55 protein-coding genes, 2 tRNA genes, 4 rRNA genes and 1 pseudogene (2 of these 62 cut by a window edge) are annotated in these 57,500 nt (G+C 41.8%); 58 read left to right on the forward strand and 4 right to left on the reverse strand.

What is annotated here, in order from left to right; genetic code table 11:
* The 13 genes from V1500_RS00165 to rsmI form a co-directional block, all read left to right on the forward strand.
* Window positions 1–140, forward strand: a 23S ribosomal RNA gene (locus V1500_RS00165); it begins 2,806 nt to the left of the window's first position.
* A gap of 193 nt (window positions 141–333) precedes the next feature.
* Window positions 334–450, forward strand: a 5S ribosomal RNA gene (gene rrf / locus V1500_RS00170).
* A gap of 571 nt (window positions 451–1,021) precedes the next feature.
* Window positions 1,022–1,225 carry a sigma factor G inhibitor Gin gene (locus V1500_RS00175; protein ID WP_409303599.1) on the forward strand — a complete coding sequence of 68 codons (204 nt, stop codon included), beginning with the start codon at window positions 1,022–1,024 and terminating at the stop codon, window positions 1,223–1,225.
* Between the two features lie 175 nt (window positions 1,226–1,400).
* The gene (locus V1500_RS00180; protein ID WP_409303601.1) at window positions 1,401–2,840 is read left to right on the forward strand and encodes an aminotransferase class I/II-fold pyridoxal phosphate-dependent enzyme; all 1,440 of its coding nucleotides are present in this window, start codon (window positions 1,401–1,403) and stop codon (window positions 2,838–2,840) included.
* Window positions 2,841–2,891: 51 nt separating this feature from the next.
* Entirely contained in the window at window positions 2,892–3,524 is a 633-nt protein-coding gene (gene tmk, locus V1500_RS00185) for a dTMP kinase (RefSeq protein WP_409303603.1), read from the forward strand.
* Window positions 3,525–3,647: 123 nt separating this feature from the next.
* A complete protein-coding gene (locus V1500_RS00190) occupies window positions 3,648–3,977 on the forward strand; it encodes a cyclic-di-AMP receptor (RefSeq protein WP_409303605.1) in 330 nt (109 codons plus the stop codon).
* Between the two features lie 22 nt (window positions 3,978–3,999).
* Window positions 4,000–4,440: a YaaR family protein gene (locus tag V1500_RS00195; RefSeq protein ID WP_409303607.1), complete on the forward strand. Its 441-nt coding sequence runs from the start codon at window positions 4,000–4,002 to the stop codon at window positions 4,438–4,440.
* Between the two features lie 14 nt (window positions 4,441–4,454).
* Window positions 4,455–5,462: a DNA polymerase III subunit delta' gene (holB, locus tag V1500_RS00200; RefSeq protein ID WP_409303609.1), complete on the forward strand. Its 1,008-nt coding sequence runs from the start codon at window positions 4,455–4,457 to the stop codon at window positions 5,460–5,462.
* On the forward strand, window positions 5,455–6,285 hold the full coding sequence (locus tag V1500_RS00205; RefSeq protein ID WP_409303611.1) for a stage 0 sporulation family protein: 831 nt from the start codon (window positions 5,455–5,457) through the stop codon (window positions 6,283–6,285). The genes holB and V1500_RS00205 overlap by 8 nt, the downstream gene beginning before the upstream one ends.
* 14 nt (window positions 6,286–6,299) lie before the next feature.
* Window positions 6,300–6,674 carry a DNA replication initiation control protein YabA gene (gene yabA / locus V1500_RS00210; RefSeq protein ID WP_409303613.1) on the forward strand — a complete coding sequence of 125 codons (375 nt, stop codon included), beginning with the start codon at window positions 6,300–6,302 and terminating at the stop codon, window positions 6,672–6,674.
* Between the two features lie 149 nt (window positions 6,675–6,823).
* Window positions 6,824–7,558, forward strand: a complete 735-nt coding sequence (locus V1500_RS00215) for a tRNA1(Val) (adenine(37)-N6)-methyltransferase (protein ID WP_409303615.1) — start codon at window positions 6,824–6,826, stop codon at window positions 7,556–7,558.
* On the forward strand, window positions 7,548–7,808 hold the full coding sequence (locus V1500_RS00220; protein WP_409303617.1) for a GIY-YIG nuclease family protein: 261 nt from the start codon (window positions 7,548–7,550) through the stop codon (window positions 7,806–7,808). Before V1500_RS00215 ends, V1500_RS00220 begins: the two co-directional genes overlap by 11 nt.
* Window positions 7,808–8,689: a 16S rRNA (cytidine(1402)-2'-O)-methyltransferase gene (gene rsmI, locus V1500_RS00225; protein WP_409305869.1), complete on the forward strand. Its 882-nt coding sequence runs from the start codon at window positions 7,808–7,810 to the stop codon at window positions 8,687–8,689. The genes V1500_RS00220 and rsmI overlap by 1 nt, the downstream gene beginning before the upstream one ends.
* 108 nt (window positions 8,690–8,797) lie before the next feature.
* Here the strand turns inward: rsmI and V1500_RS00230 are convergent.
* A pseudogene (locus V1500_RS00230) lies at window positions 8,798–9,086 on the reverse strand (AbrB/MazE/SpoVT family DNA-binding domain-containing protein).
* Between the two features lie 616 nt (window positions 9,087–9,702).
* On the opposite strand from V1500_RS00230, the gene metG reads away from it, so the two are divergent.
* The 25 genes from metG (at window position 9,703) to V1500_RS00355 (ending at window position 34,307) form a co-directional block, all read left to right on the forward strand.
* Window positions 9,703–11,670, forward strand: coding sequence for a methionine--tRNA ligase (gene metG, locus V1500_RS00235; protein WP_409305870.1), 1,968 nt, complete (start codon window positions 9,703–9,705; stop codon window positions 11,668–11,670).
* Window positions 11,671–12,033: 363 nt separating this feature from the next.
* Window positions 12,034–12,801: a TatD family hydrolase gene (locus V1500_RS00240; RefSeq protein ID WP_409303619.1), complete on the forward strand. Its 768-nt coding sequence runs from the start codon at window positions 12,034–12,036 to the stop codon at window positions 12,799–12,801.
* Window positions 12,802–13,025: 224 nt separating this feature from the next.
* Window positions 13,026–14,225, forward strand: coding sequence for a ubiquitin-like domain-containing protein (locus V1500_RS00245; RefSeq protein WP_409303621.1), 1,200 nt, complete (start codon window positions 13,026–13,028; stop codon window positions 14,223–14,225).
* A 199-nt stretch (window positions 14,226–14,424) separates the two neighbouring features.
* Entirely contained in the window at window positions 14,425–14,979 is a 555-nt protein-coding gene (gene rnmV, locus V1500_RS00250; RefSeq protein ID WP_409303623.1) for a ribonuclease M5, read from the forward strand.
* 4 nt (window positions 14,980–14,983) lie between these two features.
* A complete protein-coding gene (gene rsmA / locus V1500_RS00255) occupies window positions 14,984–15,862 on the forward strand; it encodes a 16S rRNA (adenine(1518)-N(6)/adenine(1519)-N(6))-dimethyltransferase RsmA (RefSeq protein WP_409303624.1) in 879 nt (292 codons plus the stop codon).
* A gap of 315 nt (window positions 15,863–16,177) precedes the next feature.
* Window positions 16,178–17,056, forward strand: coding sequence for a sporulation peptidase YabG (gene yabG, locus V1500_RS00260; RefSeq protein ID WP_409303626.1), 879 nt, complete (start codon window positions 16,178–16,180; stop codon window positions 17,054–17,056).
* Window positions 17,057–17,293: 237 nt separating this feature from the next.
* Complete coding sequence (gene veg, locus V1500_RS00265) at window positions 17,294–17,545, forward strand: biofilm formation stimulator Veg (protein WP_409303628.1); 252 nt, start codon at window positions 17,294–17,296, stop codon at window positions 17,543–17,545.
* 148 nt (window positions 17,546–17,693) lie between these two features.
* Entirely contained in the window at window positions 17,694–17,867 is a 174-nt protein-coding gene (locus tag V1500_RS00270) for a protein sspF (protein ID WP_409303630.1), read from the forward strand.
* A 342-nt stretch (window positions 17,868–18,209) separates the two neighbouring features.
* Window positions 18,210–19,079, forward strand: coding sequence for a 4-(cytidine 5'-diphospho)-2-C-methyl-D-erythritol kinase (ispE, locus tag V1500_RS00275; protein WP_409303632.1), 870 nt, complete (start codon window positions 18,210–18,212; stop codon window positions 19,077–19,079).
* 62 nt (window positions 19,080–19,141) lie between these two features.
* Window positions 19,142–19,960: a pur operon repressor gene (gene purR, locus V1500_RS00280; RefSeq protein WP_409303634.1), complete on the forward strand. Its 819-nt coding sequence runs from the start codon at window positions 19,142–19,144 to the stop codon at window positions 19,958–19,960.
* Window positions 19,961–20,008: 48 nt separating this feature from the next.
* Window positions 20,009–20,383, forward strand: coding sequence for a RidA family protein (locus V1500_RS00285; protein WP_409303636.1), 375 nt, complete (start codon window positions 20,009–20,011; stop codon window positions 20,381–20,383).
* Window positions 20,384–20,674: 291 nt separating this feature from the next.
* Entirely contained in the window at window positions 20,675–20,965 is a 291-nt protein-coding gene (gene spoVG, locus V1500_RS00290; protein WP_409303638.1) for a septation regulator SpoVG, read from the forward strand.
* A gap of 343 nt (window positions 20,966–21,308) precedes the next feature.
* Complete coding sequence (gene glmU / locus V1500_RS00295) at window positions 21,309–22,682, forward strand: bifunctional UDP-N-acetylglucosamine diphosphorylase/glucosamine-1-phosphate N-acetyltransferase GlmU (RefSeq protein WP_409303639.1); 1,374 nt, start codon at window positions 21,309–21,311, stop codon at window positions 22,680–22,682.
* A 15-nt stretch (window positions 22,683–22,697) separates the two neighbouring features.
* On the forward strand, window positions 22,698–23,651 hold the full coding sequence (locus V1500_RS00300) for a ribose-phosphate diphosphokinase (RefSeq protein ID WP_409303641.1): 954 nt from the start codon (window positions 22,698–22,700) through the stop codon (window positions 23,649–23,651).
* Between the two features lie 303 nt (window positions 23,652–23,954).
* A complete protein-coding gene (locus V1500_RS00305) occupies window positions 23,955–24,725 on the forward strand; it encodes a 50S ribosomal protein L25/general stress protein Ctc (protein WP_409303643.1) in 771 nt (256 codons plus the stop codon).
* A gap of 362 nt (window positions 24,726–25,087) precedes the next feature.
* Window positions 25,088–25,648: an aminoacyl-tRNA hydrolase gene (gene pth / locus V1500_RS00310; RefSeq protein ID WP_409303644.1), complete on the forward strand. Its 561-nt coding sequence runs from the start codon at window positions 25,088–25,090 to the stop codon at window positions 25,646–25,648.
* Between the two features lie 105 nt (window positions 25,649–25,753).
* Window positions 25,754–25,984 (forward strand): anti-sigma-F factor Fin family protein, encoded by a 231-nt coding sequence (locus V1500_RS00315; RefSeq protein ID WP_409303645.1) that lies wholly within the window; start codon window positions 25,754–25,756, stop codon window positions 25,982–25,984.
* A 74-nt stretch (window positions 25,985–26,058) separates the two neighbouring features.
* The gene (mfd, locus tag V1500_RS00320) at window positions 26,059–29,637 is read left to right on the forward strand and encodes a transcription-repair coupling factor (RefSeq protein WP_409303647.1); all 3,579 of its coding nucleotides are present in this window, start codon (window positions 26,059–26,061) and stop codon (window positions 29,635–29,637) included.
* A 270-nt stretch (window positions 29,638–29,907) separates the two neighbouring features.
* Complete coding sequence (spoVT, locus tag V1500_RS00325) at window positions 29,908–30,444, forward strand: stage V sporulation protein T (protein ID WP_409303649.1); 537 nt, start codon at window positions 29,908–29,910, stop codon at window positions 30,442–30,444.
* A gap of 148 nt (window positions 30,445–30,592) precedes the next feature.
* Window positions 30,593–32,065: a nucleoside triphosphate pyrophosphohydrolase gene (gene mazG, locus V1500_RS00330; RefSeq protein WP_409303651.1), complete on the forward strand. Its 1,473-nt coding sequence runs from the start codon at window positions 30,593–30,595 to the stop codon at window positions 32,063–32,065.
* A 39-nt stretch (window positions 32,066–32,104) separates the two neighbouring features.
* Window positions 32,105–32,371: an RNA-binding S4 domain-containing protein gene (locus tag V1500_RS00335; protein ID WP_409305871.1), complete on the forward strand. Its 267-nt coding sequence runs from the start codon at window positions 32,105–32,107 to the stop codon at window positions 32,369–32,371.
* 73 nt (window positions 32,372–32,444) lie between these two features.
* Window positions 32,445–32,753, forward strand: a complete 309-nt coding sequence (gene yabP / locus V1500_RS00340; RefSeq protein ID WP_409303653.1) for a sporulation protein YabP — start codon at window positions 32,445–32,447, stop codon at window positions 32,751–32,753.
* A gap of 8 nt (window positions 32,754–32,761) precedes the next feature.
* Window positions 32,762–33,382 (forward strand): spore cortex biosynthesis protein YabQ, encoded by a 621-nt coding sequence (gene yabQ / locus V1500_RS00345; protein ID WP_409303655.1) that lies wholly within the window; start codon window positions 32,762–32,764, stop codon window positions 33,380–33,382.
* A gap of 10 nt (window positions 33,383–33,392) precedes the next feature.
* On the forward strand, window positions 33,393–33,779 hold the full coding sequence (locus V1500_RS00350; protein ID WP_409303657.1) for an FtsB family cell division protein: 387 nt from the start codon (window positions 33,393–33,395) through the stop codon (window positions 33,777–33,779).
* Between the two features lie 78 nt (window positions 33,780–33,857).
* The gene (locus tag V1500_RS00355; protein ID WP_409303659.1) at window positions 33,858–34,307 is read left to right on the forward strand and encodes a S1 domain-containing RNA-binding protein; all 450 of its coding nucleotides are present in this window, start codon (window positions 33,858–33,860) and stop codon (window positions 34,305–34,307) included.
* Window positions 34,308–34,587: 280 nt separating this feature from the next.
* Here the strand turns inward: V1500_RS00355 and V1500_RS00360 are convergent, their stop codons facing one another.
* The 3 genes from V1500_RS00360 to V1500_RS00370 all read right to left on the reverse strand — a co-directional run bounded on the left by V1500_RS00360 (window position 34,588) and on the right by V1500_RS00370 (window position 35,292).
* Complete coding sequence (locus tag V1500_RS00360; RefSeq protein ID WP_409303661.1) at window positions 34,588–34,770, reverse strand: hypothetical protein; 183 nt, start codon at window positions 34,768–34,770, stop codon at window positions 34,588–34,590.
* Between the two features lie 296 nt (window positions 34,771–35,066).
* Window positions 35,067–35,138, reverse strand: a tRNA-Glu gene (locus V1500_RS00365).
* 80 nt (window positions 35,139–35,218) lie between these two features.
* Window positions 35,219–35,292, reverse strand: a tRNA-Met gene (locus tag V1500_RS00370).
* A 329-nt stretch (window positions 35,293–35,621) separates the two neighbouring features.
* Here V1500_RS00370 and spoIIE point away from each other — a divergent pair.
* The 20 genes from spoIIE to V1500_RS00470 all read left to right on the forward strand — a co-directional run.
* Entirely contained in the window at window positions 35,622–38,090 is a 2,469-nt protein-coding gene (gene spoIIE, locus V1500_RS00375) for a stage II sporulation protein E (RefSeq protein ID WP_409303663.1), read from the forward strand.
* A gap of 50 nt (window positions 38,091–38,140) precedes the next feature.
* Window positions 38,141–38,893 carry a VWA domain-containing protein gene (locus V1500_RS00380; RefSeq protein WP_409303665.1) on the forward strand — a complete coding sequence of 251 codons (753 nt, stop codon included), beginning with the start codon at window positions 38,141–38,143 and terminating at the stop codon, window positions 38,891–38,893.
* Window positions 38,865–39,872: a protein kinase domain-containing protein gene (locus tag V1500_RS00385; RefSeq protein WP_409303667.1), complete on the forward strand. Its 1,008-nt coding sequence runs from the start codon at window positions 38,865–38,867 to the stop codon at window positions 39,870–39,872. Before V1500_RS00380 ends, V1500_RS00385 begins: the two co-directional genes overlap by 29 nt.
* 122 nt (window positions 39,873–39,994) lie before the next feature.
* Window positions 39,995–41,389, forward strand: coding sequence for a tRNA lysidine(34) synthetase TilS (tilS, locus tag V1500_RS00390; RefSeq protein ID WP_409303669.1), 1,395 nt, complete (start codon window positions 39,995–39,997; stop codon window positions 41,387–41,389).
* A 31-nt stretch (window positions 41,390–41,420) separates the two neighbouring features.
* The gene (gene hpt / locus V1500_RS00395) at window positions 41,421–41,963 is read left to right on the forward strand and encodes a hypoxanthine phosphoribosyltransferase (RefSeq protein ID WP_409305872.1); all 543 of its coding nucleotides are present in this window, start codon (window positions 41,421–41,423) and stop codon (window positions 41,961–41,963) included.
* Between the two features lie 114 nt (window positions 41,964–42,077).
* Complete coding sequence (gene ftsH, locus V1500_RS00400) at window positions 42,078–44,126, forward strand: ATP-dependent zinc metalloprotease FtsH (protein ID WP_409303671.1); 2,049 nt, start codon at window positions 42,078–42,080, stop codon at window positions 44,124–44,126.
* 291 nt (window positions 44,127–44,417) lie between these two features.
* On the forward strand, window positions 44,418–45,197 hold the full coding sequence (locus V1500_RS00405) for a type III pantothenate kinase (RefSeq protein ID WP_409303673.1): 780 nt from the start codon (window positions 44,418–44,420) through the stop codon (window positions 45,195–45,197).
* Window positions 45,198–45,222: 25 nt separating this feature from the next.
* Window positions 45,223–46,101 (forward strand): Hsp33 family molecular chaperone HslO, encoded by an 879-nt coding sequence (hslO, locus tag V1500_RS00410; RefSeq protein WP_409303675.1) that lies wholly within the window; start codon window positions 45,223–45,225, stop codon window positions 46,099–46,101.
* A 163-nt stretch (window positions 46,102–46,264) separates the two neighbouring features.
* Entirely contained in the window at window positions 46,265–47,188 is a 924-nt protein-coding gene (gene cysK, locus V1500_RS00415; RefSeq protein ID WP_409303677.1) for a cysteine synthase A, read from the forward strand.
* 170 nt (window positions 47,189–47,358) lie between these two features.
* Window positions 47,359–48,780: an anthranilate synthase component I family protein gene (locus tag V1500_RS00420; protein ID WP_409303679.1), complete on the forward strand. Its 1,422-nt coding sequence runs from the start codon at window positions 47,359–47,361 to the stop codon at window positions 48,778–48,780.
* Complete coding sequence (gene pabA / locus V1500_RS00425) at window positions 48,764–49,339, forward strand: aminodeoxychorismate/anthranilate synthase component II (RefSeq protein ID WP_409305873.1); 576 nt, start codon at window positions 48,764–48,766, stop codon at window positions 49,337–49,339. The genes V1500_RS00420 and pabA overlap by 17 nt, the downstream gene beginning before the upstream one ends.
* 58 nt (window positions 49,340–49,397) lie before the next feature.
* Complete coding sequence (pabC, locus tag V1500_RS00430; RefSeq protein ID WP_409303681.1) at window positions 49,398–50,243, forward strand: aminodeoxychorismate lyase; 846 nt, start codon at window positions 49,398–49,400, stop codon at window positions 50,241–50,243.
* A gap of 96 nt (window positions 50,244–50,339) precedes the next feature.
* Window positions 50,340–51,113, forward strand: coding sequence for a dihydropteroate synthase (gene folP / locus V1500_RS00435; RefSeq protein WP_409305874.1), 774 nt, complete (start codon window positions 50,340–50,342; stop codon window positions 51,111–51,113).
* Complete coding sequence (gene folB, locus V1500_RS00440; RefSeq protein WP_409303683.1) at window positions 51,106–51,471, forward strand: dihydroneopterin aldolase; 366 nt, start codon at window positions 51,106–51,108, stop codon at window positions 51,469–51,471. The genes folP and folB overlap by 8 nt, the downstream gene beginning before the upstream one ends.
* Window positions 51,468–52,001 (forward strand): 2-amino-4-hydroxy-6-hydroxymethyldihydropteridine diphosphokinase, encoded by a 534-nt coding sequence (gene folK, locus V1500_RS00445; RefSeq protein WP_409303685.1) that lies wholly within the window; start codon window positions 51,468–51,470, stop codon window positions 51,999–52,001. The genes folB and folK overlap by 4 nt, the downstream gene beginning before the upstream one ends.
* Window positions 51,953–52,165: a helix-turn-helix domain-containing protein gene (locus V1500_RS00450; RefSeq protein WP_409303687.1), complete on the forward strand. Its 213-nt coding sequence runs from the start codon at window positions 51,953–51,955 to the stop codon at window positions 52,163–52,165. Before folK ends, V1500_RS00450 begins: the two co-directional genes overlap by 49 nt.
* Window positions 52,166–52,193: 28 nt before the next feature.
* The gene (dusB, locus tag V1500_RS00455; RefSeq protein ID WP_409303689.1) at window positions 52,194–53,192 is read left to right on the forward strand and encodes a tRNA dihydrouridine synthase DusB; all 999 of its coding nucleotides are present in this window, start codon (window positions 52,194–52,196) and stop codon (window positions 53,190–53,192) included.
* 206 nt (window positions 53,193–53,398) lie between these two features.
* Entirely contained in the window at window positions 53,399–54,883 is a 1,485-nt protein-coding gene (lysS, locus tag V1500_RS00460; protein WP_409303691.1) for a lysine--tRNA ligase, read from the forward strand.
* A gap of 518 nt (window positions 54,884–55,401) precedes the next feature.
* A 16S ribosomal RNA gene (locus V1500_RS00465) occupies window positions 55,402–56,951 on the forward strand.
* A 217-nt stretch (window positions 56,952–57,168) separates the two neighbouring features.
* A 23S ribosomal RNA gene (locus tag V1500_RS00470) occupies window positions 57,169–57,500 on the forward strand (it continues 2,614 nt past the right edge of the window).
* The 16S and 23S rRNA genes sit together here, the layout of an rRNA operon.

The raw sequence follows: 57,500 nt of genomic DNA on the forward strand, positions 1-57,500 counted from the left end.
CATGAAGCCCCCCTCAAGATGAGATTTCCCATGGCGCAAGCTGGTAAGATCCCTGAAAGATGATCAGGTTGATAGGTCAGGGGTGGAAGCGTGGTGACACGTGGAGCTGACTGATACTAATAGATCGAGGACTTAACCAAATTGAAAAGCGGAGAAAGCCCGCTTAAACCGATAGGATGTTGGAGCTTCTGGCGGAAAAGACCTAAAGTCTTGCCCAGAAGAAGCGAAACAGCTGTACGGTTTGGCTTTCGCAGCTAGACATTATCCTGTTTTGAAAACATGCAAAAACTTTACCTGTTATCTAGTTTTGAAGGAACAACGTTCCTTTATATGTTTGGTGACGATGGCGAAGAGGTCACACCCGTTCCCATTCCGAACACGGAAGTTAAGCTCTTCAGCGCCGATGGTAGTTGGGGGCTCTCCCCCTGTGAGAGTAGGACGTCGCCAAGCATTGATAAGCCAGCCGAAAGGCTGGTTTTTTGTTGTTTTTAAAATTAACATAGGGAAATTTCCTATATAGGGAAACTGTCAGAAGGCAAAATAAATGAAGACGCAAAAATCTGAATGGAGAGGATCAAGGAGGTCGAGGAAGCAAGAGATAAGGAACAAAGGCTACAACCGCAACGTCCTGGTGCAACGCCTACAAAACCTACATCATGCAGGCCACTGGAATGGACTTCGTACATGAAGCGCACAGGGACCACAGTCTGATCAAGTGATCCTCCGCTCATCGCCAACCAAGATTCGAACACGGAAGTTAAACTTGAGCGCCGGATGTAGAGTTGGTGGCTCTCTTTGTAAGAGTATGCGGCGCGAAGCAAAACTAAAGCCAATCATCCTGCGGAAACCTCCATCCTTACAAAACGGCAGGCTCGATTATAAAAAAATCAACGTTAGACAAACACTGAAAGCTTGATTAGCACATACATTGATATAGGCGCTTCCCCAAATACTACAACTATTCCCACAATTGTATACAACTTGTCATTTCTGGGGACAATGCAGGTATGGAGGTGGAGATTTGGATTCAATTGTTACTAAAAAATCGGCCGGGGAAACGTGTATTGTTTGTGAGCATGTAAAAGATGTCGGAATCCATCTATATACGTCATTTATTTGTAATGAGTGTGAAAGGGATTTAATTAACACTGATACAGACCATCCAAAATATACGCATTATGTAAACCAGTTAAAAAAGATAGGTACTTCTAAAATCTTATCATAAATTCAAGCAGCGCTCGGAACCTTTAGAAAGCAATTCACATTGGCAATTGCACGAAGGAGCTGGGCTCTTTATATTTTTTCGGAAGATATTCATTCTGCTGTGAAGAGCGGGGAGCATTGAGCTCAAACGTTTGATAAAATAGATGTATGAAAAAAGGCCGTAAAGGAAGGTTAGTGTGGACCAGACATCAACACCGTTATTTAACGCATTATTAAAGCATAAACAGGCCGGCACAGTCTCCTTTCATGTGCCCGGCCACAAAAATGGAACTATATTTCCTCAAAAAGGGGAAGGTTTATTTCAAAATTTATTGTCCATCGATGCCACAGAGTTATCCGGCCTCGATGATTTGCATGAACCGGAAGGACCAATACTGGAAGCACAAGCGCTTTTAAGCGATTTGTATAGCTCAAAAGAAAGTTTGTTTTTAGTAAATGGCACTACAGTTGGAAATCTGGCCATGATTATGGCAGTATCTAATCCAGGTGACACGGTTCTAGTGCAGCGAAATTGCCATAAGTCTATTCTTCACGGGCAAATGCTTGCGGGCCTTTCTCCAGTATTTGTACATCCCGAAATCGATCCAGAATGGCAGATAGCAGGCGGGCTTTCTGCACAGAATGTAGAAAAGGCTTTAGCCGAGTATCCGCAAACAAAAGCAGTCATCTTAACCCATCCCAATTATTATGGCATGTCTAGAGATTTAGCAGAAATTGTACAAGCAGCGCATAAAAGGGAAATACCTGTATTGGTGGATGAGGCTCATGGTGCACACTTCGCAGCAGGCCATCCTTTTCCTCTATCTGCTCTTGAGGCCGGAGCTGATGTTGTTGTACATTCAGCTCATAAGACCCTTCCTGCTATGACAATGGGGTCGTATTTACATCTTAACCGAAGCAGCCTGGTATCATCGGAACGAATTAAATTTTATCTGCAGATGCTGCAATCAAGCAGCCCATCATATCCTATTATGGCTTCTCTTGACCTGGCAAGGGCCTACTTAGCCGCCTATTCAAAAAGTGATAAGGCAAGTCTAGAGCGCAGGGTAAAATGCTTTAAAGAAGGGTTGGCTCGTATTAACGGATTGCACGTGATGGAACCAACAGTGCCTTCAGATATAGATTTGCTGAAGATAACAATAAGAGCAGATGGCATTTCGGGATTTGCCCTGCAACAAAAGCTGGAACAAAACAGTATTTACACAGAATTGGCGGACACAAAAAATGTTCTGTTTGTCCTGCCTCTTTTGAAAAAAGAGCAGAGCTATCCATTCGATAAAGCTCTTAGCAGTATTGAGCGAATTCTACAAGATTCTATTACAAGCCCAGAAACTGAGGTTTCGCCTTGGATTACCGATGTTAAGACTGTTTCACGGCTGGGGCTGACATACTCAGAAATGAGACAGCGCCCGAAAAAGATGGTTCACTTAAATGATAGTATCGGAAAGATTTCTGCAGAAACAATTACTCCTTATCCCCCGGGTGTCCCGCTTATCATGGCCGGGGAAAGGATTTCTTCTGACATGGTCCTTTATTTACGGGAATTGGTGGATAAGGGATCCAGGTTTCATGGAGGAAAAGCAATTCATCGGTTTCTGGTAGAGGTATATAAATAATCCTAATAAAGGTGTATACTTAACACAACAACATGTGCGTGGAGGTAGCGGATGAGTCGCGGAATGTTTATAACCATAGAGGGCCCCGAAGGAGCAGGAAAGACAACCATCATTAAATATATAGCAGAGTTTCTTCAGGAGAATGGCTTTGATGTGGCAGTGACAAGGGAACCAGGCGGTGTTCCTATTTCCGAACAAATTCGGCAGGTCATCTTAAATAAAGACAATACTACTATGGATGGCCGAACAGAAGCTTTGCTATACGCTGCAGCAAGAAGGCAGCATCTGGTGGAAGTTGTCATTCCTGCTTTGGAAAAAGGCCAAATTGTTTTATGTGACAGGTTTATAGATAGTTCATTGGCCTATCAGGGTTTTGCACGAGGGCTGGGTATGGACGAAGTATTTAAAATAAATCAATTTGCAATCGAAAATCTAATGCCAGATTTGACATTATTTTTTGACATAGAACCGGCTGAAGGATTACAGAGAATACGTATGAGCAAGAGCCGGGAAATGAATCGGCTTGATCTGGAAGAGCTTGATTTCCATCAGAAGGTTAGGGAAGGTTATTTTAAAGTCATAGACCAATCAAAGGAACGATTCTGCATAATAGATGCCTCACAGGATTTGGCTGGGGTACTTTCGCAAACAAAGAACAAATTGCTGGAGAGGATTAAGAAATAATATCAGTGTCCCGGTTAAATGGGTTTATTTTAATATCCTTATATAAAGTTGCCTGCTAACTAGCTTTTTTGGGTATAGGTACTAGTAGATATAATGAGATATAAGTGACTGGAGGATGGTATTATGAAAATGATCATTGCGGTAATTCAGGATAAGGACAGCCAGAAATTGTTAAACAAGCTGGTGGATAATAATTTCCGGGCTACCAAGCTTGCCAGTACGGGTGGATTCCTGAAGTCTGGCAACACTACCTTCATGATTGGTACGGAAGATATCAGGGTAGATAAGTGCCTTCAAATCATCAAGGAAAGCTGCCAATCCAGACAGCAGTTAGTGGCGCCAGTTTCTCCAATGGGCGGAAATGCAGACTCCTATGTTCCATATCCGGTAGAAATTGAAGTCGGCGGCGCAACCGTGTTCGTGCTGCCAATCGAGAATTTCCTGCAATTCTAAAGGAAAGCAAGGTGGCGTCAACATGAAGATTAATCAAGAATTGCATGTCAAAATGGATAAGTTAAGGCAGGACTCACGGCAAATCTCAACGGGAAATGGGAAGTTCCAGCAGCTTGTACAGAAACAAGACCAAAAAATGCAGCTAGAAACATTAAATCGATTGTTGAGTGATATTCAGGGTGCTGGACAACGACTAAGCAAATCCCGCAATTTTAGGGATTTGGCAAAATTTAAAACACTTGTTAAACGTTTTGTTCGGGAGTCCGTAGATTTTGGCATGGATTTGAAGCAATCACATAGCTGGACACAGTTCGGGCAAAGCCGCCCGCTTAAAATTGTAGAAACTATTGATGAGAAATTACTTGAATTAACAGATGAGGTCATGAAATCCGAGAAGGGCTCGATTGATATTTTGGGCAAAATCGGAGAGATAAAGGGATTATTGATCAATTTATATACTTAAGGCAGTTGATGGGAATGGTAAAGACCTGGCAGGACCTCAAGAGCATACAGCCTGAGGTTATGACAATGATTAAGAATAGCATCACAAGAAATAGAGTGGCGCATGCTTACCTTTTTGAAGGAGAAAAAGGAACTGGCAAAAAGGATATTGCCCTTATTTTTGCAAAGAGCCTTCTATGCGAACATCCTGATGAAGGTTATATCCCTTGTGGACAATGTGTAAACTGCAGACGGATTAATTCTGGTAATCACCCTGATTTGCATTATATTGAGCCTGAGGGCTTATCGATTAAAAAAGAACAAATAAAATTATTGCAGGACGAATTTTCTAAGAAGAGTGTCGAATCCGACCTTAAAATTTACATGATTGTAGATGCCGAAAAAATGTCGGTACAGGCAGCAAATAGCTTATTAAAATTCCTCGAAGAACCCCAGTCTGATACAGTTGCAATACTCATTACAGAACAGGGTCAACGGGTATTGCCAACTATATTATCAAGATGTCAAATATTACCATTCAAACCCCTTTCTCCTGAGAATGTAAAGAAAAACTTAATAGATCAAGGCGTAGAGCCTATTACGGCCTCTGTCATTTCCCAGCTCACCCACAATTTCGAAGAAGGACTTCGAATGAGTTCTGAGGAATGGTTTGCACAAGCCCAAAAAATAGTGTTAAAATTATATGAAGCATTACAGATGAATTCTATGAAATCATTGTTGTATCTTCAAGAGGAATGGTTTGTGCACTTTAAGGATAAAGTGCAGCAAGACAGAGGTCTTGATTTGTTATTTCTTATTTATAAGGATTTACTATACATTCAGTTGGACCAGCGGAATCATATTGTTTTTCAAAATAAAATCAGTGAGTATGAGTCACACGCTCTTCATATGTCACAGAAACGCCTGGCTGAGAAAATGCGCTTTATTTTAGAAGCAAAGAGGAAGCTGATGTCCAATACAAATCCACAGCTGCTGATGGAGCAGCTTGTGCTGAATTTGCAGGAGGGATCATCATTTGTATGATGTTGTAGGTGTCCGTTTTAAAAAAGCGGGTAAGATATACTACTTCGACCCGGGAGAGCTTAACATTCCAAAGGACGAATTCGTTATTGTCGAAACAGTCCGTGGGGTAGAATTTGGCCGAGTTGTTACCGCCCGGAAGAAGGTAGACGAGAACGATGTTGTACTGCCACTGAAAAAGGTATTAAGGATAGCTGATCAAAAGGACAGGCTGATTGTGGAAGAGAATAAAGCAGCCGCAAGTGAAGCGTACAATACATGCTGTGAAAAGGTATCAGAGCATCAGCTCGATATGAAATTAGTCGATGTAGAATATACCTTTGATCGAAATAAAGTCGTATTTTATTTTACTGCAGATGGCAGGGTTGATTTCCGTGACCTGGTTAAGGATCTTGCTGCCATTTTTAGAACGCGTATTGAATTACGTCAAATTGGGGTCCGGGATGAAGCTAAGATGCTAGGCGGAATTGGACCTTGCGGCAGAATGCTGTGCTGTTCTACATTCTTGGGAGATTTTGAGCCGGTATCCATTAAAATGGCCAAGGATCAAAACCTTTCACTGAATCCTACCAAAATCTCCGGTCTTTGCGGCAGATTAATGTGCTGTCTAAAGTATGAAAATGATGAATATGAACATGCAAAGGAACTCCTACCGGACTTGGGTGAGATGATCGAAACTCCGAATGGAAGAGGCAAGGTAGTAGGGCTTAATATTCTAGAACGAATACTTCAGGTTGAATTGGCCGAGCAAGAAAGAGTATTAGAGTATACTTTAGATGAAATTCTAAAAGAGGGAGCCGTTTCTATTCAAGCCACAGATTATTAAGGTGGTGGACGAGCGTGGACAAGAAAGAAATTTTTGATTCGGTCACGAGTATGGAAACTCAAATAGGCCAGCTTTATACACAGCTAGGGGAACTTAAACAGCATCTGGCCGAAATCATCGAAGAAAATCATTCCCTGAAACTGGAGAATGAGCATTTACGTAGGCGTCTGGACCATGTTTCCGATAAGAGTATGCCTGTTAATGGAGATTCTAAGTCGAAAGTCCGCCGTCGTGAAAATAAAGAAGAGAAGGTGCATGATATAGGTGAAGGTTATGACAACCTGGCGCGCCTGTATCAAGAAGGATTCCATATTTGCAATCTTCATTTTGGAAGCTTAAGAAAAGAAGGAGACTGCCTGTTCTGCTTATCTTTTCTTAATAAAAAATAATGATGGCCTTTCCTTTTAAAGGGAAGGCTTTTTCTTCAGAATAAAATTCTGTCCATAAATAGACGATACATATATGCGTACTGGTTACTGTATTAATTTTTTTATCAGCAACGATTTGACAGAGATATAATAGCACGAGGAGTGGAAATATGATAAAAGGGGATGAACGCCTCGATTATTTGTTAGCTGAGAACCTGAGGATCATACAGAGTCCATCGGTATTTTCTTTCTCACTGGATGCCGTCCTCCTGGCGAAATTTGCTCAGGTGCCTATTCAAAAGGGAAATCTTATAGATTTGTGCACCGGTAATGGCGTAATTCCGCTGTTGCTTTCCACAAGGACTAAAGGAAAGATTGTTGGTGTGGAAATACAGGAGCGCCTTTATGACATGGCAGCAAGGAGTGTCCAATATAACAAGCTTTCTGAACAAATAAACATAATTCATGGAGATATCAGAGAAATATCAAAGCAGGTAGGATACAGCAAATTTGATGTCGTAAGCTGTAATCCACCCTATTTTCCTATTTCTTCGCATGATGAAGTCCATAAAAATGAACATTTTGCTATAGCAAGACATGAGATTTATTGTACTTTAGAGGATGTAGTCCGTGTTAGCAGCCAGCTGTTGAAGCAGGGAGGAAAAGCGGCGTTTGTTCATCGTCCCGGAAGACTAATTGACATACTGGCTACGATGAGGCAGTACCGTCTTGAACCAAAAAGGCTACAGTTTGTTTATCCAAAGGCCGGCAAAGAAGCTAACACTATATTGGTAGAAGGCATAAAGGATGGAAGCCCCGATTTAAAAATAGAGCCGCCGTTAATCGTGTATAATGAAAACAATGAGTATACACCTGAAGTAAGAAGGATCCTATATGGAGAATAATGAACACTTTTTCTACGTTTTAAGATGCAGGGATCTGACTTATTATGCGGGTTATACAAATAATCTGGAAGAACGGATCAAAAAGCATAACGAAGGAAAAGGCGCAAAATATACAAGGGGCCGGGTTCCTGTGGAACTGGTATTCTTCCAAACATTTGATAATAAACGAGATGCTCTTCAAGCTGAATATCGTTTCAAACAATTGACCAGGAGACAAAAAGAGGAATGGATGAGGAAGGCGGTTTTGTAATGTGGCAGCAGAAGAGCTTTGAAAAAGAAGGGACGAAGTCAGCTTTATATTTAGTGCCGACACCAATTGGCAATTTGGAGGACATGAGTTTCAGGGCAGTGAGGATATTAAAAGAAGCAGATGTAATTGCTGCTGAAGATACGAGAAATACCAGGAAGCTTTGCAATTATTTTGAAATTGATACTCCTATAGTGAGTTATCATGAGCATAATAAGCAAACAAGCGGGAAGAAAATCATTGACCGGCTTTTAGAAGGCCAAACGGTGGCACTTGTAAGTGATGCTGGGATGCCAACGATTTCTGATCCCGGTTTTGAATTGGTTACGGAGGCATTAAAGGAACAGATTACGGTAATTCCTTTACCCGGTGCCAACGCGGCTTTGACTGCGTTGATTGCTTCCGGTTTAGTGCCCCAGCCTTTTTACTTTTATGGATTTCTCCCAAGAAATACGAAGGAGAAAAGACAGGATTTAGAAAGATTGAAGAAAGTTACATGTACATGGATCATTTATGAATCTCCTCATCGGTTAAAGGAAACCCTTAAATTGATATTAGATGTTCTGGGGGATCGGAGAATTGTTTTAAGCAGGGAATTAACGAAAAAGTTTGAGGAGTTTATTCGGGGCAGTGTCAGCGAAATGCTGCAATGGGCCGCCGAATCTGAAATTAGGGGGGAATTTTGTCTCGTAATTGAAGGGAATTCCATTGAACAATCGGATGTGGATGAAGATGAAAATTGGTGGGACGGAATGAAAATTGCCGAACATGTGGATTATTATATCCATAAACAAAAGTTACATTCTAAAGAGGCAATCAAACAGACTGCTAAAGACCGGGGCATGAATAAAAGGGATGTATACCAGGCTTACCATATCGAATAATGAAACATGTCGAATTAAACGGTTGTCATTAAATAGTTACGTAATCCAGAGACAGTATGCCTTCTTAAAAAAGGAAAGAGGCTTCTGAAAGAAGCCTCTTGGTTTTAATTATTTTACTAGGAAATTTTCTTGAATTTCCTTAATAAGTTGTTCTGCACCGTCTCGGCTAAGGATTAATTTTCCGCCTGCAAGAGATAAGTTATTGTCAGAAACTTCGCCTGTTACATGGCAAGTCATGTTCGGCTTATATTTTTTTCAAAATGATGCGCTCATCGTCCACATATATTTCAAGGGCATCCTTTTCCGCAATTCCTAAAGTGCGTCGAAGTTCAATCGGAATTACTACACGCCCTAATTCATCAACTTTACGTACTATTCCTGTAGATTTCATAATTATAAAAATCTCCTCTCAGCTTCATTATGTACCGGAATTTTCTATATCTTTTTCGTCATGATTCGACAAATTTCTATAAATTCATAATACCAGCCATTCCCAAATCCGTCAATCATTTTATACTTAATTAAAGATAATGGCATAAACTTCCCATACTAACCGGGTAATATAGCACATTTGCAAAATATATCCAGACCAAATGCCAATTTGAAGGAAAGACTCATGCATAATATTTTTCGACAAAATTTCGACATATGCATTCCAGTATGAAATATAGTGCACCGTATATGGCATCCTGGAGAAATCGGCAAGAAATACAAGACGCCAGAAGTTGCACTATTTCAAGTTTTTAGGTATATTTTGTTGGTAGAAGAGGTTATGATGACAATATATATAAGCTGCACTACACATTCTTAAAATGATAAAATAAATGTTCTTAGAGTAAATGAAATCTGCTTTTTAGTCATTTTTATATAGTTTTTTGGCAGTCTTTCATAATTAACTCTCGCATCATGGGGGTTTTTTTATTTGTGATATGTGCTGCAGTGATTATGCCGGCTGGCAGGGACAGCAACGTCCGAACAAAATTTTTTAGAAACTTACTTCGGGAGGGAAAATGATGAAGGGAAAGGCACAGAATACTTTTTACATTACTACACCTATATATTATCCAAGCGGAAACCTGCATATAGGCCATGCATATACAACCGTAGCGGGCGATGCAATGGCTCGGTACAAAAGATTACGCGGCTTTGATGTTATGTATCTAACAGGCACTGATGAACACGGACAGAAAATACAGCGAAAAGCAGAAGAGGAGGGCGTTTCTCCTCAAGCGTATGTTGATAATATTGTCTCCGCCATTAAAGAACTGTGGAGTAAACTTGATATTTCCTATGATGATTTTATAAGGACTACCGAAGACCGGCATAAAAAAGTTGTCGAAAAACTATTTAAGCAGCTTTTGGATCAAGGCGATATCTACCTGGATGAATACGAAGGCCTTTATTGTACACCATGTGAATCCTTCTTTACGGAGCGTCAAGTCGAGGGGGGGAATTGCCCCGACTGCGGCAGGCCGGTAGAAAAAGTAAAAGAAGAGTCTTATTTCTTTAGAATGAGCAAGTACGCGGACAGGCTTCTGCAGTTTTATGAAGAAAATCCAGAATTTATACAGCCAGAATCAAGAAAAAATGAAATGATTAATAATTTCATTAAACCAGGTCTCGAGGATCTCGCAGTATCCCGGACAACGTTTGACTGGGGTGTTAAGGTACCGGGAAATCCCAAACATGTTATATATGTGTGGATTGATGCGTTATCAAATTATATAACTGCATTAGGATATGGAACAGAAGATGATGCAAAATACTTAAAATACTGGCCTGCTGATGTCCATCTTGTAGGTAAGGAAATCGTCCGCTTCCATACAATTTACTGGCCGATTATGCTAATGGCGCTTGATCTGCCATTGCCTAAAAAAGTATTTGCGCATGGCTGGCTCCTAATGAAAGATGGAAAAATGTCAAAGTCAAAAGGAAATGTTGTTGATCCGGTCACATTGATCGACCGTTACGGTCTGGATGCATTGAGATATTATTTGCTAAGGGAAGTGCCATTTGGATCAGACGGGGTATTTACTCCGGAAGGTTTTGTTGAAAGAATTAATTTTGATCTTGCAAATGACCTTGGGAATCTATTAAATCGTACAGTAGCCATGGTCGATAAGTATTTCGATGGCGTGATTCCGACATATTCAGGTTCAGTGACAAAATTTGACGCATCTCTGCTCGATATGAATAATGAGACAGTAAAGAAATATGAAGAGGCTATGGAGAAGATGGAATTTTCCGTTGCCCTGTCGAGTTTGTGGCAGCTTGTTAGCAGAACCAATAAATATATAGATGAAACGCAGCCCTGGAACCTCGCAAAAGATGAATCCAAGCGAAATGAATTGGCGAGTGTCATGGTCCATTTGGCAGAATCTCTGCGCCGGATCGCCGTTCTTTTGCAGCCATTCCTCACAAGGACTCCAGGAGAAATATTTAAGCAGTTAAACATCATAGATGAGACTCTAAAAGCATGGGACAGCCTAGAACGCTTTGGACAGATTCCGGAAGGTACCAAAGTCGATAAGGGACAGCCTATATTCCCTCGTTTGGAGTTTGCTGATGAAATACAATATATTAAAGACCAGATGCAAGGCGGATCTAAGAAAGAAGAAGAAAAGGAACCTCAGGGTGAAGAAGAAATCCCTGAAGTAGATGAAATTACTATCGATGATTTCATGAAAGTGGAACTTAGGGTAGCCCAAGTGCTGGAGGTAGAGCCTGTGAAAAAAGCTGATAAGCTGCTGAAGCTTCAGCTTGATCTGGGATATGAGAAGAGACAAGTAGTATCCGGCATTGCTCAATACTATAAACCAGAGGAATTAGTGGGCAAAAAAGTGATCTGTGTGACGAATCTTAAGCCGGTTAAATTACGCGGCGAGCTATCGCAGGGTATGATCCTGGCTGGAAGCTCTGAAGGCCGGCTTTCCGTTGCTACAGTTGATTCTTCTCTTCCAAATGGTTCGAAGGTTAAATAAAAATAGAAATTTAATTATTATTACCTATTTTTAACATTTGTAAAGTAAATGATAATAATTAAAAGAATGTTTTCTTAAAAAAGTGTAATACTGTTCCATGTGGAACATTATTACACTTTTTTCATGGTTTGTCTGATGAGTTATTTATTCTCACATAGAATTATATGCCTCCCTATTTTATAAACTAATAACCAGCAAGGAGATTGGAAAGCAAATCATTTTGCAATTTCTTGGTTAATCAGTAGAATGAAGAAACATTCGGAAAGCTGAAAATAAACAATTTTTAAATACTTGTTACATAGAAGTAGAAATATTAGCTATAGGCTTGTAATATAATTTTTTGTTTGAAAGGGAAGAAGGAAAATGCTGTTTGACACACATGTACATTTGAATGCAGAACAGTTTCAGGAAGATTTGAATGAAGTGATCGAGAGAGCTCAGCAGGCAGGTGTTTCTAATGTTGTGGTTATAGGGTTCGATCGTCCAACAATCAAAAAGGCCATGGAGCTTGTGGAAAAATATGATTTTATGTATGCAGGTGTTGGATGGCATCCTGTAGACGCAATAGATATGACAGAAGAAGATCTAATCTGGATTGAAGAGTTGGCGGCTCATCCAAAGGTAGTCGCAATCGGGGAAATGGGATTGGATTATTACTGGGATAAATCTCCAAAGGAAGTGCAAAAGGAAGTATTTAGAAAACAGATACGCCTGGCTAAGAAAGTAAAACTTCCCATTATCATTCACAATAGGGAAGCAACTGCTGATATAGTAGAGATTTTAAAAGAAGAGAAAGCATCGGACGTCGGTGGAATAATGCATTGCTTTAGCGGTAGCCCAGAGACGGCTAAAGAATGTGTAGAAATGAATTTTTACATTTCCCTTGGCGGACCGGTTACATTCAAAAATGCCAAGAAACCTAAGGAAGTGGCTGAGGTCATCCCGCTTGACCGGTTGCTGATAGAAACAGATTGCCCATATCTTGCTCCCCATCCATATCGAGGCAAACGTAACGAGCCTGCTTTCGTAAAATTAGTAGCTGAACAAATAGCGGAAATAAAAGGGATTTCATATCAACAAGTAGCAGATATAACATCACAAAATGCAAAAAAAATATTCGGCATTGACTGACAGCATTTGCTGTCAGTTCGCCGCTAGATATGTAACTAACAGACTAATTTCCTGAACATTCTACAAAGCAGCAAAGGATGAGAGAAAATGGTGTCGATAAGTCTGCCTTTTCAATTTAATCGATTGTATGCATAATAAAAATTACTTTCCGCGGGCATCATTTAATTGGTTTAACGCAGAGTTTTGTCGATATTAATCAGGGATCTAAAAGGAGGAGTTTTTCTTTGTCTTTACCCATGAAAAATCTCATTCCCAACCAAATTGGGAGAAGGAGACTGACCATCATAATCGGCAGCATAGTCGCGTTTGCCGCAATTTTGGTGATTGTGTTCTATGAAGGGACGAAACATAGGGTATTTTTAAAGTTGGATGGTGAAAAAAGGGTAGTAAGAACGCATGCAGATACAATTACTGCTATTCTACAAGAGTTGGAGATTACTGCTAAGGCTGAGGATTATTTATCTCCCTCGGGAAACAGTAAAGTAAAAGACCGGCTTGAAGTTGTTTGGGAACCGGCCCGGCAAGTAAAAGTAATACAGGATGGCGGCAGCGCTTCAACGGTCTGGACCACATCCGGTACGGTAGAACAGCTGCTTATAGAGCAAAAACTCGCACTCTCAAAATTTGATAAAATCAGGCCCTCGCACAAGACAAAAATCCATGACAAGATGACAATTGCTATCAATCACGCTTTTCCCGTTAGTTTGGTAGTTGGAGGCAAGGAAAAGCAGGTCTGGTCAACTTCGGCTACGGTCGCTGACTTTTTAAAACAACAAGGTATAAAGATACATAAACTTGACCGGGTTAAGCCCAATTTAAGTGACAAAATACATGCTTCTACCAGTGTAAATGTCATTCGAGTTCAAAAAGTCACCGATGTAGTGGAAGAACCAATAAAATATTCAGTTTTACATAAAAAAGATAACAGGCTGCTGGAAGGTAAGTCAAACATAGTAGAACCCGGCAAAGACGGATTGCTCACAAAGCAATATGAAGTTATCAGGGAAGATGGCAAGGAAGTCGCACGCAAGCTTATATCCGAGAAGGTTATTAAACAGAAAAAAGACAGGGTAGTGGCTGTAGGTGCAAAAAATTACATAGCACAGGCTTCCCGCGGTGAAAGGGCTGCTGGAGGACAGATGATATATGTAAATTCTACAGCATATACCGCCAGCTGCCATGGCTGTTCGGGGAGGACGGCAACTGGGATTAATCTTAGGGCCAATCCAAATGTTAGAATCATTGCTGTAGATCCTCGAGTCATTCCGCTGGGCAGCAAAGTCTATGTGGAGGGATATGGGTACGCCGTTGCTGCTGACACAGGCGGAGCCATAAAAGGACACAAAATAGATGTATACTTTCCTAATACAGCTGATGCATATCGCTGGGGTTCCAAAAAAGTAAGAATTAGGATATTTAAATAATATTGGCGGGGGATTTTCAATCTCCTGCTTTGTTGCGTTATAATGAAAAATGTGATTCAGCATGATGGTAACCAATTCTGAATGAAAAGTAGATTGGCCGGTTTGAAATTTTGTGTGAAATATATTGGATTCATAATATAAATCTTACAATCATTTAGACGTTGATAGATATAAGAAGGTTTCACTTAATGGAGGAATAATGAAAAAAATTAAAGAAATAATTGTCGTAGAAGGCAAAGATGATACGGTTGCAATAAAACGTGCTGTAAACGCTGATACTATCGAGACAAATGGCTCGGCGGTCAACGATTCGGTGATTGAACAGGTAAGGCTTGCACAAAAGACCAGAGGCGTAATTATATTTACAGATCCTGATTTTCCCGGCCAAAAAATAAGAAACATCATTGCGGAGAATGTGCCGGGATGTAAACATGCTTTCATTTCTAAACAAGAGGCTCTTCCAAAATCCGGACGGGGAATTGGTGTGGAGCATGCCGCACCGGAAGCAATCAGGATTGCCTTGAAGGAAGCGCAAATGATGGAACACGATTCCCCTGAGGAAATCACCATGAAGGAATTGTTAGAAGCAGGATTAATTGCTGGGCCCGGAGCTAAAGAACGCAGAGAGATGCTCGGTTTGCTATTGAATATTGGTTTTACAAATGGAAAACAGCTGCATAAGCGCCTGAGGATGTTTCAAATAAGTGCTACATCTTTTTATAAAGCGCTAAGACAGATTGAGCAGGAGGAATAACATCATGCATAAAGATATAGCTACTCCCCTTAGGACAAGAGGAATCCTTGAAAAATACGGGTTTTCCTTCAAAAAGAGTCTGGGACAAAATTTTCTTATTGATACGAATATCTTAAATAAAATTGTCGATTTTGCCGAGCTGGAAGCTGACAGCGGCGCCATTGAAATTGGGCCGGGCATTGGAGCACTTACTGAGCAGCTTGCCAAAAGAGCTAAAAAGGTAATTGCATTTGAAATAGACCAGAGGCTTCTTCCCATCCTGGAAGACACACTCTCTCCATACCATAATATTAAAATTTTTCATCAAGATGTGTTGAAGGCTGATGTAGCCCAAATAGTCAAAGAAGAATTTCAAGATTCGCAGGACCTCATGGTGGTGGCAAATCTACCGTATTACGTCACTACGCCGATTATTATGAAGCTGTTATCGGAAGGCTTGCCGATCCGGGGAATGGTGGTAATGCTTCAAAAAGAAGTAGCTGACAGGATATCTGCCAGCCCGGGAACAAAAGATTATGGCTCTTTATCGATAGCAATTCAATATTATACGGAGGCGGAAACGGTAATGGTAGTTCCCAAGACTGTTTTTGTGCCGCAGCCAAATGTTGACTCGGCTGTAATTCGGCTTACAAGACGACCTGAACCGCTTGTGAAGGTGAAGGATGAGAATTTTTTCTTTACACTGATCAGGGCAAGTTTCGCACAGCGCCGCAAGACTATTCTAAATAACCTAACTAGCCAGCTGCCTGGCGGAAAAGAGAAAAAAGAGCAGATCATTTCAGCTCTTGAAGCGGCAGGCATAGATCCTGCACGAAGAGGGGAGACCTTATCAATTGTCGAATTTGGCCTTTTAAGTGATCTTCTTGTTCCGAATTTTTCCTGAGCTGCACATACCTTACATTATTGTCCAAGCCCTTTAACAGGGCTTTCTGACTGTAGACAAACTGCCTACAGTCTTTTTGGGGTCTATTAAAGGGATTTTTAGTGATATTCGTCCCAGGGGCTTTATTTTCCGCGGAGCGGGCGTTGGGAGCGTCCCCGTCGGTACAGCTCCACGAGGGGTCTCACCTGTTCCACTTTCCTATCTGCTGGCATCTGCATGTATTGTTCAAAGGACATCTCACCAACTTAATCTAACATGCATAGCTTATCAAAGAATAAGTTTTTCATTGCCGGTATATTTCCCCGAGGTGAGTCGATGGAATTTAAAATAAATGATATTGTTGCAAGGAAATCTTATAACACCGATTTGCTTTTTCGCATTATTGATGTCCGGGAAAGACAGGGAAAACAGGAAGCGATATTGTACGGAGAGGATGTAAGGCTGGTTGCAGATGCTCCTTTTGAAGACCTGACATACTTGGATGACCAGGAAAAGAATGAACGGCAATTAGCTAATGCAGCCCTGACGGAACAATCTTATTTATTGTTCTCTCAGGATAAAGAGCTGTTAATACAAAAGAGTGAATACCAGTCCAGCAATGGCTATCGATATAATGGGGACTACTTCCAGATTCCCGGAAGAGTTTTACATGTTGACGGAGACCCTTCCTATTTAAAAAAATGTCTGGATTTGTATGAAAAAATTGGCGTACCTGTAAATGGCGTCTACTGTAATGAAAAAGAAATGCCTGAGAGGATCGGATCATTTATAGATGATTATCGGCCGGATATTTTGGTGATTACTGGACATGATGCATATACAAAATCAAAAGGGCATAAAACAGATTTAAGTGCCTATCGCCATTCCAGGCATTTTGCCCAAACAGTAATGGAGGCCCGAAAGAAGGTCCCAAGCCTGGACCATTTGATTATCTTTGCCGGGGCGTGCCAGTCTCACTTTGAATCGCTTATTCAGGCGGGAGCCAACTTTGCCAGCTCACCAACTAGAATTAACATTCATGCATTGGACCCGGTCTATATTGTAGCAAAAGTGTCATTTACTCCCTTTATGGACTATATTCGTGTATGGGATGTCCTGCGTAACACTCTAACTGGAGAAAAGGGGCTTGGGGGGATTGATTCGAGAGGCGTATTGCGTACCGGTATGCCGTATAATTTGATAAAAGAAGAATGAGCTGTGACGAAGAGGTCACCGCTCTGTTTTTGTGAGTTCAAACATGGACAGAATAATATTGCCTGGCATAAATACATAATTGTTCCCTTGAAAAACCATAATAGAATTGTTGATCACTCGGCGAATTTTGTTGTTAAAAAATCATTGACAAACAAATTTAACTGCTGATATAATTTATTATTTTATTGACGTTTGGTCGCGGTGTGTGATATACTACACTTAGTGAGGTGGACCGAGATGCCAAAAACTTTAGCTGATATTAAAAAAGCATTAGACTCGAATTTAGGGAACAGATTGCTTTTGAAAGCGAATGGCGGAAGAAGAAAAACTGTAGAGCGTTTTGGAACGCTAGCGGAAACTTATCCGTCTGTCTTTGTTATTGAGCTCGACCAGGATGAGAACGCCTTTGAAAGGGTCTCATACAGCTACGCTGATGTATTAACAGAAACTGTAGAATTAACATTCTTGAACAAACAGCAAGAAGTGTAAATCTTTGCCGGCAGTGAACTTAGTTCACTGCTTTTTATTTATCTTCAGAGGATTCATTTCCATTTTAGCCTGCAAGATGCAGTACATGTAATAGTTCAATTAAACAAAACATAATACTTGTAACGGCCTGTGAAAGGGGTTGTTCAATTTGGGCAGAAGAAGAAGCATTATGTCGGAGGGGTTTAAAGAAGAACTTGCCAAAGAATTAGGCTTTTACGATGTAGTCCAAAGAGAAGGCTGGGGAGGAATTAAGGCTAGGGATGCTGGGAATTTAGTGAAGCTTGCGATCCTTAAGGCGCAGAGCCAAATGATGAATCGATAGCTGATTTTCCGTCAATTTCGAACTGGTACAATAGTAACAAAAACTGCTCAGGCCGTTATACCATTGCCGGGTGCGCTCCTCCTTGCTCACAAGTATCTTGGCAAGGAGGAGGCACGGCAAATTTATTAGGGGTTACCTGCACTTCGACATAATATCAAAGTTATCATAGCCGAAACAGGCAACATGGAGATCATCCTCCTGCTGCAATACGTCCTATATGGAGCGAACGTTCTAAAATAGTATTTTACATACATTGAAAATACCTGTGAAAAACCTTTAGAATAGTGTTATATATGATAAAATAGGACAAGAACTTTCTAGATCGTAAAGTAGGTGGGCGTATTGAAGCTTATGGAGAAGGCACCCGCTAAGATAAATTTAGCGTTGGATGTACTTTTTAAGCGGCCAGATGGGTACCATGAGGTAGAAATGATTATGACTACGGTAGATTTGGCGGACAGAATAGAACTAAAGGAAATCCGGGAAGACAATATTAAAATAATATCACATAACCGGTTTGTTCCCGATGACAGCAGAAATCTGGCTTATCAGGCTGCTGCTTTATTAAAAGAACGGTACGGAGTCAGAAAGGGTGTCTCCATTACAATAGAAAAAAATATCCCGGTAGCGGCTGGATTGGCTGGCGGGAGCAGTGATGCAGCAGCTGCATTAAGAGGGCTAAACAGGCTTTGGAGGCTTGGTTTGTCATTAGACGAGCTTGCTGAGATTGGAGCGGAGATTGGCTCGGATGTCTCTTTTTGCGTGTATGGCGGAACTGCGATCGCAAGAGGAAGAGGAGAGAAAATTGTCCATTTGCCTCCTCCGCCAAAGTGTTGGGTAGTCCTTGCTAAGCCCACGCTTGGAGTATCCACGGCAGATATATACAAAAGGCTAAAGCTTGAAGGAATAGACAGGCCGAACGTAAAAAAAATGGTAGAAGCCATATATGAAAATGATTTAAGCAAAGTATGCAGCAATCTCGGAAATGTGTTGGAACATGTAACCTTGCCGCTGTACCCGGAAGTTGCCAATATTAAAGAACAAATGAAAACGTTCGGAGCGGATGCAGTGTTGATGAGCGGAAGTGGACCTACTGTATTCGGGCTAGTTGAACATGATTCAAGAATGCAGCGTGTATACAATGGATTAAGGGGATTTTGTGACCAAGTTTACGCTGTGCGATTATTAGGTGATTCCAACCATCTTGATTAGTTCCGTACATTAATGTAATATTATCTATAAATATTCGGAATTTGTAGACAGGAGGAGGAATCATGAAGTTCCGTCGCAGTGAAAGGCTGGTTGATATGACCAATTTTTTATTGGATCATCCCGGCCAATTAATATCTCTTACCTTTTTCTCTGACAAATATAGTTCGGCAAAATCTTCCATCAGTGAAGACTTGACTATAATCAAGGAAACTTTTGAGCAGCGGGGCATTGGAACTCTTCAAACCATTCCAGGCGCTGCAGGCGGCGTAAAATATATAGTCGACATCAAAGAAGAAGAGGCCAGGCAGTTTATTGAAGAACTTTGTTCTGTTATGTCCAGTCCCGATCGGCTTCTGCCGGGGGGCTATCTATACATGAATGATATATTAGGGCGACCTCAGATGGTCAATAAAATAGGCAGGATCATAGCGGCATCTTATGCAAATAAGAAGGTAGATGTGATTATGACCATGGCTACAAAAGGAATCCCGCTTGCTTATTCAGTAGCGAATCACCTTAATGTGCCTGTAGTCATTGTCCGGAGAGATAATAAGGTTACTGAAGGCCCTACGGTCAGCATTAACTATGTATCGGGTTCTTCGAAAAGGATACAGACTATGGTACTGTCAAAGAGAAGCCTTGCAACAGGTTCCAATGTTTTAATTGTCGATGACTTTATGAAGGCAGGCGGCACACTTAAAGGTATGGTCTCCCTGCTGGAGGAATTTGATGCAACAGTCTCTGGAATTGCGGTACTGGTGGAATCGGAGAATACCGAAGAACGCCTGGTTGATGATTACCTATCTTTACTCAAGCTTGCCGATATTGATGAAAAAGACCGTAAGATCCACGTCACATTCGGAAATTATTTTAGTTCGTAGGTTACTAAATATAAAATATATATATTGTTCTATTAGGAGGAGAGTCATGTGAAATATGTGTATACAAATGAAGCCCCGGCTGCAATAGGACCTTATTCCCAAGGGATTGTTGTTAATAACTTGTTTTTTAGCTCGGGACAGATTCCACTTACAGCATCGGGAGAGATGAATACAGGCACTGTACAGGAACAGACGCATCAGGTATTCAAAAACTTACAGGCTGTACTTAAAGAAGCAGGGGCATCTCTTGACACTGTTGTAAAAGCAACCGTGTTTATCAAGAATATGGATGATTTTGCGGCTATCAATGAAATTTATGGAGAATATTTTAATCAACATAAACCTGCAAGGTCAACCGTAGAAGTAGCACGTCTTCCGAAGGATGCACTGGTGGAGATAGAAGTAATTGCGCTCGTTAAATAACGGGCTTTTTTTTCTGTGTCTATAAAAAAGGCAAAAAGGAAGAATAAAATGAAGAGGATTTGGACAAAAAGTGTATTATCAGTTACAAACAGTCATTTATTTTATACGTTTTATGGCATGCGAAAATGAATGAAACATTGTTTTATAAGGCTTTTTTTTGACAACGTTTTCAAATCCGAAAAAATCTTCCGTTATTTTAAAAAAATTTACGGTAAATAGAAGGAAAAAAGAACCATACTGTTGAATATGTAAATTAAGTTTTTAACAAGCAAAAAAGGTGGTGAACATACAATGGAAGTAACTGACGTAAGATTACGCAGGGTGACTACTGATGGCAGAATGCGTGCTATCGCCTCTATTACTTTGGACAATGAATTTGTTGTTCATGATATTCGCGTAATAGACGGAAATAATGGTTTATTTGTGGCCATGCCTAGCAAACGTACTCCGGATGGAGAATTTAGAGATATCGCTCATCCGATTAATTCCTCCACGCGTGGGAAAATCCAGGAAGCTGTTTTGGCTGAATACCATCGATTAGGAGAATTAGAAGTCGAATTAGAAGAAGCGGGAGCAAGCTAAGCTTATCTAATCTTTCGAGCATCAGGAGCCTACTTCCAAAGTAAGGCTCTTTTTATATTGCGCAGAAAGGATTTTTTCTGGGGTAAAATTTTGTAAACCCTCTGAATCCAAATTATTTATACCCCTTTTAAACCCTCTCAAACCATATCGGTAAAATAAATTCCGGATTTTCACAAATGTTTTCACGAAGGATAACACATATATAACTGTAAAATACTATTACTTACTAATTTACATCATTGTATATCTGACAAAAAATTGTACTTTTTGCTGTTGCCTTGAAAACATTCCGCATTTAAGATAATATTTTTAATGGATAAAAAGGTGTAAATGGAGGCCTGTTATGAGTAATCGCTATGCAATTATTTTGGCAGCGGGGCAAGGTACTAGGATGAAATCAAAACTTTACAAGGTTTTGCATCCTGTTTGTGGAAAACCTATGGTACAACATGTCATGGACCAAGTCAACAACCTTAACATAGAAAAGATAGTTACGATTATTGGACACGGTGCTGAACTTGTAAAAGAACAGCTGGGAGATAGCTGTGAGTATGCTTTACAGGAAGAACAGCTGGGAACGGCGCATGCGGTTATGCAAGCAGCGCAGCAATTAGCTGGATTGGAAGGCACAACGTTAGTAGTGTGCGGCGACACTCCACTGATTAAAGCTGAGACAATGGATGCTCTAATCAAGACGCATGAGGAGGCTCATGCCGCGGCCACGGTGCTGACTGCTGTTACCGAAAATCCTGCTGGGTATGGAAGAGTCCTTCGGAATGCGGAAGGCCATGTTGAGAAAATTGTGGAACACAAGGATGCAACCGAAGAAGAAAGACAAGTAACGGAAATTAATACAGGGACATACTGTTTTGATAATAAAGCCCTGTTCTCCGCACTTCAAAATGTCTCGAATGAAAATGCACAGGGAGAATATTACCTTCCGGATGTGATTGAGATACTGAAGTCAGCTGGGCATATTGTCACAGCTTCCCGGACTGAGGATTTTGAGGAGACGCTTGGCGTGAATGACCGTGTCGCCCTGTCACAGGCGGAAGCCATCCTCAAGAAGCGAATCAATGAAATGCATATGAGAAACGGTGTAACAATCATAGATCCCTCTAACACTTATATAGAGACTGGGGTGACGATTGGGCGGGATACTGTTATTCATCCAGGATCTATTATAAAAGGGGAAAGCATAATCGGGGAAGATTGTGTAATCGGGCCACATACAGAAATAAAAAATTGCGAGATTGGTAACAGCTCCACCGTCCGACACTCTGCAGCTTTTGAGAGCATAATTGGTTCATATGTAAACATAGGCCCCTTTGCGCATATCCGTCCTGATTCAGACATAAGGGACAAAGCAAAAATCGGCAATTTTGTAGAGATAAAAAAGGCGGTTATTGGGGAAGGCAGTAAAGCATCACACTTAAGTTACATCGGGGATGCCGAAGTTGGCAATGATGTAAATATAGGCTGTGGTTCTATCACTGTAAATTATGATGGTAAAAATAAATATTTAACCAAAATCGAGGATCATGTATTTATCGGATGTAATTCGAATCTTGTTGCTCCAGTTACAATAGGCAGAGGCGCTTATGTGGCCGCGGGCTCTACGATTACTGAGGATGTACCAGAAGATGCATTATCCATTGCCCGAGCTCGTCAAATCAACAAAGAAGATTATGTGCAAAATCTAAAAATTAACGAATAACCCTGGAGGTTCAGCATGTCGAATCAATATCTTGACCCAAATTTAAAGGTGTTTTCTTTGAATTCCAATCGCAAGTTAGCAGATGAAATAGCTAAATCGATTGGAGTAGAGCTTGGCAAATGTTCCGTAACACGTTTTAGTGATGGGGAAGTTCAAATCAATATTGAAGAAAGCATCCGAGGCTGTGATGTATTTGTCATCCAATCGACAAGCGGACCAGTAAATGAACATTTGATGGAAGTATTGATTATGATTGATGCTTTAAAGCGTGCTTCAGCAAAAACGATAAACATCGTTATGCCTTATTATGGTTATGCCCGTCAGGATCGCAAAGCACGTGCTCGTGAGCCGATCACTGCAAAGCTTGTGGCCAATCTTCTTGAGACGGCGGGAGCAACCCGCGTAATTACTTTAGACCTTCATGCTCCGCAAATTCAAGGTTTCTTTGACATCCTGATCGATCACTTGATGGGTGTACCTATTCTTGCGGATTATTTTAAGCAGAAGAATCTTACCGATATTGTTATTGTCTCTCCTGACCATGGAGGGGTTACCCGGGCCAGAAAGATGGCTGACCGCCTAAAAGCACCAATTGCAATTATCGATAAACGCCGCCCTCGGCCAAATGTAGCAGAGGTTATGAATATTGTAGGCCATATTGAGGGGAAAACAGCCATTTTAATCGATGATATAATTGATACAGCAGGAACGATTACTCTTGCTGCAAATGCGCTCGTAGAAAATGGGGCAGCAGAGGTATATGCTTGCTGTACACACCCTGTTTTGTCAGGTCCGGCCATCGAGCGAATCCAAAATTCGAAAATAAAAGAGCTTGTAGTAACAAATACAATTGCCCTTCCAGAGGAAAAGAAGATCGACAAAATTGTCGAGCTTTCTGTCGCTCCATTGATTGGTGAAGCGATTATCCGTGTCCATGAAGAGCAATCTGTCAGTACGCTTTTTGATTGATTAATAAATGTCTGTTAACGCAGGCCTTCCAGACTGTAGGCAAACGCGATGAAAAATCGGGCTTGTCTACAGTCTTTTTAATTTGCGGATTAGCTTCTGATAAATCGATTATTTAATAATGTTCTGATATGAAAACCTGCTGATTTTTGTTGCAGACCCGAAGATTCCTTCGGGAGCAGCGCCACGGGAGAGACCCTTTGAGGTGCGGCAGTAAAGAGGAGGCTCACCTCCCGCCCTGGGGAAAGCGAACCGCCTGGAACGAAAGTAAGCCATCCACGTAACAGGCGGCGGTTTCTACATGTATTGGAATTAATTTTCGTCAGCATTGCATTCGGCGGAACTGCCATTAAGTTGGCGCCGCAATCAGAAAATTATAGGGTTTATTCTTCTCCAAAATGGGAATATACAACAATGGCATTCATTCCAAAAAGGGAAGGTGTTGTTGTGATGACTAATATACTTGTAGCAAAAGAAAGGGCAGAGTTCCGCCGCTCTTACCTCAATCAATTAAAGGCTGCCGGAGAATTGCCTGCTGTCGTATATGGGAATGAACAAAATAGCACACCAATCTCAGTCAGCAATGCGGAATTTCAAAGATTAATCAAAGAGGTTGGACGTAACGGCATTATTAACCTGCAGTTAACGGGACAAACACATAATGTGATGCTTACTGATTATCAGCGTGACCCTTTGAAAAACGAAATTTATCATGCGGATTTCCTAATTGTAAATATGGATGCCGAAATGAATGCTCAGGTCCGGGTCATTCTCGACGGGGAATCGGCTGGTGAAAAAGACGGAGGAGTCCTTCAGCAGTCCATGCATGAGGTAGCGGTTACAGCCAGGCCAAAAGACATACCGGAAGTTATTGATATCGATGTGACGAATATGCATATAGGAGACGTAGTTACTATAGGTGATATAAGAAGCAAGTTTACAGTAGCATTAAATCATGAAGATGAAGAAGTAGTAGCTTCTATTTTGGCACCAAGATTAGAAACTGATCCTGAGCCAGCAGAACCTTCTAATGATGAACCACAATCCGATTCAGATGCAGATAGTTCCGAAGCATAGTCGTGCCGATTAATATGATATAATAAGCGTAACCTTTGTGGTTGCGCTTTTTTATTGCATCCCGGGTTGATGTATACAGGCGTATGTCTGAGATAACGCTATGTGGTACGGACTGAATTAGTAAGTTACAATGCAGTCCATTAGCTGTTGAAGGGATAAAAAATAGATGTTTTTCCTTAGGACTTGAGCCGCTTGTTTTGTATATATTCTGAAGCTAAAATTTTATATGTCATTAGAAAATTGACCCTTTAAAGGTATATATTTGTCAAAATTGGCCTCTTTGAAGAATATATATACAATATGCGTTCATTCGTCCTGCGTGTGCTAGCGAACAGCGGATACATGATAACGGAGTGTGGACAATGAAGATAATTATCGGTTTAGGAAATCCGGGAAGGCAATATGAAAAAACGAGACATAATATTGGCTTTGAAGTAATAGATGCCTTGTCGGATAAATGGAACATACAGCTGGATCAAGCTAAGCATAAAGGGATATATGGAACCGGAGTCAAAAATGGGGAAAAGATACTGCTGCTTAAACCGCTGACATATATGAACTTATCTGGTGAATCCATTGCAGAGGTGATGAATTTTTATAAAGCGGACCTGCAAGACATCGTGTTGTTATACGATGATCTGGATCTCCCGGTAGGAAAAATTCGTCTTCGGCAGAAAGGCAGCGCTGGTGGCCATAACGGCATAAAGTCTGCAATAGCCCATTTAGGGAGCCAGGAATTTAACCGCATCCGTATTGGAATCGGCCGCCCTGCTGGCAGAATGCCTGTTACAGATTATGTGTTAGGCAGATTTACACAAGAAGAGTGGAATGAGATGGGCAAAGTAATTGAAAAAACAGTGGATGCCTGCGATGATTGGATACAGAGACCTTTTTTACAAGTCATGAACGATTTCAATAAATAATAATGGTGCACCTGAAGAAATAGAGATTTTGCTTGTTCCTGAATAAGGTCCCTGTTAATTTGTGCATACTAAATGTAACAAGCACATATTAGGGGGTTTACGACAATGGCTCTCCATTACAGCTGCAGACATTGTAACGCGAATCTTGGGACAATCCAGGAGCCAACACTGGATGCTACGGAATTAGGGTTTCACCGGCTTACTGATGAAGAGCGCCAGGAGATTATTTCATACGATTCCGCCGGTGATGTTCATGTAAAGGCGATTTGTGAAGATTGCCATGAAGCATTCCAAAGGAATCCAGACTTGCACCAGAATGATTATATAATCCATTAAGCGTGAAAGAAGCTTTGGAACAATCCAAAGCATTTTTCCGTTTGTTTTGGTTTGTCATATAACTGGAAATATCCATGCAGAATCTGAAATTAATTACTTTGTCGAAAGGAGGAGCTAGGTTGAATCTACTGCAGAGCCTATTCTCGACTCATGATGATGTTCAATCTTTAATAACTGGTATTGATGAAGGCTTAAAAGAACAGCTTGTAGCCGGTCTATCAGGTTCCTCAAGGTCAATTCTGATTTCATCTCTTTATGCCGAGACGAAGAGGCCACTACTAGTTGTGACCCATAATCTTTTGCAGGCCCAGAAATTGCAAGAGGATCTAAATAATTTTATTGCGGAAGACGAGTTATATATATATCCAGCAAATGAATTGATTGCTGCCGAGTTAAGTGTGGCCAGTCCGGAATTGAGAGCCCAGCGTATTGAAGCTTTAAATTACTGGTCGAGGTCCCAAAAAGGAATTGTAATTGTTCCTATACCAGGCCTCCGGAAAATGCTTCCGTCTAAGTCAATCTGGCAGGAGCATCAAGTTACTCTTACATCGGGGGAGGACATCGACCTTGATGTAGCCTTGAATCATTTGATTTCAATGGGGTATACCCGATCAGAAATGGTTTCTTCTCCTGGTGAGTTCAGTTTAAGAGGCGGAATAATTGATATTTATCCTATCACTGAGGCCAATCCAGTCCGAATTGAATTATTTGACACAGAAATTGAATCAATACGCAGTTTTTCTGTCGAGGATCAAAGATCCATTTCTAAATTATCATCTGTTCTCATAGGACCAGTAACAGAAGCATTGTTGGATCACGAGCAAATCCAGCGCATTATTGAGAATCTGGAAAAGGGATTAACCGAAAGCCTGAAAAAAATAAAAAATGACCATGCGAAGGAGCAGCTTCTTCAGAATGTAAGTCATGAACTTGAACAATTAAGAAATGGGATGGTGCCGGATTCCATAGGCAAATATCTCAGCCTTGCCTATGATAAACCGGCTAGTTTAATAGATTATTTGCCAACTAACGGCATTGTGATCCTTGATGAAATTGGCAGAATCCAGGAAGTAAACGAATCTTTAGCGAAAGAGGAAGCAGAATGGTATACAGACCTATTAGGAGAGGGAAGGATTATCCATGATGTAAAGCTCTCCCACAAGCTGCCGGAGTTGATGGCAGCCTCCAATCGGCCATTTGTTTATCTCTCACTATTCTTGCGTCATGTGCCCCATACCAGCCCGCAAAACATTCTTAATTTTACATGTAAGCAGATGCAGAATTTTCATGGTCAAATGAATGTTTTCAAAACCGAAATAGAACGCTGGAAAAAAGGGAAGTATTCTGTAGTTTTATTGGGTCCTGATGATGAAAGAGTTAGTAAGTTAACGAGAGTCCTCGATGATTATGAAATTGAGGCTGCCGAACTTTCTGAATCCAGTAATATTCTTCCTGGCAAAATCCAAATAATGAAGGGCAGCTTAAACACTGGATTTGAACTCCCGATGCAAAAGCTGGCAGTCATAACAGAGCAGGAATTGTTTAATAAGAAAACAAAGAAGACTATTCGCCGTCAGAAGCTTTCAAATGCTGAAAGAATAAAAAGTTATTCGGAGTTAAAGGCGGGCGATTATGTTGTACATGTCAACCATGGGATTGGTAAATATCTTGGCATTGAAACCCTGACAATCAATGGTATTCATAAAGACTATCTCCATATCAGGTATCAAGCCGATGATAAGCTGTATGTACCCGTTGACCAAATAGATCTGGTGCAAAAGTATGTTGGATCTGAAGGAAAGGAACCGAAGCTATACAAACTCGGAGGCAGTGAATGGAAGCGTGTGAAGAGCAAGGTTCAATCTTCGGTCCAGAATATTGCCGATGATTTAATCAAATTGTATGCAGAACGTGAAGCGGCAAAAGGGTATGCATTCTCTCCTGATGGGGATTTACAGCGGGAGTTTGAGATGGCATTTCCCTACAATGAAACAGATGACCAGGTCCGATCCATTACGGAAATCAAAAGAGATATGGAACGGGAGCGGCCTATGGACCGCCTGCTATGTGGAGATGTAGGATATGGAAAAACTGAGGTCGCGATCAGGGCTGCATTTAAAGCAATCATGGATGGCAAGCAGGTAGCATTTTTGGTACCAACTACTATTCTGGCACAGCAGCATTATGAGACTTTGCGGGAAAGATTTCAGGATTATCCGATTAAGATAGGGCTATTGAGCCGCTTCCGCAGCAGGAAAGAGCAGACTGAAACTACCAAGGGTTTAAAAACGGGTGCGGTCGATATCGTTGTTGGTACCCACAGACTGCTTTCAAAGGATATCATCTATCGGGATTTAGGCTTGCTCATCATTGATGAAGAACAGCGATTCGGAGTAACCCATAAAGAAAAGATCAAACAGTTAAAGACAAATGTGGATGTGTTGACGTTAACTGCCACCCCCATTCCCAGAACCCTGCATATGTCGATGCTAGGTGTGAGGGATTTATCTGTTATTGAAACACCTCCTGAAAATCGCTTCCCGGTCCAAACATATGTCATGGAGTACAACGGGGCATTGGTAAGAGAAGCAATCGAAAGAGAATTAGCACGAGACGGCCAGGTTTACTTCCTATACAACAGGGTAGAAGATATAGCAAGAAAAGCAGAAGAAATTTCCATGTTAGTCCCAGACGCACGTGTCACATACGCTCATGGCCAAATGACAGAGCAGGAATTAGAGTCTGTCATGTTTGGATTTCTTGAAGGGGAATACGATGTCCTCGTGAGTACAACGATTATCGAAACCGGCGTGGATATTCCAAATGTCAACACCATTATTGTGCATGATGCAGACAGGATGGGACTTTCCCAGCTTTATCAGCTGCGTGGACGAGTAGGCCGTTCTAACCGTGTTGCTTATGCCTATTTCACGTACCGCAAGGATAAAATCCTAACAGAGGTAGCTGAAAAAAGGCTTCAGGCAATTAAAGAGTTCACAGAGTTGGGTTCCGGATTTAAAATCGCGATGCGTGATTTATCCATTCGCGGCGCCGGAAATTTATTGGGGGCAGAACAGCATGGTTTTATCGATTCTGTTGGCTTTGATTTATATTCTCAAATGCTGAAGGAAGCGGTTGAAGAGCGGAAGAGCGATGCACCAATCGATAAAAAACCTCAACTGGAAATTGACCTTGATATAGATGCCTATATTCCTGATTCTTACCTATCGGATGGACACCAAAAGATTGAGATGTATAAGAGGTTTAGAGGCGTAACCACCTTAGAAGAGCTTGAGGAGCTGCAAGAAGAAATGCTCGACCGTTTCGGAGAATATCCTGATGAAGTTGCTTATTTGTTCTTAATTGCAGAAACTAAGGTATATGCCATTCAGGCGGGCATTGACAGCATTAAGCAAGCAAAACAGGATATCACGATTCTCATCTCAGAACAAGCAAGCGGCCATATTGATGGCCAAAAGGTATTTCAATTAGGTTCTAAGTATGGACGTATGGTCGGTTTGGGCATGGAGGGCAACAGAATGAAACTGGTATTGCATACAAAAGGGACATCGGTTGATAAATGGCTTAATATCCTTTTCGAACTTATTAAAGGGCTTCAATTTGTAAAGAAAGCAAACCAAACTACTGCCTAATAATTCCTTTCATCATTTACGGGCCAGTATGTGATTGAGGTTTTGTGCAGGATTTGCAGGCACTTGCTACAAAGCGGGCACAAAATTCAATTATCAATCGGCGCCCAGATCTGGCAACTTCTTAGCAATAAGAAAAAAATAGCTCTAAATGTATAGAAGTTTCCATTAGAAAAATAATAAGTTTAAGAAAAGAAGGCAATGATTCTAAATATAGGGTGAGAGAAAACAGCACCGAAAAAAATCAATTAGATGAAAGTGAGGCAACACAAGATGAAAGCAACTGGTATTGTTCGCCGAATTGATGATTTGGGAAGGGTTGTAATTCCAAAAGAAATACGCAGAACACTTAGAATCCGTGAGGGAGACCCACTGGAGATTTTTGTGGATAGAGACGGGGAAGTTATATTAAAGAAATATTCACCAATCAGTGAATTAAGTGATTTTGCCAAAGAATATGCTGAAGCTCTTTACGATAGTTTAGGCAACCCAGTGCTAATTTGTGACCGTGACACGTTCATAGCTGTAGCAGGGGGCTCGAAAAAAGAATATTTAAATAAAAGCATAAGTGAACTGGTCGAAAAGATCATGGAAGATCGCAATTCTGTATTAGAAACACAAAAGGATCAAATTTCTTTGGTTGATGGAATAGATGAAGATGTTAAATCATATACCGTAGGGCCAATTGTAGCTAATGGTGACCCAATTGGAGCTGTCGTGATCTTTTCAAAGGAAGGCACCCTCGGTGAGGTAGAACAAAAGGCAGTAGAAACAGCGGCCGGATTCTTAGCAAGACAGATGGAATCGTGATATACGGCTGGCAAAAACGTGATTAGGGCAGCTTGTTGCTAAGGCTGCTCTTTTTCTTATGGAAAAGTTGGTGTTGAATTGTGTTATAATACAACGGAATTAAATATTGATAATAGCCTTGAGTAAAGAATAGGAGGCCATACATACATTGACACATATAATAAACGTGATTGGCCTGGGGGCTGGAGACTTGGACCAGCTGCCTCTGGGTATCTATAAAAAACTAAAACAGGCACAGAATTGTTTTGTCCGGACAATTGACCATCCGGTAATAAGCGAATTGGTAAAAGAGGGAATCACTTTTACAAGTTTCGATTCGACATATGAAAAGCATGACAGTTTTGAGAAGGTTTATGAAGAGATTGCTGAAAGCCTGCTAAAAGAGGCAAATCATGGCCCGGTTATTTATGCAGTACCCGGACACCCCATGGTTGCAGAGAAAACGGTTCAGCTGCTAATTAACAATGACAAAGGCATTAAGGTAAAGGTCGAAGGAGGACAGAGCTTTCTGGATGCGCTGTTCACGGCATTAAAAATTGATCCAATAGATGGGTTCCAGCTTCTCGATGCTACAGCACTTTCCAGGGATGAGATTCAAACAACCCAACACATCATTATTGGACAGATTTATGACGCCTTTATAGCCTCTGAGGTCAAGCTCACTCTTCTGGAAAGGTTGCCAGCGGAGCATGATGTATATTTGGTTACCGCTGCTGGAAGCGAGGACGAAGCAATAAAAAAACTTCCATTATTTGAGCTGGATAGGCAAATGTCCGAAATCAGCAACCTAACCAGTCTTTATATTCCTCCGTTAAAGGAGGAGGAATATCGTTATAAAGAATTTTCCAAGCTGAGGGAGATTATTGCTGAACTAAGGGGACCAGGAGGATGTCCGTGGGATAAGAAGCAGACTCATGAAAGCTTAAAGCCATTTCTTATTGAAGAAGCTTATGAGTTGATTGATGCAATCGATGAAGCTGATGATGAAGGAATGATTGGCGAACTGGGGGATGTTCTTCTTCAGGTGATGCTTCACTCGCAGATCGCTGAGGATCAGGGAATATTTACGATCGATGATGTTATAGAAGGGATCACTTCCAAGATGATACGCCGCCATCCTCATGTATTTGAAAATGCCGCAGCTGATACTGCTGAGGATGTAAAGGTAAATTGGCAAAAAATAAAGGACATGGAAAATGCGGGGAAACCGAAAAAAGAATCGTTGCTGGATGAGGTCGGCAAGTCACTCCCAGCACTAATCAGAGCATATGAAATACAGAAGCGGGCAGCAAAAGTTGGATTTGATTGGACCGATGTTTCTGATGCATGGGAAAAGGTTAAAGAAGAAATACAGGAAGTAGAAGCAGAATTTCCTGACAGTCATACTAAACAAAATAAGAATTTGCACAGTGAGCTGGGTGATTTGTTTTTTGCCCTGGTGAATATAGCAAGGTTCCATGGCATACAGCCGGAAGAAGCCCTCCATTCGGCGAATCGAAAGTTTTATAAGCGATTTGCATATATAGAAAGCCGAGTGGAAGAAGCTAACAAGCCATTCTCTGAATTCAGTCTGGATGAACTGGATCAATTCTGGAATGAGGCTAAAGCAAAAGGATATTAAATATCTGTATATACATATAAAGGGGAGAATAACATGTCCATGAGGCTCGATAAATTTTTAAAGGTTTCCCGGCTTATTAAACGCCGGACTCTGGCTAAAGAAGTTGCAGACAAAGGGAGGGTTTCCGTTAACGGTCAGGTGGCTAAAGCGAGTTCCACTGTTAAGGTCGGTGATGAATTATCCGTCCAGTTTGGCCAGAAAAAAGTAACGGTTGTTATTGACAAAATTGTAGAGACAACCAAAAAAGAGGAAGCAGCCAATATGTATACGATTGTAAAAGAAGAAAGGTTGTCAGAGGATTCATAACAAGTGAGGCTTGTTCTAATTTTTCATATTGACACATATATTAGTACAAATTGTGTTAATGTGAGGGATGAAAATGAACCAATATTATGACCCGGCACAAAACAATCCAAAAGGATCGATCCAGGAACACGATGTTACAATGAGAAGCCGCCGCTTATTGGAGATAACAGGCGTAAAGCAGGTAGAAAGCTTCGACAATGAAGAATTTTTACTGGAAACAGTGATGGGTTTTCTATCGATTCGCGGCCAAAATCTACAAATGAAGAACTTGGATGTGGACAAGGGAATTGTATCAATCAAGGGAAAGATTTACGATTTGATATACCTTGAAGATCATTCTGGAGACAAAGCCAAAGGATTCTTTGGTAAATTATTCAAATGACATTATCCGTGCAATTTTATACATTGATTGCGATGATAGGTATGGGCAGTTACTTTGGTGCTGCCCTTGATACTTATAACCGTTTTTTAAAAAGGTCCACTCGAAAGGGCTGGATTGTTTTCATCAATGATTTTCTGTTTTGGGTTGTTCAGGCACTTTCAATTTTTTATGTATTGTTTCTAGTAAATGAGGGAGAGCTTCGTTTTTACTTGTTTCTGGCTCTGCTTCTTGGGTTTTCGGCATATCAGGCTCTTTTAAAGCGTATCTATACCGCATTATTGGACAAACTGATCATGCTTTTTATTGCAGCAGCTAATTTTATTGCTAGAACCATACAGGCTTTAATTTTTCGTCCGATAAAATGGATGTTGGCTACACTGATCTTTATAATCCTGGGGATTGGGAAAGCAATATTTTCATTACTTAAAACCTTTATCAGGCTTATTCTTTCTATAATTTGTATTTTAGCAGGACCTTTGTTGTGGATTTTTAAAGAATTTTGGGATTTTTTGCCGAAATCTGTTACAAATGTAGTCGCTAAGTTTTATAATGAATGTAAAGGAATTGTCTCAGGTACCAAGAACTTAATTAAAAATGTTATTACTAAATGGAAAAATAAATCCGGATAGGAGTGATTAAATGAGTGGCCTCAGGAAAAAGAACGTGGCAAAAATAGAATCCTCATATGTCATGCAGCATGAAAAGAAAGTACAGACTGTGGAAAGAAGAAAACGTGGGCTGGTTCGCCGTCTTACTTTGTATGCAGTCTGTGCCGCAGTGATTTCTGTCCTGGCCGTTTCAATGTTAATCACTCAAGCTTCCACTTTGAAAGAAAAGGAGCAGGAAAAAGAGGAGCTCCAGCATAATCTTGCGAAGTTAGAAAAGAAAGAAACACTCCTTAAAGAGGAAATAGTAAAACTCAATGATGATGACTATATTGCGAAGCTTGCTCGAAGGGATTATTTCTTGTCTGATAAAGGTGAGATTATATTTAATCTACCTAAAAAGAAGGAAGACAAGGACTAATATTGACACTGTTTTTTTCCTTTCGTTATAATATAGGGTGAAGTGATTTTTACATTTCTAAGGAGGAACATTTTTTTTATGTCAATCGAAGTAGGCAGCAAGTTACAGGGAAAGGTAACAGGTATTACAAATTTTGGTGCGTTTGTAGAACTGCCGGAAGGGTCAACAGGACTTGTTCATATCAGTGAAGTTGCTGACAACTATGTAAAAGATATTAACGATCACCTAAAAGTGGGTGACGAGGTCGAAGTAAAAGTCATCAATGTTGAAAAAGACGGTAAAATTGGGTTGTCAATTAAAAAAGCAAAAGACCGTCCTGAAGGTCAATCCTCTTACACACCACGCCCGCGCCAAGGAAGAGGGAACGATAATCGTTCAAAGGACTTCCGTTCAAAGGGGAACTTTGCTCCCAAGGAAAACTTTGAACAAAAAATGGCCCGTTTCTTGAAAGATAGTGAAGACCGCTTGTCTAGCCTTAAGAGAAGCACCGAGACCAAACGAGGTGGAAGAGGAGGCAGACGCGGATAAACTGCTGCTGAAAATATTGTTCCGAAAATTTTTCTTCAGAAAATTAACACATAGATAAATGGCAGGCTCTCAGGAGTCTGCCATATTTTATTTTATAAAATGCTTAAGCACCTTCATTTTTTCTGTTACAAGATAGTCAACGTTAATTAAAGCAAGAACTAATGGTATTAGAGCGTTTACTTTTAAAACCACTATCTGGATATGAAATGCAACAAATTCTTTAAACCAGCCAAACAGATAAAAATGGAGGGAATATTACCAGGTTTAATCTATCGTGATTTTAAGAAAATGGGTATAGAGGGGTTGGTGCAGTTGAGAATTGGAACGAATGAGCATACGGGCCATAGAGCCAAGGCAGTTTATATGATTGAATAACAAGGAGTAGAAGAATTTCGTAAATCATTAATCGGATCCCTGCAATCTTCATCTGTCCATTTGCCAATGCTGCTCTTTCTTTTTTCATTGAAATACTCAACGGCTGAAACCATACAGGGATAAAAGTGTAAAAGCTGTTCTAGAAAGAGATTTGGCAGAGATGAAAATGGGGAGAAGCAGGAAGGTCAAGCAAAAATTTAATCTTTGAAGCCAATTGCGTTTAAGAATATGTATGACCATTATCAATTACAAATCAAATTCCTCTATGAACTGGAAGAATCTTTAACTTGCTGCCACAATAGATACACTGCTACTAATAGAAGAGATTCAAGATGAATGAAAAAAACTCCCCCTATATGGCGAGGGGGAGTTTCTGTTTGTTTATGACCCGTACGGGATTCGAACCCGTGTTACCGCCGTGAAAGGGCGGTGTCTTAACCGCTTGACCAACGGGCCAAAGAAATAATGGGCAGACCGCATTCAGCTATATTTATTTACCACGCTATTGATAGCGTTGCATGTAAATCTGACAATGATAGCGGCGGAGGGGATCGAACCCCCGACCTCACGGGTATGAACCGTACGCTCTAGCCAGCTGAGCTACACCGCCAAAAGCTGTTTTTTATGAAAAACACAAGTAATATCATACCGATTATAAAAATAATTGTCAACGATTTTATTCTGTTTTGTCGTTTCAAATTCTAAACAAAAATATTCCACCTTTTATCCTCAAAAATAAGCTAAAATGTTTTCTAATTTTCCCGTAAGTCAAGAAATTTGCTCAAATATATCTTCAAAATCATTAAAATTGTGTTTTGTATTGAGTATATGAGCGGAATTACGTCGAACATTTCTTCTTTGCTCTCACAAGATTTTGACAAACTTATGACCGAGCTGAATCTATAATGGGACACATCTTACTGAATGGGGTGGTTCTATATGGAAAAGGTAGAAAGAAATATAATCGAACCCATTGCTAAATTACAAATAAGCCAAGCGAAAACCAATGCATTTAACTGGTTCAGCCAAGCGCAAGCTAAGATGGAGGCTGTATTTTTAAAACGGGGACTGATACTAGCGTTGATCGGTTTTATGTTGGGACGGGCCCTGATTCTTTCTCAACTTGCCCCATTTGCTCTTCCCTTCTTTGCTGCTGTTTATCTGACAAGGAGAGAACGTGCGCCGCTTACATTGGCAGGCTTGATTCTAGGCTCATTGACGGTCCATTTTTCAAACGGGATTGTGCTTGCTGCCTCTGCGTTCTTATTTATGATATTTTACAAACTTAAGGAACCTGATACAGAAAAACAATACATGACCATATCAACCTATGTCTTCACATCTATGATACTTGTAAATCTTGCAGAACAATATATCCGCTATCGCAGCATGGTTTTATATGATGGATTAATGATCGCAGTTGAAGCGGGTATGGCCATGATCCTATCACTTATATTTATACAGTGTATTCCGCTTTTGGCTGTCAAAAAAAAATCGCAGGCGTTGAAAACCGAGGAAATAATCAGCATCATCATTCTGCTCGCTTCTGTTATGACGGGCACGATTGGCTGGGTTGTATACGACTTATCCATAGAACATATTTTGTCAAGATATCTTGTCCTATTGTTTGGGCTTGCGGGAGGCGCCGCCATCGGCTCTACAGTTGGAGTAGTGACTGGATTGATTTTTAGCCTCGCCAACATCTCCAGTTTATATCAAATGAGTCTCCTCGCATTTTCGGGACTCCTTGGGGGCTTATTAAAGGATGCAAAAAAAACAGGGGTATCCTTTGGCTTATTAATTGCGACTTTATTAATAGGATTATATGGTGATGGTCCCCAAAATATCACAATTACACTATATGAATCAGGAGTCTCCGTCCTTCTGTTACTGTTGACCCCCGCGTCACTGATTACAAGCATTGCGAGGCATGTGCCTGGTACGCTTGAATATACGAATGAGCAGCAACTATATATGAGGAAAATGCGTGATGTGACGGCCCACAGAGTCACTCAATTTTCAAATGTCTTTGAGGCGTTGTCAAATAGCTTTTCACAAATAGATGAACAGGGAATGAAAGAAGAGGATGAGAGAGAAGTAGATTATTTCTTGAGCAATGTCACTGAAAAGACGTGCCAAATATGCTTTAGAAAAGAGCAATGCTGGTCCAAGAACTTTAATACAACTTATGACAGCATGAAGGAAATGATGTATGAAATGGATGGAAATAATGGACAGCTCTCTTCTGCTACAGCAAAGGAATGGGAGAAGTACTGTACGCGCAGCCCTCAGGTGATATCCGCAATTTCAACCCAATTGACTTTCTATCAGGCGAATCAGAAGTTAAAAAAGCAAGTAAAGGAAAGCAGGAAGCTAGTAGCTGACCAACTGAGGGGCGTTTCGGCCGTAATGGAAGACTTTGCGAGTGAGATTCAAAGAGAAAGGGAAAACCACCATCATCAGGAGGAGCAAATTCACCAGGCAATCCAGGAATTTGGGCTGCAGATTGGCCATGTGGAAATATACAGTCTTGAGCAGGGGAATGTGGATATCGAGATGAGTGTTCCATACTGCCATGGCCGTGGTGAATGCGAAAAGCTCATTGCGCCGATGCTTTCAGATATTTTAGGGGAATCAATCATTGTGCATTCAGAGGAGTGTGCGGTATATCCAAGCGGGCAATGCCATGCAATTTTTCGTTCGGCCAAGAAGTTTACAGTTGAAACAGGTGTCGCGCATGCTGCGAAGGGAGGAGGCCTTGTTTCGGGCGACAGTTATACAACCATGGAAATTGGTTGTGGAAAATATGCGATTGCGATTAGTGACGGAATGGGTAATGGAGAGCGTGCTCATTACGAAAGCACGGAAACACTGAAGCTTCTTCAGAAGTTCCTGTTATCTGGAATAGAGGAAAAGATTGCAATAAAATCGGTGAATTCCGTACTTTCCCTCCGTACCACTGATGAAATTTTTTCTACTTTGGATTTGGCTATGATCGACCTACAGGATGCAAAAGCCAGGTTCTTAAAAATTTGTTCCATTCCTAGCTTCATTAAGCGTGGTGATAAAATAATCAAGATCGAAGCAAATAATCTGCCGATGGGGATGATTCAAGATTTTGATGTGGATGTGGTGTGCGAGGAACTGAAAGCAGGCGACTTACTCATTATGATGAGTGACGGGATATTCGAGACAGAGCATCTGGACAACTTTGAATTCTGGATGAAAAGAAAACTGAAGGAAATTCAGATTGATGAGCCTCAGGCAGTCGCCGATCTCATCCTGGAAGAGGTCATTAGAGCCAGAGGCAACATCGATGATGACATGACGATTGTTACGGCAAAAATAAAGCATAATATTCCTAAATGGGCCTCCATCCCGGTTAACTCCTATCGCAAAAGAGCGTAACAGGACACTTGTATAATTTTCCCCCGATTGGTCAAGGATGGGTAACGACAATGATAGAGGGGGAAACCTATATGAAACCAGGTACTCTTAGGCAAATATTGCTCATTACGGATGGCTGCTCCAACAACGGGGAAAACCCGGCCGTCATGGCTGCTTTAGCCAGAGAGCAAGGCATTACGGTCAATGTGATTGGGGTTGTTGAGCACGATGTGATTGATGAAAGCGGGTTAAAAGAAATAGAAGCAATTGCAAACTCCGGCGGAGGTGTAAGTCAAATTGTGTATGCTCAACAACTGTCTCAAACGGTACAGATGGTAACCAGAAAGGCTATGACTCAAACAATTCAGGGACTGGTGAACAGGGAATTGAAGCAGATTCTCGGAAAGTCTTCTTCGATGGAGGATCTTCCGCCTGAAAAGAGGGGGGAAGTGATGGAGGTAGTCGACGAAATGGGGGAAACCAGTAAACTGGAAGTATTAATCATAGTCGATACAAGTGCGAGCATGAAACACAAGCTTCCTACAGTAAAAGAAGCGCTACTGGACCTCTCTTTAAGCATGAATGCCAGGATAGGAGAAAGTGAGTTTTCAGTATTAGTATTTCCCGGGAAAAAACAGGATGTTGAAACCCTAATGGATTGGACTGTCGAGCTGGAAGTGCTAACCAAAATTTTCCCTAAGCTGTCTACTGGTGGAATGACACCAACTGGCCCGGCATTAAGGGAGGCAGTAGCATCCTTCACAAAAAAACGTTCTCTAAGGGGATTGTTATCAAATGATGAATACTTTGAGGAATCAGTATAACTTCCAGCCGGGTGAGGTTATTACCGGGAAATGGTACGGGAATAAATATAAAATTATTAGGGAGCTTGGATGCGGCGCTAACGGAATCGTTTACCTGGCAGAATACAGAGGTGCCCCTGTAGCTTTAAAATTAAGTCAAAATGGCATGTCGATTATATCGGAAATGAATGTATTAAAGTCTTTTAACAAGGTCCAGGGGTCTGCCCTCGGGCCTTATTTAATAGAGGCGGACGATTATATCCAGAATGGCAGAAAACATTCTTTCTATGCAATGGAATACATAAGAGGGGATGGGTTCCTTCATTTTGTAGCAAAAAATGGGCATGAATGGATTGGAGTACTATTGCTGCAGCTTTTAAAAAGCTTGTCCTCCTTGCATAAGAAGGGATGGGTGTTTGGAGATTTAAAGCCCGAAAACTTAATTGTTACTACACCATCTTACATAATTCGCTGTGTCGATGTGGGGGGGACCACAGTGATCGGCCGGTCTATTAAAGAGTTCACCGAATTTTTTGATAGGGGATATTGGGGCTTAGGAACAAGGAAAGCAGAGCCTTCTTATGACTTATTTGCTGTTGCAATGATTATTATAAATACTGCTTACCCCGCACGTTTTTCCAGGAAAGGACAAGGGTATAGTCAGCTTAGGCAGCAAATCCAAGCCAAGAAAGAGTTATGGCGCTATAAAAATCTGCTTGAAAATGCATTGAGCGGGAAATATATGAATGCAGAAGCGATGAGAAATGATTTAATGATTATCCTGCAGAGAGATAGTAAAACACAAGTGTCCAGCGCAGGCCTGAACCAGCAGAAACATAACAGACATCAAAACAACAAAGCTGCCGGAAATACAAGGGCAGTCAGGCATGTACATAAAAAAAACCCCGGGAAAATTCATGGCCGACTACTGGAAACCTTGGTATTAGTAACCCTTGTATCGGTTTTATATATCCTTTATTTATATAGCCGGCTGGTGTGATATAGTTATAGGAAGAATTTTAAAAATAACTGAAACTATTTGCGACATAAAACGTAATATAAGGACCGGCTTTTAATAAACCGTCATCCGTTATTCCGTGAACTAAGCCGAGGAAGGTCATCATGTTTAAAAGAAAAGTATTAGATTTTATTTATCAATGGGATTTGCTGCCGAAAGATGCCAGGGTTTTGGTTGGTGTTTCTGGAGGTCCTGATTCATTGGCACTTCTCCATTTTTTGCGGTCCATCCAGCGAGAATTACATTTCGAGATGGTGGCTGCCCATGTAGACCACATGTTCCGGGCAGAGGAGTCTTATCAAGACTTGTTATTTGTAGAACAAATATGCAAGCAGTGGAAAGTTCCTTTTGAAGGACGGCGCATTGATGTGCCGGAGAAAATGGCGATAACAGGTGAGAGTACCCAAAGTGCTGCAAGGCGGCTACGCTATTCTTTTTTTGAAGAAGTAATGGCGAAGCGGGGATTGACAACTCTCGCACTTGGCCACCATGGAGATGACCAGATGGAGACCATGCTGATGCGTATTACTCGAGGGGCTTCGGGTACTGCAAGAGCTGGAATGCCGGTCAAGAGGCCATTTGCGGGCAGAAGCCTCATCCGCCCATTTCTCATCTTGAGCAAGGACGAAATTCTCGCTTATACGGAACAGCATTCTTTGGAGCCTAGAATAGACCCTAGTAATGCAAAAGATGCATACTTAAGAAATCGGTTCAGGCACAGTGTTCTTCCATTTCTGAAAAGCGAAAATAAGAATGCCCATGAGCATTACCAACGATTTAGTGAGGAGCTATATGAAGATGAACAATTCCTGTTAGAAGCTGCAGAAAAGAGACTGAAAAAGGTTTGGAACAGCAAAACGCCCCATTATGCATCCATTGATATCCGTTCTTTTCAAACGGTGCCTAAACCTTTACAAAGAAGGATGATTCAACTAATATTAAAATATCTTTATATCGAAAGACCTTCATCTCTTTCTGCACTACATATTGACCAGCTTTTAGCTTTATTTTTACGTCCTCAATCGTCTGCAGAATTACATCTTCCGGAAGGGCTAATTGTGGAAAAATCGTATGATAACGCCATTTTTCGATTCTTCCAGCCTAAAAGCCCAAAATACTATTTAACGTTAAATATACCCGGAGAAATCATTCTTCCGAATGGATATAAAATTAAAGCGCATTATATAGAAGAAGAAAACCCAGACCAATCAGGGAACCATTCTTTTATCCTCAAAACTCCAAAGGCCAAGCTTCCTTTAATCATCCGTACACGAAAGGACGGAGACAGGATGTCTGTCAAAGGGCTCGGAGGGACAAAAAAGCTGAAGGATATTTTCATAAATGAAAAAATCCCCAAGGCCGAACGAGATGCATGGCCAGTTGTGCTGAATCATAAAGAGGAGATCATTTGGCTGCCAGGTTTGAAAAAATCGGCGGAGGAATCTGATGAGACTCATGGTGAACAGTCTTTTATTTATTTAGAATATAGGAAAGCTTAAATCTTCTAGGGGGCAAACAATCACAATGACGATGCAAAATGACATTGAAAAGGTGTTAATTACTGAGGAAGAGATTCAAGAAAAAATCGAAGATCTAGCGAACCAGCTGGAAGAGGATTACCAAGACAAGTTCCCGCTTGCAATTGGTGTGTTAAAGGGTGCTATGCCTTTTATGGCGGACCTATTAAAAAGGATAGATTCACATTTGGAAATGGATTTTATGGATGTTTCCAGCTATGGCAACTCTACGGTATCATCTGGGGAGGTCAAAATAATTAAGGACCTGGACACCTCAGTCGAAGGCAGAGACCTTTTAATTATAGAGGATATCATAGACAGTGGTTTAACCCTAAGCTATTTAGTGGAATTATTCCGCTATAGGAAGGCTAAATCAATTAAGATCGTAACGCTTCTGGATAAGCCGACTGGAAGAAAAGTGGATATCAAGCCGGACTATGCAGGTTTCATTGTTCCTGATGAATTTGTTGTCGGGTATGGGCTGGACTATGCAGAGAGATATCGGAATCTTCCTTATATCGGAGTATTAAAGCCGCAGATTTATCAGGAAAAGTAAACAGAAATGTTACGGTCCTTATACTGGCATACAGCGGTGTTAATTAATTGTAATGATTACAAATTGTGTGATAATATTTACTATAGTTTGTTCAAGTGTGGGAGGAGGTAAGGGATGAATCGGATCTTCCGAAATACCATATTTTATTTACTGATTTTCTTAGTCATCATTGGTATTGTCAGTATTTTTAACAATAACAATGAACCGACTCAAAATATAACCGAAGACAAATTCTTCCAAAGGTTAGAGGGCGGGGAGGTCACATCTATTTCCCAGCAGCCTGAACGTGGCGTTTATGAAATCAGGGGGAAGTTGAAGGGATATGAAGAAAATCAATCCTTCTTAACATATGTAACAGGCAGTGAAAATGCGCAGCAACGCATTGATGCTGCTGTTGTGAAATATGATATTAAGAAGGATGTTATGCCTGCGAAGGAAACCAGCGGATGGGTAACTTTCTTTACATCCATCATTCCATTTGTAATTATCTTCATTCTGTTCTTTTTCTTGCTTAACCAGGCTCAGGGCGGCGGTGGCCGTGTAATGAACTTTGGAAAGAGCAAAGCGAAATTATACAATGATGATAAGAAAAAGGTACGCTTTAAAGACGTTGCAGGTGCCGATGAAGAAAAACAGGAATTGGTTGAAGTTGTAGAATTTCTTAAGGATCCAAGGAAATTTGCAGAATTGGGCGCAAGGATCCCAAAGGGTGTCCTGTTAGTAGGTCCTCCGGGAACTGGTAAAACATTATTAGCAAGGGCGGTCGCTGGTGAAGCTGGCACTCCATTCTTCTCTATCAGTGGTTCTGACTTTGTTGAAATGTTTGTGGGTGTCGGTGCTTCCCGTGTACGTGACTTGTTTGAAAATGCCAAGAAAAATGCTCCATGTATCATCTTCATTGATGAGATTGACGCTGTGGGGCGCCAGCGTGGGGCCGGTTTAGGCGGCGGACATGACGAGCGTGAACAAACGCTTAATCAGTTACTTGTCGAGATGGACGGATTTGGAGGCAATGAAGGGATCATTATTATTGCCGCAACGAACCGTGCGGATATTCTTGACCCAGCGTTGTTGAGACCGGGACGTTTCGACCGCCAGATTACAGTGGGAAGACCAGACGTCAAAGGGCGCGAAGCAGTGCTAAAGGTACATGCCCGTAACAAGCCTTTAAGCGATAGTGTCGATTTAAAAGCGATTGCACAAAGAACCCCAGGTTTCTCGGGTGCTGACCTGGAAAACCTGTTAAATGAGGCAGCGCTTGTAGCAGCCCGACAAAATAAAAAGAAAATTGATATGTCTGATTTGGATGAGGCTTCGGACCGAGTTATCGCTGGGCCAGCCAAGAAGAGCCGGGTTATCTCCAAAAAGGAACGGAATATTGTGGCGTTCCATGAAGCTGGGCACACAATCATTGGCTTAGTGCTGGATGAAGCGGAAGTTGTTCATAAAGTTACGATTGTTCCGCGTGGGCAAGCTGGCGGTTATGCTGTAATGCTTCCTAAAGAGGATCGATTCTTCATGACAAAGCCTGAGCTTCTTGATAAGATTACAGGTCTGCTGGGAGGCCGTGTCGCTGAAGAGGTTGTTTTCGGTGAAGTGAGTACAGGTGCCCATAACGACTTCCAGCGTGCGACAGCCATCGCAAGAAGCATGGTTACCGAATATGGAATGAGTGACAAACTTGGACCATTACAGTTTGGCCAATCTCAAGGACAGGTGTTCTTGGGCCGGGACTTCAATAATGACCAAAATTACTCCGATGCCATAGCATATGAAATTGATCTTGAAATCCAGAGAATTATCAAGGAATCCTATGAGCGGGCTAAACAGATTATCATTGATCAAAGGGAGAAGCTAAATTTAATTGCTTCCACCCTTTTAGAGGTTGAGACCCTGGATGCCGAACAAATCAAGAGTTTATTTGAAAAGGGCATATTGCCTGACCGCGATTATGCTCCTTTAAACGGGAACATCGATGACGATGTCAAGGTCAATATAAACTCTAAGAAAGAAAATGAAGCTCTTTTGAAACCATTAGAGGATAGAGATGTGAGTCCTAAAGAAGTTCGTGAGGACGATCCATCATCCCGTCCGATTCTTGAAGGACGGCCGCAGGATAAACCGCTACAGTTCCCTAGTGACGACAATAAGAATAAAGAATAATCAAAAAGCAGGGTATTTCCAAATAGGAAATACCCTTTTGCTTTGTGAAATATCTTGTTATCGCTTCCGCAGCGTGGTCATGGTCCGTTCCAATATATTTTCACAATATAGGCCGGCCGGGTCACTATTGCACCTTCAGCCTAAAGCAAATATGAAAATCATCTGGGTTAGGGAATACTAGGGGAGCCGATGCTTAATAAGCATCCTGTATACCACACTCAAGCTAACTTGATAGCACAGAGAAATTCTGTATGGTATGATGTGGGAGAATAATTTGCCGGAGTGATGACAATGATTTTTGTGCTAGATGTCGGAAATACAAATACGGTTTTAGGAGTTTATAATAAGGAACACTTACAATATCATTGGCGAATTGAAACGAACAGACATAAAACAGAAGATGAATATGGAATGGTCATAAAGTCGTTATTAGAGCATCAAGGACTTTCTTTTACAGACTTTGACGGCATCATTATTTCCTCTGTAGTACCGCCTATCATGTTTGCTTTGGAACGTATGTGCCAGAAATACTTTAACATCAAGCCCATCGTCGTAGGGCCGGGAATTAAAACAGGCCTGGACATTAAATATGAAAATCCAAGAGAAGTAGGAGCTGACCGGATCGTAAATGCGGTTGCGGGAATCCATGAATACGGAAGTCCGCTGATCATTGTCGATTTTGGTACTGCTACTACGTATTGTTATATAAATGAGGACAAACAATATATGGGTGGGGCCATTGCTCCTGGTATAGGTATTTCCACGGAGGCTTTGTATTCAAAAGCGGCGAAGCTTCCAAGGATTGAAATTGCCAGACCGGATGATATTATTGGGAAAAATACAGTTGCTGCCATGCAGGCTGGTATCTTATACGGGTATGTAGGTCAGGTAGAGGGGATTGTCGGCCGAATCAAAGCTCAAAGTGGGGCCGATCCTACGGTAATAGCGACTGGAGGTTTAGCCAGTCTGATAGCTAATGAATCCACAGTAATTGACATAGTCGATCCATTCTTGACATTAAAGGGACTTCAGCTTATTTATAAACGAAATAAAGAACAGACTAAAAAATAACACATCATGAATAGGGGTTGAAGGAATGAATGATTATTTAGTTAAAGCATTGGGATATAAGGGCCAAGTGCGCGCCTACGCAGTGTCTTCTACTGAAGCGGTGGCAGAGGGCCAAAGGAGACATTACACATGGCCGACGGCTTCTGCGGCCTTAGGACGGGCCATGACAGCAGGTTTGATGATGGGTTCAATGTTGAAAGGCGAGGAAAAGCTTACTATTAAGATCGAAGGTGGAGGACCTATCGGCTCAATCCTGGTCGACAGCAATGCCAAAGGTGAAGTAAGAGGATACGTAACGAATCCACAAACGCACTTTGATTTAAACGAGCATGGCAAACTGGATGTCAAACGGGCGGTTGGAACAGATGGAATGCTATCTGTGGTAAAGGATATTGGGTTACGGGATTATTTCACAGGACAAGTACCGATTGTTTCAGGAGAATTAGGTGAAGACTTTACCTATTATTTCGCTACATCTGAACAGGTACCTTCTTCAGTAGGAGTTGGTGTTTTGGTCAACCCGGACAATTCAATCCTGGCAGCAGGCGGATTCATTCTTCAACTTATGCCTGGGGCAGAGGAGCGAACTATCTCGGAAATTGAACAAAGGCTTAAGAATATAGCACCTATTTCAAAAATGATCCAGGAAGGCTTGACTCCAGAACAAATTTTGGAGCAACTCTTAGGTGAGGGGAACCTCCAGATTCTAGAAAAAATGCCGGTACAGTTTAAATGCCAATGCTCCAGAGAAAGAATCTCTGATGCGTTAATCAGTTTGGGGAAAGCAGAGATACAGGATATTATTGAAACAGAAGGAAAGGCGGAGGCTCAATGCCACTTCTGTAACACGAAATATCAATTTTCTAAAAGTGAATTAGAGGATCTTGTAAAAGAAGCTAAATAAACAATGTAGATCGTATGTATTACTAGTTTATTTGTTTGAAGGCATAGATTGGTATTTGTAAAAATTTTTCAACAATTTAAGATGAAAAAATTGACAAGTGGATAGCTATAGTCTTAAATTAAAGTAAAACCAATAAAAATAGTCGGATATGGGAGTGGAGCAAATGGCACGTATTGCAAATTCAGTAGTAGATTTAATTGGGCAAACACCAATCGTCAAGCTTAACAGATTTACAGACGAAAACAGTGCAGAGATTTACCTGAAACTAGAGTATATGAACCCTGGTAGCAGCGTTAAAGACCGTATTGCTCTTGCTATGATCGAGGCTGCGGAGGAAAGTGGAAAGCTTAAAGAAGGGGATACTATCATTGAACCTACAAGCGGTAATACTGGTATTGGGCTTGCTATGGTCGCTGCTGCTAAAGGGTATCGCGCCATCCTGGTAATGCCTGAAACTATGAGTTTAGAACGCCGCAATCTTCTAAGAGCATATGGAGCGGAACTGGTACTTACTCCTGGGCCTGAAGGTATGAAGGGTGCCATTGCCAAGGCGGAAGAGCTGGCAAAGGAAAACGGATATTTCATGCCGCAGCAGTTTAAAAATGAAGCAAATCCAGAAGTTCATAAGCGTACTACTGGCAAGGAAATTGTGGAACAAATGGGCGACCAGCTTGATGCATTCATTTCCGGCATTGGAACAGGAGGTACTATTACAGGAGCTGGGCAGGTTTTACGTGATAAATATCCTGATATTAAGATTGTAGCTGTGGAGCCTGCTGACTCACCAGTCTTATCTGGAGGCAAACCGGGTCCTCATAAAATCCAGGGGATCGGTGCAGGTTTCGTACCGGACATTCTTAACACGGACTTATATGATGACATCATACAGGTAACTACCGAGCAAGCATTCGAATACGCACGCCGAGCTGCTAAAGAAGAAGGAGTACTTGGCGGAATATCTTCAGGTGCCGCAATTTATGCAGCTATCGAAGTAGCGAAAAAGCTTGGGAAGGGTAAGAAGGTACTTGCAATTATTCCAAGTAACGGAGAACGTTATTTAAGTACTCCTCTTTATAATTTCGAATAAGGTTTATACTATCAGAGGCAAGCCTGAAAAGGTTCTGCCTCTTTTTTTATGTCCCGTTTCGCTGCCTGTCTGCTTGCAATTTCTAGTTCGTAACTCCTTTCTATTTAAATTTTATCAGTTAATTAGTAAACTCAATGTAGAAAATAATTGCAAAAGCAGGGGTGAAGCAATTGAACCAAAGACGTGTCAAAGCAACGAATATCCCATACACTGCGGAAGATTTCTTTGCTTCCTATAGAGTTTTGTCCCAGTTTTTAAGCTCGCATGCGATATTGGAAAGCCGCAGAGGAGGCCGTTACAGTATAGCTGGATTAAATCCTGTTGCAAGGCTTGTTGGTAAGGATCATAAGCTTACGATTCAATATAATAGCGGAAAAAAGGAAGAATTATCGGGAAATCCGCTGCACTTAATGAAGAAATGGATGGCAAAGAGGACTCTAATTCAAGAAGAGGGGCTGCCGGACTTTCAGGGTGGTGCCCTAGGCTTCCTAAGCTATGATTATATCCGTTATGTCGAGAAGATCCCGGTTATTGCAAAGGATGACTTACAAACACCGGAGATATTTTTTTTGATATTTGATGAAGTATATGTGTATGACCATACCAAAGGAAAGCTATGGTTTATATACGCAGGGGATGAACAATGCTCCGAGGAAAAGCTTTCTGAAATGCAAAAAGCCTGGAATTCGCCTTCAATTTATGTGCATAATCAGAGCAATTCTCCATCCACTGCCTCATCTGACTTAAAGGTGTCGCTCACAGAGGAAGAATTTAAGCAAGCGGTGGAAAAAATAAGGCGTTACATTGCCCAGGGAGATATCTTCCAGGTGAATCTCTCAGTAAGGCAATCCCAGGAACTTCAGGTTCCGCCGATCAGGGTTTACGAAGTTCTGCGCAAGCTTAACCCTTCTCCATACATGGCATATTTAAAAACAGATGATTTCGAAATAGTAAGCGGTTCTCCGGAACTCTTAGTGAAAAAGAAGAAAGAGCAAATAAGTACAAGGCCAATTGCAGGAACCCGATCGCGAGGGAACACTCCCGAGGAAGATGACATGCTGGCAAAAGAGCTGATTGAAAATGAAAAAGAGCGAGCTGAACATGTTATGCTGGTAGATCTCGAGAGAAATGACCTGGGAAGGGTTTGTAGATATGGCTCAGTCGAAGTGAATGAATTTATGGCTATTGAAAAGTATTCTCATGTTATGCATATTGTTTCGAATGTTCGTGGGATCCTTGCTGATAATAAGGATGGTTATGATGTGATAGATGCAGTATTCCCCGGAGGCACTATAACAGGTGCACCTAAAGTACGTACAATGGAAATTATTGAAGAACTGGAGCCGGTCCGCAGGGGAATTTACACCGGTTCAATCGGTTGGATTGGATATTCAGGAGATTTGGAACTCAACATTGTTATACGCACAATGCTTGCACAGAATGGCATTGCCCATATACAGGCGGGTGCCGGAGTGGTGATTGACTCCAATCCAAAGTATGAATACAAAGAGTCCCTTAAGAAGGCATTTGCACTTTGGAAAGCCAAAGAAAAAGCAGAGAAAGGCGGAGTGAATGATGATTCTCATGATTGATAATTATGATTCGTTCACATATAACCTCGTCCAGTATCTTGGGGAGATGGGTGAAAACCTTGAGATTATCCGCAATGACCAAATCTCGGTGACTGAGATAGAAAACCTCAGGCCTTCATTCTTGATGATTTCTCCGGGGCCATGCACCCCAAATGAAGCAGGAGTCAGTTTGGAGGCGATTGACTATTTCGCCGGAAAGGTACCTATCTTTGGTGTCTGCCTGGGACATCAATCTATCGGACAGGTCTTTGGAGGAAGGATTGTTAAAGCGGAAAGGCTGATGCATGGCAAGACATCTCCTGTCTATCATGATGGAAAGACAATTTTCGAGGGACTGCCAAGCCCGTTTAATGCCACAAGATATCATTCGTTACTAATCGCTAAAGATTCCGTTCCCGACTGCCTGGAGGTTTCAGCCTGGACAGAAGAAGGCGAAATTATGGCTATACGCCATAAAACTTTGCCTATAGAAGGGGTCCAATTCCACCCGGAATCAATCATGACGGAGCACGGAAAGGAAATGCTTCAGAACTTCCTGCAATGCTACAAAAGCATATAGCAGCTGTAGGATTGTCTACTCACGGCAATAGTCTCAAGCATAGGTACAGAATATGTATATGTATTTGAATGGTAAGATAATTAATGAAGAAGATGCTTATATTTCCCCTTTGGACCATGGTTTTTTGTATGGGCTGGGCTTGTTCGAAACATTTCGTATATATGAAGGGCATCCTTTTTTGCTTGATGAGCATTTGAAAAGGATCAATGTCGGCCTGCAGGAGCTTCACATCCAATTCACGTGTGAAAAACATCATGTGTTGGAGATTTTGGATGAACTCCTTGTAGCAAATGATCTACACAATGCAAGAATAAGATTGAATATATCAGCTGGTGTTTCCGAGCTGGGAATACAAACCCTGAAGTATACTCAGCCTAATATCATGGTCTTTATGCAGCCGCTTCAAAATTCTGACCTTCTTCAGGAACGAAAAGCTGTGATTCTGAAGACCCCCAGAAATACACCAGAAACGCAAGAGAGATTGAAAACACATCACTACTTAAATAATTTTTCCGCCAAGTGGGAGCTGGCAGGAAGCCAGGAACATGAGGGAATCTTTTTGACGAAAGAAGGCTTTTTGGCGGAAGGCATCGTATCTAATCTGTTCTGGGTCAAAGGTTCTACCATTTTCACCCCGAGTATCGATACCGGAATACTCAACGGAATCACCCGGAGATTCATCATTTCTACCGCAGAAGCATTGGGATTCTCCTTGCAGGAGGGTTTTTTTACTATCACGGATATCAGCGAGTCAGAAGAGGTTTTCTATACAAATTCGGTCCAGGAAATAGTGGCCATAACGGAAATCGAGTCCGTAGCAAAATATAAAGGAAAAGCTGGACAAGCAGTCAAGGCTATTTTTAACCAATATAAAAACAGCCGCAAAACATTATGGTCCTTATAGCAAATCCTTCAAACGGAGGTTTTTATATTGAATGGGAGAAAAGGAATTATAAAGTGTGGAAAATATAACTTGGATTATGAGAAGAAAACAATCGTAATGGGTATCTTGAATGCAACACCTGACTCTTTTTCGGATGGGGGCAAATATAACCGTATAGATGCCGCTTTGTTCCATGCGGAAAAAATGGTCGAGGATGGAGCGGATATTATCGATATTGGAGGAGAGTCGACAAGGCCGGATTCAGATCCTGTTTCATTGGAGGAGGAGTTGGAGCGGGTTATTCCAGTTGTTGAGGCGGTAGCCAAAAAAATCGATATTCCTATATCTGTTGATACATATAAGGCCGGTGTCGCCAAACATGCCATAGAAGCAGGGGCCCATATTATTAATGATGTTTGGAGAGCTACCGCCGACCCCGCCATGGCCAGGGTAGCTGGAGAGTACCAGGTCCCCATTATTCTAATGCATAACCGTTCAAATCGAAATTACAAGGCTTTTATAAGGGATGTGTTTAGTGATTTATATGAGAGTATTAGTCTTGTAAAAGCGCAAGGGGTTAAGGATGAGAATATTATCCTGGACCCGGGAATTGGTTTTGCAAAGGATTTTGCTTTAAATTTGGAAATGATGCGCAATCTTGATAAGCTAGTAGGGTTAGGTTATCCTGTGCTTTTGGCCACATCCCGAAAATCAATGATAGGGCATGTACTCGGCCTCCCTCCATCAGAGCGTATGGAAGGAACGGGTGCAACTGTATGTTTTGGGATTCAGCAGGGCTGCCAAATGATTCGTGTGCATGATGTAAAGGAAATTTCCAGGATGGCCCGCATGATGGATGCCCTTAAGGGAAAGGGAGAAATAAGTGGATAAGATATTCGTTAATCAGATGGAGTTCTATGGGTATCACGGCGTCTTCCCTGAAGAAAACAAATTGGGGCAGCGGTTTGCAGTGGACCTTGTAGTGGAGCTGGATTTGAAACCGGCAGGAGAAACCGATGATTTAAACAAGTCAGTTAATTATGGAGAGCTTTATTCCCTATGTAGGGAGATTGTTGAAGGAAAAACCTTTAAATTGATTGAGTCAGTTGCAGAGGCTATAGCGACCGAGATATTGAAGCGGTTTTTCCTTATTTTCTCTTGTACGGTAAAGGTGTATAAAACAGATCCTCCAATACCGGGACATTACAAATCTGTGGCCGTGGAAATAACAAGAGGCAGACAAGAATGAGAAATGTCGCATATATCTCTATAGGCTCAAATATGGGGAATCGTGTCAATTTTTTCAAGCAAGCTGTACAGATGCTGGAATCATACCCATCGATAAAAATAGAAAATGTATCCTCTCTCTATGAAACCGATCCGGTTGGATATGTGGACCAGGACAATTTCTTGAATGCCGCAATAAAGATCCGTACTGGGTATGATCCACGAGAATTATTAAGAATTTGCCAAGAAATTGAGTTGCTTCTTGGAAGAAAGAGGGAAATACACTGGGGCCCGCGAACAGTGGACCTTGACATTTTGTTATATAATCAAGAAAATATTGAGTCAGAGAATCTTTCAGTTCCTCATCCTCGGATGCTAGAACGACCTTTTGTATTAATTCCATTATCGGAATTGGACCCACATCTAATGCTGCCGAAGATGAACCGACCTTTGCATCAAATTGTTGCTGATATCAATGATAAGGAAAAAGAAGGAGTTCGATTATGGAAGCGGAAAAATGGGGTAGACGTATTCGGGCTTTTAGAAAACTAAAAGGATATACACAAGAGGGGTTTGCGAGAGAAATGGGAGTATCCGTATCGCTGTTAGGCGAAGTGGAAAGAGGAAACCGAAACCCATCAGATGACTTTTTAGCGGAGGTAGCCGAAATGCTCGACATTTCCGTAGATGAGCTAAGGCCGCCGCTTGATAGATAATAAAATATATAAATGGAGGATAAATAGAGTGTTAAAGATCGGTAATATCCAAATGGATAACAGAGTTGTACTGGCACCTATGGCGGGCGTTTGCAACTCTGCGTTCAGACTGACAGTGAAAGAATTTGGTGCCGGGCTGGTTTGTGCGGAAATGGTCAGTGACAAAGGTATCGTAAATAAAAATGAAAAATCAATGAACATGCTGCATATTGATGAAAGAGAATATCCATTAAGCCTTCAAATCTTTGGCGCGGAAAAAGAGACACTTGTCAAGGCCGCCAGCTTTGTAGACAAGTATACAAATGCGGATATAATCGATATCAATATGGGCTGCCCTGTTCCTAAGATTACAAACTGTGATGCGGGAGCTAAATGGCTGCTTGATCCTAACAAAATCTATGAAATGGTATCAGCGGTTGTGGATGCAGTCGATAAGCCTGTAACAGTAAAGATGCGCATGGGCTGGGATGATGACCATATTTACGCAGTCAGAAACGCACAGGCTGTAGAACGTGCAGGCGGTGCAGCGGTTGCCCTTCACGGGAGAACCCGTGTGCAAATGTATGAAGGAACAGCCAACTGGGATATTATTCGCGAGGTGAAGAACTCTGTTGATATCCCTGTCATCGGAAATGGTGATGTCCAAACACCTCAGGATGCTGAAAGAATGCTGAAGGAAACTGGAGTGGACGGTGTTATGATAGGCCGTGCAGCACTTGGTAACCCATGGATGATCTATCGTACAGTGAAATACCTGGAGACTGGTGAACTAATAGGTGAACCAACAGCACGAGAAAAGATTGATGTGTGTGTCCTTCATATGGACCGTTTGATTGCTTTGAAAAACGAGTACATCGCAGTACGCGAAATGCGCAAGCACGCTGCCTGGTATTTAAAAGGGATCCGCGGAAATGCAATAGCAAGAAAAGGAATTAATGAATGTAATACGAGGGAAGATGTAGTAAGTCTTCTGTATGGTCTTGTTGATGAAGTAGAGGCTAACGAACAAATGAGCCAGGTTGGATAAGAAATTTGACATTTAATGACTGGTTTCCTATAATACGCTTAAATTATACTGCCGGATTTTCTGGCAGTTTTTATATGGCCAAATTTAGGTTTTTTTGGATAAGGACTGTTCGAATTATCTAGATTATGCAAAAATAAAAGGAATGCATGGTTCGGTATAATCGGGCTACGATATAAAAAGTGATATAAGATGGAGATGATTTTGTTATGAGTCATGAAGAATTGAATGACCAGCTCTTAGTTAGACGGGAAAAAATGCAGTCGATGCTGGATAATGGAGTAGACCCATTCGGACATCGGTTTGACCGTACCCACTTGGCAAGGGAACTTACTGTGGCTTATGGTGAGCTAACTAAAGAAGAATTAGATGAACAATCTATAGAGGTCACTCTTGCTGGACGTGTGATGACCAAACGCGGGAAAGGGAAAGCTGGCTTTGCGCACATTCAGGACATCAGCGGCCAAATACAGATTTATGTTCGCCAGGACGCTGTTGGAGAAAATGAGTATAAAATCTTTGATCAAACAGACCTAGGAGATATTGTCGGTGTAACTGGAACGATCTTTAAGACAAAGGTTGGAGAACTTTCAATAAAAGCACAGGATTTCGTATTCCTGACTAAAGCATTGCGCCCTCTTCCTGACAAGTTCCATGGGTTAAAAGATGTCGAGGAAAGATACCGTAAACGATATGTGGACCTTATTACCAATCAAGAAAGCAAAGAAACATTTATCATGCGAAGCCGGATTATCCAGGCTATGCGCCGTTATTTGGACAGCCATGGTTATCTTGAAGTGGAAACACCGATGATGCATTCGATTGCCGGAGGTGCTGCTGCTCGTCCATTCATTACACATCATAACGCTTTAGATATGCAACTGTTTATGAGGATTGCTATTGAGCTGCATTTAAAGCGCCTGATTGTCGGCGGTTTGGAGAAGGTGTATGAAATCGGCCGTGTATTCCGGAATGAAGGAGTCTCGACCAGGCATAACCCAGAATTTACGATGATCGAATTGTATGAAGCGTATGCGGATTACCAGGATATCATGACTTTGACAGAAAACCTTATTGCCCATATTGCACAGGAGGTACTTGGCACCACTTCCATTCAGTACGGGGAATACGAAGTAGACCTTAAGCCGCAATGGAGAAGGCTGCATATGGTTGACGCCGTTAAAGAATATGCGGGTGTAGACTTCTGGAAGCAGATGACTAAAGAAGAGGCACATGCTCTAGCTAAAGAACACGGTATAGAAGTGAAGGAAACTATGGAATTTGGCCATATTGTCAACGAATTCTTTGAACAGGTTGTTGAAGAAAAGCTAATCCAGCCAACGTTTATTTACGGACACCCTGTAGAAATTTCACCATTGGCAAAGAAAAATGAAGAGGATCCTCGTTTTACTGACCGATTTGAGTTATTTATAGTGGCGCGGGAACATGCCAATGCGTTTACCGAGTTAAATGATCCTATTGATCAACGCGAGCGTTTTGAAGCTCAGCTGCGCGAGCGTGAACAGGGTAACGATGAAGCGCATGAGATGGACGAAGACTTCATCGAAGCTCTTGAATATGGTATGCCGCCTACAGGAGGGCTTGGTATAGGTGTGGACAGGCTAGTCATGCTGCTTACAAACTCTCCATCTATTCGTGACGTATTGCTGTTCCCATTAATGCGTCATCGCTAATGTTAAGTGAAAAAATCGACCAGGGACCATGTATCAGGTAAGGACGTTAGCTCTAATTTAGGGCAGACCCTTATTTCTGAGAGTTTGGTCTAGGTCGGTTTTTTATATTTTGAGAGATAGTTAACACCCTGCATTTTCGGAATATTGGATTATATACTATTTCAGAAAAACATTACGAAAAGGTATTGCGAACCGGAATCAATGGTGTTATATTTATATCTGTTGTTGCGAAAGAGTTTCATCGAGATCACAAACCTAAAAAGTTTTTTAAAAAGATGTTGACTCCAAACAGCGTAAATGATATATTAATAAAGTCGCTTCTGAGAGAAACGGCATTGAGATTGCTCTTTGAAAACTGAACAAAACAAGCGCCAGATTCTTGTTTCTTCTATAAGAAATAAGACGTCTAAATAATAGTGAGTACACACTTTAAAAGTACATGAGTTAAGGATCATCGGCTAAGATCGTCACGTCCTGTGACAACGCCGATGTTAGCACATCCATGTGCGTCACAAATTCTATCGGAGAGTTTGATCCTGGCTCAGGACGAACGCTGGCGGCGTGCCTAATACATGCAAGTCGAGCGGACAGAAGGGAGCTTGCTCCCGGAAGTCAGCGGCGGACGGGTGAGTAACACGTGGGCAACCTGCCTGTAAGACTGGGATAACTTCGGGAAACCGGAGCTAATACCGGATAGGTTCTTCCCCCGCATGGGGGAGGATGGAAAGACGGTTTCGGCTGTCACTTACAGATGGGCCCGCGGCGCATTAGCTAGTTGGTGGGGTAATGGCCCACCAAGGCGACGATGCGTAGCCGACCTGAGAGGGTGATCGGCCACACTGGGACTGAGACACGGCCCAGACTCCTACGGGAGGCAGCAGTAGGGAATCTTCCGCAATGGACGAAAGTCTGACGGAGCAACGCCGCGTGAGCGAAGAAGGCCTTCGGGTCGTAAAGCTCTGTTGTCAGGGAAGAACAAGTGCCAGAGTAACTGCTGGCACCTTGACGGTACCTGACCAGAAAGCCACGGCTAACTACGTGCCAGCAGCCGCGGTAATACGTAGGTGGCAAGCGTTGTCCGGAATTATTGGGCGTAAAGCGCGCGCAGGCGGTCCTTTAAGTCTGATGTGAAAGCCCACGGCTCAACCGTGGAGGGTCATTGGAAACTGGGGGACTTGAGTGCAGAAGAGGAGAGTGGAATTCCACGTGTAGCGGTGAAATGCGTAGAGATGTGGAGGAACACCAGTGGCGAAGGCGACTCTCTGGTCTGTAACTGACGCTGAGGCGCGAAAGCGTGGGGAGCGAACAGGATTAGATACCCTGGTAGTCCACGCCGTAAACGATGAGTGCTAAGTGTTAGAGGGTTTCCGCCCTTTAGTGCTGCAGCAAACGCATTAAGCACTCCGCCTGGGGAGTACGGCCGCAAGGCTGAAACTCAAAGGAATTGACGGGGGCCCGCACAAGCGGTGGAGCATGTGGTTTAATTCGAAGCAACGCGAAGAACCTTACCAGGTCTTGACATCCTCTGACTTCCCTAGAGATAGGGCGTTCCCCTTCGGGGGACAGAGTGACAGGTGGTGCATGGTTGTCGTCAGCTCGTGTCGTGAGATGTTGGGTTAAGTCCCGCAACGAGCGCAACCCTTGATCTTAGTTGCCAGCATTCAGTTGGGCACTCTAAGGTGACTGCCGGTGACAAACCGGAGGAAGGTGGGGATGACGTCAAATCATCATGCCCCTTATGACCTGGGCTACACACGTGCTACAATGGATGGTACAAAGGGCAGCGAAGCCGCGAGGCCGAGCCAATCCCATAAAGCCATTCTCAGTTCGGATTGCAGGCTGCAACTCGCCTGCATGAAGCCGGAATCGCTAGTAATCGCGGATCAGCATGCCGCGGTGAATACGTTCCCGGGCCTTGTACACACCGCCCGTCACACCACGAGAGTTTGTAACACCCGAAGTCGGTGAGGTAACCTTTTGGAGCCAGCCGCCTAAGGTGGGACAGATGATTGGGGTGAAGTCGTAACAAGGTAGCCGTATCGGAAGGTGCGGCTGGATCACCTCCTTTCTAAGGATATACAGACGTCAGGCGCTTATGTTTTGTTCAGTTTTGAAAGAAGCAATTCTTTCAAACCAATAATTACCTTAGAGTTCTCATGACGAATGTGTTATGATGGGCAAGTCGCTTTCGCGACATTAGGTAATGAACATTGTTCTTTGGAAACTAGATAACAGTAATAAGGCAAATTTTTTGCGTCAATTTTCAAACACCAAGTAAGATTTATGGTTAAGTTAGAAAGGGCGCACGGTGGATGCCTTGGCACTAGGAGCCGATGAAGGACGGGACTAACACCGATATGCTTCGGGGAGCTGTAAGTAAGCTTTAATCCGGAGATTTCCGAATGGGGAAACCCACTGCCCGTAATGGGGCAGTATCCTTACCTGAATAAATAGGGTATGGAAGGCAGACCCGGGGAACTGAAACATCTAAGTACCCGGAGGAAGAGAAAGCAAACGCGATTTCCTGAGTAGCGGCGAGCGAAACGGAATTAGCCCAAACCAGAAGGCTTGCCTTCTGGGGTTGTAGGACACTCTATATGGAGTTACAAAGGAACGG

The sequence above is a fragment of the Peribacillus sedimenti genome (genome assembly GCF_046237635.1).
Lineage (GTDB): Bacteria > Bacillota > Bacilli > Bacillales > DSM-1321 > Peribacillus > Peribacillus sedimenti.

Coding starts and splice junctions, on each gene's coding strand:
- folK (WP_409303685.1), top strand. CDS start 51,468: ATGAGAAATGTCGCATATATCTCTATAGGCTCAAATATGGGGAATCGT.
- yabP (WP_409303653.1), top strand. CDS start 32,445: ATGAACCAATATTATGACCCGGCACAAAACAATCCAAAAGGATCGATC.
- tilS (WP_409303669.1), top strand. CDS start 39,995: ATGTTTAAAAGAAAAGTATTAGATTTTATTTATCAATGGGATTTGCTG.
- holB (WP_409303609.1), top strand. CDS start 4,455: ATGGTAAAGACCTGGCAGGACCTCAAGAGCATACAGCCTGAGGTTATG.
- rsmI (WP_409305869.1), top strand. CDS start 7,808: ATGTGGCAGCAGAAGAGCTTTGAAAAAGAAGGGACGAAGTCAGCTTTA.
- ftsH (WP_409303671.1), top strand. CDS start 42,078: ATGAATCGGATCTTCCGAAATACCATATTTTATTTACTGATTTTCTTA.
- V1500_RS00220 (WP_409303617.1), top strand. CDS start 7,548: ATGGAGAATAATGAACACTTTTTCTACGTTTTAAGATGCAGGGATCTG.
- cysK (WP_409303677.1), top strand. CDS start 46,265: ATGGCACGTATTGCAAATTCAGTAGTAGATTTAATTGGGCAAACACCA.
- hpt (WP_409305872.1), top strand. CDS start 41,421: ATGCAAAATGACATTGAAAAGGTGTTAATTACTGAGGAAGAGATTCAA.
- V1500_RS00240 (WP_409303619.1), top strand. CDS start 12,034: ATGCTGTTTGACACACATGTACATTTGAATGCAGAACAGTTTCAGGAA.
- pth (WP_409303644.1), top strand. CDS start 25,088: ATGAAGATAATTATCGGTTTAGGAAATCCGGGAAGGCAATATGAAAAA.
- tmk (WP_409303603.1), top strand. CDS start 2,892: ATGAGTCGCGGAATGTTTATAACCATAGAGGGCCCCGAAGGAGCAGGA.
- hslO (WP_409303675.1), top strand. CDS start 45,223: ATGAATGATTATTTAGTTAAAGCATTGGGATATAAGGGCCAAGTGCGC.
- V1500_RS00405 (WP_409303673.1), top strand. CDS start 44,418: ATGATTTTTGTGCTAGATGTCGGAAATACAAATACGGTTTTAGGAGTT.
- V1500_RS00385 (WP_409303667.1), top strand. CDS start 38,865: ATGATGAATACTTTGAGGAATCAGTATAACTTCCAGCCGGGTGAGGTT.
- purR (WP_409303634.1), top strand. CDS start 19,142: ATGAAGTTCCGTCGCAGTGAAAGGCTGGTTGATATGACCAATTTTTTA.
- V1500_RS00380 (WP_409303665.1), top strand. CDS start 38,141: ATGATAGAGGGGGAAACCTATATGAAACCAGGTACTCTTAGGCAAATA.
- lysS (WP_409303691.1), top strand. CDS start 53,399: ATGAGTCATGAAGAATTGAATGACCAGCTCTTAGTTAGACGGGAAAAA.
- veg (WP_409303628.1), top strand. CDS start 17,294: ATGCCAAAAACTTTAGCTGATATTAAAAAAGCATTAGACTCGAATTTA.
- spoVG (WP_409303638.1), top strand. CDS start 20,675: ATGGAAGTAACTGACGTAAGATTACGCAGGGTGACTACTGATGGCAGA.
- rnmV (WP_409303623.1), top strand. CDS start 14,425: ATGAAAAAAATTAAAGAAATAATTGTCGTAGAAGGCAAAGATGATACG.
- folP (WP_409305874.1), top strand. CDS start 50,340: ATGGGTATCTTGAATGCAACACCTGACTCTTTTTCGGATGGGGGCAAA.
- spoIIE (WP_409303663.1), top strand. CDS start 35,622: ATGGAAAAGGTAGAAAGAAATATAATCGAACCCATTGCTAAATTACAA.
- V1500_RS00360 (WP_409303661.1), bottom strand. CDS start 34,770: ATGAAAAAAGAAAGAGCAGCATTGGCAAATGGACAGATGAAGATTGCA.
- spoVT (WP_409303649.1), top strand. CDS start 29,908: ATGAAAGCAACTGGTATTGTTCGCCGAATTGATGATTTGGGAAGGGTT.
- rsmA (WP_409303624.1), top strand. CDS start 14,984: ATGCATAAAGATATAGCTACTCCCCTTAGGACAAGAGGAATCCTTGAA.
- V1500_RS00355 (WP_409303659.1), top strand. CDS start 33,858: ATGTCAATCGAAGTAGGCAGCAAGTTACAGGGAAAGGTAACAGGTATT.
- V1500_RS00450 (WP_409303687.1), top strand. CDS start 51,953: ATGGAAGCGGAAAAATGGGGTAGACGTATTCGGGCTTTTAGAAAACTA.
- V1500_RS00195 (WP_409303607.1), top strand. CDS start 4,000: ATGAAGATTAATCAAGAATTGCATGTCAAAATGGATAAGTTAAGGCAG.
- V1500_RS00350 (WP_409303657.1), top strand. CDS start 33,393: ATGAGTGGCCTCAGGAAAAAGAACGTGGCAAAAATAGAATCCTCATAT.
- yabG (WP_409303626.1), top strand. CDS start 16,178: ATGGAATTTAAAATAAATGATATTGTTGCAAGGAAATCTTATAACACC.
- pabA (WP_409305873.1), top strand. CDS start 48,764: ATGATTCTCATGATTGATAATTATGATTCGTTCACATATAACCTCGTC.
- V1500_RS00335 (WP_409305871.1), top strand. CDS start 32,105: ATGAGGCTCGATAAATTTTTAAAGGTTTCCCGGCTTATTAAACGCCGG.
- V1500_RS00300 (WP_409303641.1), top strand. CDS start 22,698: ATGTCGAATCAATATCTTGACCCAAATTTAAAGGTGTTTTCTTTGAAT.
- V1500_RS00315 (WP_409303645.1), top strand. CDS start 25,754: ATGGCTCTCCATTACAGCTGCAGACATTGTAACGCGAATCTTGGGACA.
- glmU (WP_409303639.1), top strand. CDS start 21,309: ATGAGTAATCGCTATGCAATTATTTTGGCAGCGGGGCAAGGTACTAGG.
- mfd (WP_409303647.1), top strand. CDS start 26,059: ATGCAGAATCTGAAATTAATTACTTTGTCGAAAGGAGGAGCTAGGTTG.
- metG (WP_409305870.1), top strand. CDS start 9,703: ATGAAGGGAAAGGCACAGAATACTTTTTACATTACTACACCTATATAT.
- V1500_RS00190 (WP_409303605.1), top strand. CDS start 3,648: ATGAAAATGATCATTGCGGTAATTCAGGATAAGGACAGCCAGAAATTG.
- V1500_RS00215 (WP_409303615.1), top strand. CDS start 6,824: ATGATAAAAGGGGATGAACGCCTCGATTATTTGTTAGCTGAGAACCTG.
- pabC (WP_409303681.1), top strand. CDS start 49,398: ATGTATTTGAATGGTAAGATAATTAATGAAGAAGATGCTTATATTTCC.